Below are 55,412 nucleotides of genomic sequence, written 5' to 3'. Positions count from 1 at the left end.
GCCGATGGCGGGCACCAGCGCCGAGATCGCGATGGTGATGGCGAGCGCAAGGCTCATCGCCAGCATGAACAATTGCAGCCGCACGTAGCGCGCGGTGAGCGCCAGCACGATGGGAATCAGCAGCAGCGGCCATTTGATCAGGCCGTAGCCGCGCGCGAGCAGGTCCGCGAGCCAGGGATGATCGTTGACGAAACGCGCGATCGGCTCCGGATCGAGGCCGAGCGCGCGATCGATCGCGAGCAGCGCCTGGTCCTGCAGCGGGACGCCGATCTTGCCGGCGATGTAGCTGAGCGGCCCGACGATGGCGCAGGTGATGATGACCTGGCCGATCGTGCCGAGCGAGAAGATCAGTTTCGGATCAGCGAGATCGCCCTTGGCGCTGCGGTGACGATAGGCGATGGCGACGAGGGACGCGGCAATGGCGAGCGTGATGCCATAGGCAACCGGCTCGAGCCGAAGGCCGGTGACATCAAGCCCGAGCGCCAGCAGGCCGCCCATGGCCGCGATGGGCAGCCAGTTCAAATGGAAGAGCTGCCAGGCCGTCTTGGCGTCCGTGTCGACCATGCTGCACCCCTGTTGGACCGCAGCCACAGTCGCGGCGCCGCTTTAAGACGGCGGTAACAAATGTGGTTAGCCGTTTCCCAATTGCTTCCCGGCAATCCGAGCTGTTTGCAGCGCAGCGTGACCGGCGATTTTCAAGGAATTGCCAAGTGTGACGCATCACGCATTTGCTTCTTGTCATCCCCCCTGAATAGTTGTTCAGTCCTTGCGGGGCGATTTGCAGCGACATCGGTGACGAAGCGTTCGGCCGCGGGCGTGCGGCAGGCGTGGTGGGACAGGAAGCGCGCCATGGTTTATCGGCGGACGCATCAAGTGGTTAAGCGCCTCGCGGCTCGGCGCAGCGCCATTCTGGCGGCGGCAAGGGAAGCCGCAGCCGAAGGCGGCATGGCGGCGGTGCAGATCGCACCGGTTGCCGTCAGGGCCAATGTGGCGGCCGGCACCGTCTATCGCTACTTCCCCTCCAAGGCCGAGCTGATCTCCGAATTGATTGCCGAGGTCTCGCGCGACGAGCTCGCGGCGATCAGGCGGGCCGCCGATGCCGCGCCGGGGCCGTCCTCGGCGCTGGCTGCGGCCGTCACCACGGTGGCGGTCCATACCCTGTCGCAGCGGCGCCTTGCCTGGGGCATCCTGGCCGAGCCGGTCGACGTCGACGTCAGCGCCTCGCGCCTCGCCAGCCGCCGGGAGATCGCGGGTGAGATCGCAGCGAGAATCGACGCGGCGGTGCGCGCCGGCCATCTGCCGGCACAGGACACCGCGCTTGCGGCAACCGCGCTGCTGGGGGCGCTGCATGAGGCCCTGGTCGGCCCGCTCGCGCCCGACAATCTCGAAGATCCCGCCAAGATGCGCGACGCGGTCCAGACCGTGACGCTGCTGGCGCTGCGCGCCGTCGGCGTCATGGACGCCCGCGCGCGAGGCCTGGTGGTGCAGCAGACGCTGCTGCCGACGACCAAGGCGTTGGTCGGAGCCTGAGGAGGCCCGGCCGCGCCCAGGCATTTGCCTGAGCAGACCTTTTCGCAAAGCCCGCGCATAGCAGCCGGACCGGCCGGCTACTGTGCATGGGGTTGTTTCGCGGGTTTTGGTTGGCGGTGCGCCTGCCGCCTCACATATTCGCCTCGCCCTCCGGGCCGACGGAGGCGATGCGCACCATGTTGGTGGTGCCGGGAATGCCGAGCGGCACGCCGGCGACGATGATCACGCGCTGGCCGGCGCGGACGAAGCCGTCGCGGAAGGCGATCTGGCCGGCGCGGTTCACCATGTCGTCCTGGTCGCGCGCATCCTCCGCCACCACGCAGTGCACGCCCCAGACCACGGCGAGCCGGCGTCCGGCGGTGATGTTCGGCGTGATCGCCACGATCGGCGGCTTCGGCCGTTCGCGCGCCACGCGCACCGCGGTCGAGCCGGATGAGGTCCAGCAGATCAGGGCGGGCAGGTCGAGCGTCTCGGCGATCTGCCGCGCGGCATCCGCGATGGCATCGCCTGCCGTGGATTCCGGCGCCGGGCGCTGGGCCATGATCACCGAGCGGTAGGTCGGGTCGCGCTCGACCTCCTCGCCGATGCGGTTCATGGTCGAGACCGCCTCGACCGGGAATTTGCCGGCGGCCGATTCCGCCGACAGCATGATCGCGTCGGCGCCCTCATAGACGGCGGTGGCGACGTCGGAGACTTCGGCGCGCGTCGGCACCGGCGACTGGATCATCGATTCCAGCATCTGGGTCGCGACCACCACCGGCTTGCCGGCGCGGCGCGCCATCCGCGTCATCTGCTTCTGCAGGCTCGGCACGCGCTCCAGCGGCAGTTCGACGCCGAGGTCGCCGCGCGCCACCATCAGCGCATCGGAGGCCTCGATGATGTCGGCGAGGCGGTCGATCGCCTGCGGCTTCTCGATCTTGGCCATCACGGCGGCGCGGCCGCGGATCATCTTCTTGGCCTCGATCACGTCGTCGGCGCGCTGCACGAAGGACAGCGCGATCCAGTCGACGCCGGTGACGAGGGCGGCCTCGAGATCGGCGCGGTCCTTCGACGTCATCGCCGAGACCGGCAGGTCGGTGTCGGGCAGGCTGACGCCCTTGCGGTCGCTCATCCTGCCGCCGACCACGACGCGGGTCACCGCGTGCTCCTTGGTGGTCTCCTCCGCGATCAGCCGCACCTTGCCGTCGTCGAGCAGCAGCGCGTGGCCGGGCCGCAGCGCAGCCAGGATCTCCGGATGCGGGAGCTGGACGCGCGTCGCATCACCGGGTGTCTTGTCGGAATCCAGCGTGAAGGTCTGGCCGTTCTGGAGCTGCACCGCGCCTTCCGCAAAGGCGCCGAGCCTGAGTTTCGGGCCCTGAAGGTCGACCAGGATGCCGATCGGGCGGCCGTAGCTTGATTCGACATTGCGGATCGTCGCCACCAGCTCGCGCATCTTGTCGTGCGGCGTGTGGCTCATGTTGATGCGGAATACGTCGGCGCCGGCCTCGAACAGGCGGCGGATCATTGCGAGGTCCGAGGAGGCAGGTCCGAGGGTCGCAAGAATCTTGATACGGCGAAGACGCCTCATGGCTTATTTCCAGGCGGGGGCGGGGCGGCGGCCGGTGGCAGGCCGGGCGAGCCCGGGGGCGTAGCACCGGGCGGGTTGTTGGGCAAACCCGGAACGCCGCCACCGGGGCCAACAGGGCCGGGCATCCCGGGGACCCGCGGTTGGGCGGCGGGTTGCTCGTTGGCGTCGGTGAGCTGCACCGTCCAGGCCCGCTGCTCGCCGGTGTCGACCTCGAAATAGCCGGTCCGGTCATAGCCGCGTGCCAGACAGTCCTCGGTGCCGCGGATGGTGAATTCCTTGTCGCGCGAGCACATGAAGGCCTGCCCCGACCATTCGCCGCCGCGGTCATAGTCGATCGCGTAGATGTAATAGTAACGGGCGACCAGCGTTCCCCGCAGCAGGGTCTCGCAGGAGCGCGACGAGATGTTCCACCAGCCCTCGGTGGTCCAGCCATCAGCGTCCTTGTAGCCGAGCGCGATGCCGACCCGGCTCGAAGTGTTGTTGCAGAGCCGGAAATCGGCCGCGGCGGGGCTGGCCCCGAGGCACAGGCCAACCGCCAGCACCGGGACTATCAGGGCGAGCAGGCGAAGGGGAGAGCGGAGAGATTCGGCGATCATTGTCGCGGAACGTATACCAGATGATTGACGATTTGGCGTAGGGCCGGGGAACTGCCCGATTGTCGGCCCAGCGGCCGTTTGCGCCGTGATATGGCAAAATCTGTGACAGGACCCCACCTGATCCCGTAAGGGTGACCATCATCAAGGTCACAGCCGAGAGGTCCAACCATGGCAATCGACGACAAAACCAGAACGGAGCTCGAAGCGGCGGCCTTCCGGCGCCTGGTCGACCATTTGAAGACCCGGACCGACGTCCAGAACATCGACCTGATGAATCTGGCCGGCTTCTGCCGCAACTGCCTGTCGAACTGGCTCAAGGACGCCGCCGACGCGCAAGGCGTCGCCTTGAGCAAGGACGAGAGCCGGGAGGCCGTCTACGGCATGCCCTACGAGGCCTGGAAGGCCAAGTACCAGGGCACGGCAAGCCCCGAGCAGCTCGAGGCGATGAAGAAGGTCCATCCCCACAACCACTGAGGCGACTGGCGCGTGGCTTGAGTCGCACCACACAACAGCTTTCTTTGCATCCCCGCAGGAAGGTGTGGGCGCGCTGTGGACGAGCACGATGCTTGCTTGAACGCAGGGGGCACGAACCCTAAGGGTTTTCCCAGCACGCGCGGTGGATGCCGGCGTCACCTCGTTTTGCCAGTTCCATTGGGAGTACCAAGATGGCCACCTCCGCCGCCGTCCGCGACGACGAGCCCGCGACGAAATTTGCCAAGGACCAGCTCAAATCCATCATCGAGCGCATCGAGCGGCTGGAGGAAGAGAAGAAGGCAATCTCCGACGACATCCGCGACGTCTATGCCGAGAGCAAGGGCAACGGCTACGACGTCAAGGCGCTGCGCACCATCGTGCGCCTGCGCAAGCAGGACCCCAACGAGCGCGCCGAGGCCGAGACGATTCTCGAGACCTACATGCAGGCGCTGGGAATGATCTGAGGCCTCGCCGTCGTCCTGGCGTTCGCCAGGACGACAGAGATTTTGGCGGCAGCGAGTTCTATTGGCCTCAGCGCAGCGCGGCGGTGCGCACGACGAACGACGTCGTCTCGAGCTTGGCGGTGGCGCTGCCCGAGAAGCTGTCGCATGACAGGCCCTGCATGGGATCGTCGACAAAGCCCATCGCGACCACCGTCTGCGGCTTGACGAAATAGGCGCGCATCGCGGCCATGTCGAGCTCGCCCATCAGCGTCACCGACATCGCGCGGCTGGCGCTCGGCGACAGCATCACGATCTTGAGCCAGATGCTCTCGCCCTTGGGGGCTGAGAGCCGGGTCGCGGTAGCGATCATGCTGTCGGTGCTCTTGCCGACCACCGTGTTGATCTCGGTGGCGGGCACGGCGTTGCGCGCCGTGGACGCCGGACGCACGCCGCGCGGGATCGGCGCGGAGGCGGCGACGACATTGGCGCGATCGACCGGGGAGGCCGCCGGCGCGTAAGCCAGCGCCTGAAGGGTCGCGTTGGAGACACTTGAGGTCGGTTGCGGGTCGGTGGCAGTGGCAGCGGCAAGGGCCTGACGGGCCTTCAACGCGGCGATCTGCGCCGGCGTCGCCTGCTGCGGCGTGGCCGGCACGTCATCCCAGAAGCCGCGGGCATTGATGATGTCGGCGGGCGTCTCGGGCTTGCCGGCAGCCGGCTTGTCAGCCACGGGCGCCGGCTTCGGCTTGGGCGGTGCGACGAGCTGCGCGTCGGCGGAGGCGAGCTGGAGCGCCGAGGCGACCTGCGGCTTGGCCCGGGGCGTCGGCACCGGGTCGGTGGACTTGGAATCCGAAGGTCTAATGTCAGACGGCTTGACCGCGGCCGCGACCACGGTTGGCGTAACGGGCTTGGCGGCCGGGGCCGGCGCGCCCTCGTCATCCTCGTCGCTGCTGGCAGCGGGAGCCGACTTGCCCTTGAACAGGGCGGCGAAGAAGCCCGGCTTGCCGGCGCCGTCGTCGCTGCCGCGGCGCTCGATCTCGGCCTTGGCGAGCTCATAACCCTTCAGCGGCACGCCGTCGGTCGGCAGATGCACGGTCTTTCCATCAGGGAAGACGCGGGCGAGCTGGTCATGCGTCATGCGCGGCCAGTGCCGGATGCTGCCGGTGTCCAGATGCACGAAGGGCGAGCCGGAGGTGGGATAGAAGCCGACGCCGCCGCGCTGCAGGCGCAGGCCGGCAAAGCGGATCTGCTCCAGCGGCACGCCCGGAATGTAGAAGTCCATCGCATGGCCCAGCATGTGCTGGCTGAAGCGCGCCACGCCCGAGGAGCGGCGGCGGAGCATGGCGTTGGTGGCGGGCGAGCGGTAGGAGGAGATGATCTGGATCGGCTGCTTGCCGTCGACGTCGCGATAGACTTCCCAGAGGATGTCGAACAGGTGACGGTCCATCACCGTCTCGTCCTGGGTACGCCAGTCGCGCAGGAAGTGGTTGAGTGTCTTCAGCGCGGCTTCGTCGTAACGGCCATCGCGCTTGAAGGTGACGGTGAGGTCTTCGCCGGAATGGGTGTGGTGGAAGGAGAGCGTCTTGGTTTCGTTGAGCGCTGCGGCGTTATGAACCGATCCGGCAGCCGCAAGCAGCACCAGCGAGGCGAGGCCGATCCGAGATCCGACCTTCACGCCCGCATGGGACAACGACAACGCAGCAAATTGGCGTGCAAAACCAGCCAGCACGTATGAGCCCACCCAGTCGACGAGCGTTCAAAATGGACTCTCCCGCCAACCCCGTTAGCGCGCGAAAGAGGGTGAACGCTTTCTTAAAGCGAGAAGGTTAATTCCAGGTTGACCTTCCCGCCCCCAAACCAAGTCAGAATACAATCCTAAGCGGTTGACTGTGGCAAAAAAACGCCCGGCGGCCGGGCTTCTGATGCGGAATGGTTAACGTTAAGCGCCCCCATCCGTGGGATGGGAGCGCTGATTTCGTTGAGGAATTTCAGGCGTGAGGCGCCAGGCCGGAGCTTAACGGGTAAACACCCGCTGCGGCTTGCGGCCGACCGGGGCCGGCGGCGGAGATTGCGTCCCCCCACCGAACAGCCGCTCGAAGAAGTTCAGGCCGGACGAACCGCCATTGTTGGCCACGGCCACGCCTGACGGCAACGTCGTCGCCGGGCGTGAATAGCTCGGCTGCGCGTGCGCGACGACGTTCTCGAGGTCCTTGCCGCGGTTGTTCTTCAGGATGTTGATCATGGTCGCGTCGCGGCCATAGACGTCCTTGCGGAATTGCAGCTTGCCGGCGTCGTCCACGAACGCGGTCTGGTAGGTGATGTTGACCGGGATCGGGGTGGGGAATTTCAGATCGATCTCACCCGAGCCGTACATGCTGCGCACGCGCTCCGGCGTGTACTTCTCGTTCGGCATGGCGATGTTGAGCAGCACGGACGCGTATTGATCCGGATATTGCACGCGCATGCAGCCGTGGCTGAAGGCGCGCTCGTCCTTGGCGAACAGGTACTTGTCCGGCGTGTCGTGCTGATAGACCAGGAACTTGTTCGGGAAGTTGAAGCGGATGCGGCCGAGCGCGTTGGCCTCGCCGGGCGGCTGCGAGATGTGCACCGAGCCGTCGCGGTTCTGCTCGAGCTTCAGGCCCATGCGCTGAAGCACGGTCGGGTCCTGCTGCAGCGCCGGCAGATATTCGCCATAGACGATCGACGGTGGCACGTTCCAGGTGGGGTTGACCGTGATGTACTTCATCGTCTCGGTCAGCAGGGGCGTCGCGTGCTGGCCCGGCTTGCCGGTGACGACGCGGGTGGTCCAGACCTGCTGGCCGCGCTGCATCACCTTCAGCGTGTAGTCGGGAATGTTGAGGATGACATAGGCATCGCCCAGCGAGGGTGCGCCGAGGTCGCGCGGCAGCCAGCGCCAGCGCTCCATGTTCACCAGCACGGTGTCGATCTGCTTGTCGCGCTTCGGGCTGTTCAGGGCCTTCACGGTCGCTGCGTCGAGCACGCCGGTCGCCTTCATGTCGACGCCGTCCTGGAATTTCCGCACGGCCTCCGCAACAGTTGCGTCGTAATGGTCGTCGCTGGGGTTCTCGGTGATGCCGAGCTTGGCGCGGAGCTGCGGCACGCGTGGATCCTGGACCACGACTTCCGCCTGCTTCTTGCCCTTGGCCGGTGTGTATTTCAGTGCGGGACCGTCGGTGATCTCGATCACGGGGCCGTCGCCCTGGCCGCGCAGCTTGGCGAGTTGCGTCTTCAGCTCCTTGTAGAGCTTCTGCGGCGGGTTGTAGCTGTCCAGCGCAGCGGAGGCGTCGGCGGCGGTCGTGACCTTGGTGAGCACCTCACTCGGATCAACCGGATGCTCGGGATAGAGAATGTCGGCGCTGACCTGGGACCAGTGCATGCGGCCGCTCTGCGCCTGGCGCGCATAGTCGAACATGCTGGCGGTGAGCTTCAACTCGGCGTCGACAAGCGCGTCGGGCGTCGTGGCCGCGGCGAAGTCAGGCACCGGATAGTCGGCGGGGTTGAGGCCGTCGGAGGCGGCATCCTTCAGCCGCGCGATCACGCCCTTGGCCGCCGGGGTCAGGCTGCCGGCTTGCGTCCAGACCGGCGCGAAGTCGCGGGCGCCGTAGAACTTCTCGACGGCAGCGCGCTCGTTCTTGCGATCGAAATGGCGCGAGGTCTTGGCGCCGAGGATGTCCTTGATCTTGTCGGCGACCGGCTGGTCGGCGGCGGGAACGTTGCTCGCTGCTTTCACCGGCTCGGCGGCCGCCGGCGCGGTTGCCACAGGTGCAGCGGGAGCGGCGGCCGGTGCGGCGGCGGTGTCCGGCTTTGCAGGTTCGGACTTGGCCGGTTCGGACTTGGCGGGTTCGGACTTGGCGGGTTCGGTCTTTGCGGGTTCGGTGGCAGCCGTCTCGCTCTTGGGCGCATCGGCCGCGGGCGTGGTGGCCATGTCGGACGGCTTGGTCTCGACCTTGGCGGGGGCCGGAGCAGCGTCGGCCTTCACAGGCTCCTTCGGTGTTTCCTTCGCCACGTCCTGAACGGTGGCGGTGGTGTCGAGCTTGATGTCGGAAGCGGTCGGGGGCGGGACGTTTGCGGGCTCGGGGCGCGGGATCGCGGCTTCGATCGCGAGCTCGGCGGCGCTGCTGCGCGCCTGATCCTGCGCCAGCGCCGAGCCGGCCGATACCGTGAGGAAGGTCGCCGCGACCGTCGCCAAAACGCGGTCGAAGCCTGCACGGTGGTTCAAACAGTCACGCATTGTGTCGCACCCCTTGGGTGAACTGTCCCTCGTGGAACAGCTTTCGTTATCGCCTTATTGAGCTTCGGCTGAATCGCGCCGGCCTCTCGTTGCACGCCTGCACGCAACTGATCATACGCAGACGATATACAGACCCCGGTTTTGCAGCCAGCGCTACCCCGGGAAACTCACGACAAACTGACTTCAAGACACGCCGTTTGCAACGGATTGTGCGGTTTTACCGCGCGTTTTTCCAGGTCTCTGTCACTTCCAAGTCACGGTTTCCACCGCAGCCGAATTTTGCCGTAATTCAACGGCTTGCGAGTGCGTCAATGCTTCCCGCGAACCTTCGTTCGCATCAGGTTCAGTGCGTCTCCTCGCCGCTTTTGCCGCCATGTCCGGGAACCCCGGCCTCGTCGAGTTTGCGGTAGAGCGTGGACCTGCCGATCTTGAGGCGGCGCGCCACCTCGGACATTTGTCCGCGGTAGTGCGAGATCGCGAAGCGGATGATTTCGCTCTCCATGTCCTCGAGCGGGCGGACGTCGCCGGTCGGGGTCAGCATCGAGAGGGATCCTGCCTGGGGCAGCGGTGCGATGGGTATTTCATTACCCGACACCAGCGTGGGCGCTGCGATCGGTTCGATCATCAGCGGGGCGGTCGGAATCTCCGTTGCGGTGTGTGGATGCGAGGCCAGCAGCGGGAAATCCTCGAGACCGAGCTGGTCGCCCTCGCTCATCACCACCGCGCGGTAAACCGCGTTTTCGAGCTGGCGGATGTTGCCGGGCCAGTCGAGCTGGGCGAGATGCGCCACGGCCTCGCCGGAGATGGCGGAGATCGGGCGGTTCTCCTCGGCGGCAAAGCGCGCCAGGAAATGGCGCAGCAGATGCGGGATGTCCTCGCGCCGAGCCTTCAGCGAGGGGATCGTCAGCGGCAGCACGTGCAGGCGATAGAACAGGTCTTCCCGGAAGTGTCCCTGCTTCACTCGTTCCAGCAGCCGGCGATTGGTCGCCGAGATGATGCGGACGTCGACCTTCACCGGCTTGCGGCCGCCGACGGCCTCGACGGCACCCTCCTGCAGCGCGCGGAGCAGCTTGACCTGCGCGGTCAGGGGCAACTCGCTGACCTCGTCCAGAAACAGCGTGCCGCCATGGGCCTCGAGAAATTTGCCGGTATGGCGCTCGGTCGCGCCAGTGAACGCGCCCTTCTCATGGCCGAACAGGATGGACTCGACGAGATTGTCGGGAATCGCGCCGCAATTGACCGCGACGAAGGGCTTTGCCTTGCGCTCGCCGCTGCCGTGGATGGCGCGCGCGAACATCTCCTTGCCGACGCCGGACTCGCCCTCGATCAGCACTGGAATCGATGAGTTCGCTGCCTTCTGCGCCGCGCGCATCACCGGCGCCATCGCCTCGGCGCGCGTGATGATGTCGGAGAAGGTCAGCCGTCCCTCGCGGCTGTGACGGATGCGCTGCAATTCGCCCTTGAGCGCGGAGGCGTTGAGCGCGTTGCGAAGTGAGACCTGGAGCCGCTCCAGGCCGACCGGCTTGACCACAAAATCGGCGGCGCCCGCGCGCATCGCCGAAATGACATTGTCGATGCCGCCATGGGCGGTCTGCACGATCACCGGCACGCTGAGGCCGGCGTCCCGGATTTTCGCCAGCACGCCCATGCCGTCGAGGCCGGGCATCACCAGATCGAGGATCACGGCGTCAATCGCGGCGCCGTCGGGGGCGGTGAGGGCTGCTATCGCGGCGTCGCCGGACTCGACAACGACCGTCTCATAGCCGCATTTTTGCACCATGTTCTCGACCAGCCGGCGGGCTACGGCGTCGTCGTCGGCGATCAAAATACTGGCAGCCATGGTGTTCCCCGCACGCTACTACTATCTGTCTCGAATCGGGGCACTCTGGCCGAAGCCGATTAACGCACTCTTAAACCTTGATGCCCCCGCCCGCCGTCGCGATTGTTGAACACAGGTTTCCCACACAATGAATTCGCGCTCCAAGTCTGCCCTCAAAAAGTCTGCTCTCAAAAAGTCTGCTCTCAAAAAGTCCGCTCTCCGCAAGCCCGCCGTCGAGAAATCCGCAGCCGAGAGATCCGCCGCCAAGACATCTGCCACCAAGACATCTGCCACCAAGACATCTGCCACCAAGACATCTGCCACCAAGGCAAAACCCTCCGCAAAGCCTGCGAGCAAGACCGGCAAGCTTCCGGAGTGGAACCTTGCAGATCTCTATTCGGGGATCGATGCGCCGGAAGTGGCGCGCGATCTCGCAACGATGGATGCCGATTGCGTCGCGTTCGAGACCGACTACAAGGGCAAGCTCGCAACAGGCACAGCAAACGAAGATGGCGGAAAATGGCTCGCCGAAGCGGTGCGGCGCTATGAGGCGATCGACGACCTCGCCGGCCGCCTCGGCTCCTATGCCGGCCTCGTCCACGCCGGCGACAGCGTGGACCCTGCGATTTCAAAGTTTTACGGCGACGTCTCCGAGCGGTTGACGGCGGCATCGACGCATCTCTTGTTCTTCACGCTCGAGCTCAACCGCATCGATGACGATATTTTGACTCGCGCGATGCGAGCTCCGGAGCTCGCGCATTATCGTCCGTGGATCGAGGATCTGCGCAAGGAGAAGCCATACCAGCTCGACGACAAGCTCGAGCAGCTGTTCCTGGAGAAGGCGCAGACCGGCTATTCCGCCTTCAACCGCCTGTTCGACCAGACCATCTCCAGTTTGCGCTTCAAGGTCGGGCCTAAGGAACTGGCGATCGAACCGACGCTGAATTTTCTGCAGGACCGCGACGGCGCCAAGCGCAAGGCCGCGGCGGAGGCGCTGGCAAAGACCTTCAAGGCCAATGAGCGCACCTTCGCGCTGATCACCAACACCCTGGCCAAGGACAAGGACATTTCCGACCGCTGGCGCGGCTTCAAGGACGTCGCGGATTCCCGCCATCTGAACAATCGGGTCGAGCGCGAAGTGGTGGATGCGCTGGTCGCCTCGGTCCGAGCGGCCTATCCCAAACTGTCGCATCGCTATTATCAGCTGAAGGCGAAGTGGTTCGGCAAGAAGAAGCTCGCTTATTGGGACCGCAACGCGCCGCTGCCGTTTGCTGCCACCGAAATGATCGGCTGGCCCGATGCCAAGAACATGGTGCTGACGGCCTATCGCGGCTTCTCGCCCAAAATGGCCGACATCGCCGAACGCTTCTTCACCGACCGCTGGATCGATGCGCCGGTGCGGCCGGGCAAGGCGCCGGGCGCCTTCTCGCATCCGACCACGCCGTCGGCGCATCCTTATGTGCTGATGAACTATCAGGGCAAGCCGCGCGACGTGATGACGCTCGCGCATGAGCTCGGCCATGGTGTCCACCAGGTGCTGGCGGCCAGGAATGGGGCGCTGATGGCGCCGACGCCGCTGACGTTAGCTGAGACCGCAAGCGTGTTCGGCGAGATGCTCACGTTCAAGCGGCTGCTGGCCCAGACCAAGAATGCAAAACAGCGCCAGGCGCTGCTCGCCGGCAAGGTCGAGGACATGATCAATACCGTGGTGCGGCAAATCGCGTTCTATTCGTTCGAGCGCGCGGTCCACACCGAGCGCAAGAACGGCGAGCTCACCGCGACGCGGCTCGGCGAGCTCTGGCTGTCGGTGCAGGGCGAGAGCCTGGGGCCGGCGATCGAGATCAAGGCGGGCTATGAGAACTACTGGATGTACATCCCGCACTTCATCCACTCGCCGTTCTACGTCTACGCCTATGCCTTCGGCGATTGCCTCGTGAACTCGCTCTATGCGGTCTACGAGCATGCGGCCGAGGGTTTTGCCGAGCGCTATCTCGACATGCTCGCCGCCGGCGGCACCAAGCACTATTCCGAGCTGCTGCGCCCCTTCGGGCTGGATGCCAAAGACCCGAAGTTCTGGGACGGCGGCCTCAGCGTCATCGCCGGCATGATCGACGAGCTGGAGGCGATGGGCTGAGGGCGAGGCAGGCTTCCTAACCGATTGGGAATCCAAATGAACTGATTTGCGGGAAAACCGCGCCTCGGTGCCGTTGCCCTGCCCGAAGGTTTAAGGTATCCCAGCCGAAGAATTCGACTTTCGACTGGGGACATTCCATGGCTGACCATAGCGAAGTGGCGTACACCACTGCCGACGGCAACGACTATGTCGCGCACGAGCAGACCTATGAGGGCTTCATCAAGCTGGTGAAGTACGGCACGGCCTCGGTCGCGCTCATCGTCATCCTCATGGCGATCTTCCTGACCTGATCCACCGCCTGTTGCGCCGCCATCGTCGTCGGTGCTCATAAAATTTGCATTCAAGCCGGTACCAAAACCGGTATCCAACGTTGCGGGAGTGACGCTAAGTTCGCGTGCGCGCTTTGTCCCGCGTCGCCGGAGGGCCTATGAAGATCGCCGTTGCCAAGGAAATCGATCTGTCGGAGCCGCGTGTTGCCGCTTCGCCTGATACGGTGAAGAAGTTCAAGGCGTTGGGCGCCGAGATCGCGGTCGAGCCGGGTGCCGGCATCAAGTCGGGTCTTCCTGATTCGGAATTCACCGCCGCGGGCGCGACCGTCAGCGCCGACGCGCTGAAAGACGCCGACATCATCATCAAGGTGAAGCGCCCCGAGGCCTCCGAGCTGTCGCAATACAAGCGCGGCGCACTCGTCATCGCGATCATGGATCCCTATGGCAACGAAGCTGCGCTGAAGGCCATGGCCGATGCCGGCGTGTCCGCCTTCGCGATGGAACTGATGCCGCGCATCACCCGCGCGCAGGTGATGGACGTGCTGTCCTCGCAGGCGAACCTTGCCGGCTACCGCGCCGTGATCGAGGGCGCCGAGGCCTTCGGCCGCGCCTTCCCGATGATGATGACCGCGGCGGGCACCGTGCCTGCGGCAAAGGTGTTCGTGATGGGCGTCGGCGTCGCCGGTCTGCAGGCGATCGCGACCGCGCGCCGTCTCGGCGCCGTCGTCACCGCGACCGACGTGCGGCCGGCCACGAAGGAACAGGTGGAATCGCTCGGCGCGAAGTTTCTGGCCGTCGAGGACGAGGAGTTCAAGAACGCGCAGACCGCCGGCGGCTACGCCAAGGAAATGTCCAGGGAGTACCAGGCCAAGCAGGCCGCGCTCACCGCCGAGCACATCAAGAAGCAGGACATCGTCATCACCACCGCGCTGATCCCGGGCCGGCCCGCGCCGAAGCTCGTCTCGGCCGAGATGGTCAAGTCGATGAAGCCGGGCTCGGTGCTGGTCGATCTCGCCGTCGAGCGCGGCGGCAATGTCGAGGGCGCCAAGGCCGGCGAAGTCGTCGAGACGGATGGCATCAAGATCGTCGGCTACACCAATGTCGCCGGCCGCGTCGCGGCCTCGGCCTCCAGCCTCTACGCCCGCAATTTGTTCTCCTTCATCGAGACCATGGTCGACAAGAAAGAGAAGAAGCTCGCCGTCAATTGGGACGACGAGCTCGTCAAGGCCACTGCGCTGACCAAGGATGGCGCGGTGATCCACCCGAACTTCCAGCCGAAAGCGTAAGGAGAGCCGCCATGGAGCATGCTGCACAGCTCGTCGACCCCTTCATCTTCCGGCTGTCGATCTTCGTCCTCGCCGTCTTCGTCGGTTATTTCGTGGTGTGGTCGGTGACCCCCGCGCTGCATACGCCGCTGATGAGCGTGACCAACGCGATCTCCTCGGTGATCGTGGTCGGCGCGCTGCTCGCGGTCGGCGTCGGCATGGTGTCGAGCGGCTCGGGCTGGGCCCGCGGCTTCGGCTTCGTCGCGCTCATCTTTGCCTGCGTCAACATCTTCGGCGGCTTCCTTGTCACCCAGCGCATGCTGGCGATGTACAAGAAGAAGTCGAAGTGAGCGGCCACCTCGGGCTGATGGGATCAATGGGGACCTGAGATGAGCGCCAATCTCTCTGCATTCTTGTATCTCGTGGCGGGGGTGCTGTTCATCCTCTCGCTGCGGGGTCTTTCGAGCCCGGCATCGTCGCGCCAGGGCAATTTGTTCGGCATGATCGGCATGGGAATCGCGGTCGCCACCACGCTGGCGAGCCATCCGCCGGCGGACGGTGTTGCCTGGCTGCTGGTGATCCTCGCGGTCGCGATCGGCGGCGGCATCGGCGCGGTGATCGCCCGCCGCGTGCCGATGACCTCGATGCCCGAGCTCGTCGCTGCCTTCCACTCGCTGGTCGGCATGGCCGCCGTGCTGGTCGCCGCCGGCGCGTTCTACGCGCCCGAAGCCTTCGACATCGGCACGCCGGGCAACATCCATCCGCAGAGCCTGGTCGAAATGTCGCTCGGCGTTGCCATCGGCGCGCTGACCTTCACCGGCTCGGTGATCGCGTTCCTGAAACTGTCCGCGCGCATGAGCGGCGCGCCGATCATCCTGCCGTTCCGCCACATCATCAACATCGCGCTCGCGGCGGCGCTGGTGTTCTTCATCGTCGGTCTCGTCCTGTCCGGCAGCGCGTTCGACTTCTGGATGATCGTCATCCTGGCGCTGGCGCTCGGCGTGCTGATGATCATCCCGATCGGCGGCGCCGACATGCCGGTCGTGATCTCGATGCTGAACTCCTATTCCGGCTGGGCCGCGGCGGGTATCGGCTTCACGCTCGGCAACTCCGCGCTGATCATCACCGGCGCGCTGGTCGGATCGTCTGGCGCGATCCTGTCCTACATCATGTGCCACGCGATGAACCGGTCCTTCATCTCGGTCATCCTCGGCGGCTTCGGCGGCGAGACGGCCGCCGCAGGCGGCGGCACCGGCGAGCAGAAGCCGGCCAAGCTCGGCTCGGCCGACGATGCGGCCTTCATCATGAAGAACGCCTCCAAGGTCATCATCGTGCCCGGCTACGGCATGGCGGTGGCGCAGGCCCAGCACGCGCTGCGCGAGATGGCCGACATCCTGAAGAAGGAAGGCGTCGAGGTGAAATACGCCATTCACCCGGTCGCGGGCCGCATGCCCGGCCACATGAACGTGCTGCTCGCCGAAGCCAACGTACCCTACGACGAGGTGTTCGAGCTCGAGGACATCAATTCCGAATTCGCGCAGGCCGACATCGCCTTCGTGATCGGCGCCAACGACGTCACCAACCCGGCGGCCGAAGAGGACAAGACCTCGCCGATCTACGGCATGCCGGTCCTGCAGGTCTGGAAGGCCGGCACGGTGATGTTCATCAAGCGCTCGCTGGCCTCGGGCTATGCCGGCATCGACAATCCGCTGTTCTACCGCGACAACACCATGATGCTGCTCGGCGACGCCAAGAAGGTCACCGAGAACATCGTCAAGGCGATGTAACGCTGCTAGCGGCGCAGCGATGACAGTCCTGAAATGGATCGCCGTCGTCGTTGCCGCCTCCTATCTCGCGGGGCTCGTGCTGCTGTTCGCAAAACAGCGCAGCCTGCTGTTTCCGGTCCCGACCACGGAGCGCACCGCGCCGGCCGCGGCAGGATTTCCGCAGGCCGAGGAGCAAATCCTCACCACCTCCGATGGTGAGCAGGTCATCGTCTGGCACGTGCCGGCGAAGCCCGGCCGACCGGTGGTCCTGTTCTTCCCGGGTAACGGCGATTTCCTCGCAGGGCGCGTCAACCGATTCAGGGGCATCACGGCCGACGGCACGGGCCTCGTCGCGCTATCCTATCGCGGCTACGCAGGCTCGACGAGCGCGCCGAGTGAGCAGGGGCTGTTGCAGGACGCTGCGGCCGCCTACGCCTTTGCGACAGAACGCTACGACGCGCGGCGTGTCGTTGCCTGGGGATTCTCGCTCGGAACCGGTGTTGCGGTCGCCATCGCATCCGGGCATCCAGTCGGGAAATTGATTCTCGAGGCGCCTTACACGTCAACGGTCGACGTCGCGGCCTCGCTCTTTCGTTTCGTCCCGATTCGCCTTTTGATGCGCGACCAGTCCCACTCCGACGAACGAATTGGGGGTGTCACTGTGCCGCTGTTGATCATGCACGGCACGAACGACCCAGCGATTCCCCTCACGTTCGGCGAGCGACTCTTTGCGCTCGCACACGAGCCGAAGAAGTTGGTGAGGTTTCCCGGCGGCGGACACGAAAATCTCGATGACTTCGGGGCGCTGGAGACGGCCCGGCAATTCATCACCGAACCCTGAGGGCTGACGCGCGCGATCTTCTCGCGCATACTCCGGCGGTTCAACGAAGGAATCGCCCCGCATGAGTGCACACGGACCGATGCCACGGTCATCCTGGATCTTCCCCGCGCTGGCGGTGCTGCTGTTCCTGATCGTCACCGTGACCGGCTACGGCTTCACCCTATCGGTCGGCGGCGGCCTGTTCGCAATCGTCCTGCTGGTGATCCTGTTCGGCACCGTGTTCGCCGCCGTGCATCATTCCGAGGTGATCGCGGAGCGGATCGGCGAGCCCTTCGGCACGCTGCTGCTGACGCTCGCGGTGACCATCATCGAGGTCGCGCTGATCACCACGATCATGCTCGGTGACAAGCCCGCGCCGACGCTGGCGCGCGACACCGTCTTTGCCGTGGTCATGATCGTCTGCAACGGCCTCGTCGGCCTCTGCGTCTTCATCGGCGGGCTGCGCTACCGCGAGCAGGGCTTTCAGCTCTCCGGCGCCAACGTCTATCTCAGCGTGCTGATTGCGCTCGCGACGCTGACGCTGATCATGCCCAACTACACGCTGACGACGCCGGGACCGGTCTATTCGACGCTTCAGCTCGGCTTTGTCGACCTCGTGACCATCGTGCTCTATGGCGTGTTCCTCTATACGCAGATGGTCCTGCACAAGGACTATTTCGTTCACGAGCGGGCGGAGGGCGAGAGCGGGGGGACCCATCTGTCGGGCTCGATGCTGGCGCTGAGCATCGCGTTGCTCCTGATCTCGCTGCTGGCCGTCGTGCTGCTTGCCAAGAAATTCTCCCTGGTGGTGGACGCCGTCGCCGACAGGATCGGCGCGCCGCCGGCATTTGCGGGCCTTCTGGTCGCGCTGCTGATCCTGATGCCGGAAGGCGTTTCCGCGGTCGCGGCGGCCCGCAAGAACGATCTTCAGAAGAGCATCAATCTGGCGCTCGGATCCTCGCTGGCCACCATTGGCCTCACCATTCCGGCGGTCGGGCTCGCCACCTATGTGATCGACCAGCCGCTGGTGCTGGGCCTCAATCCCCAGAACACGGCGCTGCTGTTCCTGACATTCTTGCTGAGCATGCTGACCTTCGGCACGGGCAGGACCAATGTCCTGTTCGGGCTGGTCCATATGGTGGTATTTGCCGTCTACGCGTTCATGGTGTTCGTGCCCTGAGCCGGTTCCCCGAGAGAGGTTTGACATGCTTGCCGCCAAGTCCGAGGTTCAGGTCGACAATGACGAGGTCAGGGTGACCGAATGGCGGCTCGCTCCGGGCAGCGCGACCGGGCATCACACCCACGGGATGGACTATGTGATCGTTCCCGTCGTTGCCGGCGAAATGACCATCGTGGCGCCCGGTGGCGAGCGCTCCAAGGCCCAGCTTGCGGCCGGAAAATCCTACTTTCGCAAGGCCGGCGTTCAACACGACGTACTTAACGAAACCTCAACCGAGATCGTGTTCCTTGAGATTGAGCTGAAGCCGTAAGGCACGGGTAACCTTTGCCATCGATCCGTCGCAGTTGATCCCTTACAATGCCCCAAAGTTCCCGCATCAGATCGCGCGGGGAGTGGCCGAGAAATGCTGAAATACCTCGCTAAAATCTCGATGGATATTTTCCCCTCGGTGCTCGCGACGATCATCGGGGCGTACATCGTTAATCACTACATCAATGCCAAACCGGCGGCGGATACTCCGGCTGCCGTCGTGACGCCCGCCGATGCCGGCAAGAAGCCCGCGGACGTGGCCAACATCCCGGGCCCCGGCGTGAAGGCCAAGGGTATCTCCGAGAAGAGCATCTCCGAGAAGAGCGCCCCTGCCGAGACCAAGGCGGCGGACGTTGCCCCCGCTGAGACCGGGTCCCACGGCCGTCCCACGGCGCATGAGAAGGCGGTCGCCAAATCCTCTCCGACCACGTCCAGCCCGGCGACACCCGCCGCTGCGCCGGTGGTCGAGGCCAATTCGGCGCCGGCCGCTTCTGCGGCCGTGACCCCCGATGCCAATGATCTGGCGCGGGCCGCCATCGAGCGCCTGCGCAAATCGCCTGAGGGCAAGGCCGCCGAGAAGGCGGCGGAGGCCAAAGCTGCGGAAACCAAGCCCGCCGAGGCCAAATCTTCGGAAATCAAGCCCGCAGAAACCAAGGCAGCCGAGCGGACCCCGGAACCGGCGGTACAGGAAGCATCCCGGACCCCGGAAGCCCCCCGAACGGTAACGGCTGTGCCGGCGACGGTGCGTCCGTTGCCGCCGCCGATCAATGTGTCGACGCCCTCGCCCGAGGCCTATGGCAATGGCGCCTCGTCGCAGGCGAACCCGGCCTACACCGCCTCGGTCCGCAATGACGATCCGAATCGGCTGACGCCGCCGGCCGATATTCCGGTACCGGTGATCGCGCCGCCGCTCGACCTGCGCGCCGATGCCGGCGCAGCCGCACCCGGACCGCGGCCCAAGACCAATGTCGCCGACGAAATGCTGTCGGGCATGAAGTCGATGTTCCACGCGGTCCTGCCGAAGGGCGCCACTCCCGATTAGTCGGTCGGCGCCGGCGCCGCCCCGATATCGTCAGCCGCCGACGCGGGCGAGGCCGCTGCGGGCGGTGTCGTCGTGCGGGCGTAGACCGACGGCCTTGTTATAGGACGCTGCAGCCTTGGCCTTGTCGCCCAGCCGCTCATAAGCCTGTCCCCGCATGGTCCAGATCTGGGCGTTGTGCGGATCGGCCTCGGACGCCTCGTCGAGATCCGCCGCCGCCTCCTTGACCTTGCCGATGGCGAGATAGCTGACGGCGCGGCCGAGCAGCGGCTCCGCCTTCTGCGGATTGAGCCCGCTTGCGGCGCCGAAATCGGCGATCGCGAAGTCGTGCTGGTTGTTGGCCTGATAAAGCAGGGCGCGGCCGTAGAGCGCTTGCGCATTGTAGGGATCGAGCGCGACGGCGCGATTGAACTCGTCGAGCGCTGCCTGGGTTTCGCCCGACTTGGCCAGGCCTTGCGCTTTTGCCGTGTGGGCCTGGGCCTCGGTCACGTTGGCGGCGCTGACCGCGCTGTCAGGCGCGGCAGCCGCCTTTGGCGCCTCCTGCGGCTTGTCCTTCTCGGGCGTCAGCGAGCCCAGATCGAAGGAGCAGCCGCATAATGCGATCCCCATCAAGGTCAGCGCGAGCGGCTGGCGCCAGATCCGGCGCAACCGCGCCAAGCCGGGCTCTGGGAAGGGGGAGGCCATCGACGGTTCGCTCGCGCTAGAGCATGATCCGGAAAAATGTGGAGCGGTTTTCCTCGCGACAACGCGGAACGCGTCTACGCGAAAGATCATGCTCAAACAACAAAGCTAAAGCGCGACGACGACGAATTGCAGTCTCACCGCGCGCTAGCGCCGCATCTGGAGTGCCCCGTCCCAGAAAGGCACCGCTCAAAAAATAATGACGCGGGCCGGGGGGCCCGCGTCATCCAAAACTCAGTCCTGCACGATCGGCAAGATCAGCGCGGTCCGCGCGGACCTGCACCGGGGCCGCCACGGCCACCACGCTCGCCACCGGGGCCAGCGCCGAACACCGGCTTCGGCTTCATCGGCAGCAGGCCTTCACGCTGCAGCTTCTTGCGGGCCAGCTTGCGCGCACGGCGCACGGCTTCGGCCTTTTCGCGGGCCTTCTTCTCGGAGGGCTTTTCGTAGTGACCGCGGAGCTTCATCTCGCGGAAAATACCCTCGCGCTGCATCTTCTTCTTCAGCGCCTTGAGGGCTTGGTCGACATTGTTATCGCGAACGAGAACCTGCACGCGGCATCCTCTTCAGTGGATCGGATTTGAATTCTGGTAAGTCAAAGGGGATGGCAAAACGCGCAAGCCCTTAACCTTGAGCGCGCGGATGTATCAGACAAAACCTGAGATGTCCACCGGCCAAGCGGGATTTCGGGCCAAGTTCAGCCATTAAATGCGGCGAAAATACCTCCTTGCAGCCCTGATTTGGGAGATCGGCGCTAAGTAGGGCCGCAGCGGACATTGTTCCGGAACCGTTTGGAAATCAGGGGAGACGCCTCATGGACATGAAAAAATACGCGGCCGAGGCCATCGGTACGTTCTGGCTCACATTCGCAGGCTGTGGCAGCGCGGTGATCGCAGCGGGCTTTCCGCAGGTCGGCATCGGCCTCGTGGGCGTGTCCCTGGCCTTCGGCCTCAGCGTCGTCACCATGGCCTATGCGATCGGCCATATTTCGGGATGCCATCTCAACCCGGCCGTCACAGTCGGCCTTGCCGCCGGCGGGCGGTTTCCGGCCGGCCAGATCCTGCCCTATGTGATCGCGCAGGTCTGCGGCGCCATCGTCGCTGCCGAGCTGCTCTATGTGATCGCCAGCGGCGCGCCCGGCTTCGACGTCAGCAAGGGCTTTGCCTCCAACGGCTATGACGCGCATTCGCCCGGCCAGTACAGCATGATCGTCTGTTTCGTCACCGAGGTGGTTATGACCATGATGTTTCTGTTCGTCATCATGGGCGCGACCCACGGACGCGCGCCTGCGGGTTTCGCGCCGCTCGCGATCGGACTTGCGCTGGTGATGATCCATCTCGTCAGCATCCCCGTCACCAACACGTCGGTGAACCCGGCGCGCAGCACGGGCCCCGCGCTGTTCGTCGGCGGCTGGGCGCTGGCGCAGCTCTGGCTGTTCTGGATCGCACCGCTGATCGGCGGCGCGCTGGGCGGGGTGATCTATCGCTGGCTCAGCGAGGAGCCCGCGGGCGTCGTCGCGGGCGTGAAGACGGCCTGATCCAAGGCGCGGGATCGCAGCCGCTGCTGCGGTCCCTCACTTGCTCTTCGAAGGTCTGACCTCGGTGACGTGGCCCATCTTGCGGCCGGGGCGCGGTGCGCCCTTGCCGTAGATGTGCACCGTCGCGCCCGGCACGCTCAGCCACTTCTCGTAATCGTTGATCTCGTCGCCGATCAGATTGGTCATGGTGACGATCTCGCCGTGGCGCACCGGCTTGCCGAGCGCCCAGCCGGCGATGGCGCGGATGTGCTGTTCGAACTGGGAGACGGACGCGCCGTCGAGCGTCCAGTGTCCGGAATTGTGCACGCGCGGAGCGATTTCGTTGACCAGCACTTTCGATCCGCCGCCATTGGCGAGCACGAACATCTCCACCGCGAGCACGCCGACGTAATCGAGCGCGGTTGCGATCTTGCCGGCGATGCTGCGCGCCTCCTCGGCGAGCGCGTCCGGAATCGGCGCGGGCGCCCGGGAGATCTTCAGAATGTGGTCGCGGTGCTCGTTCTCGGTGACGTCGAAGCATTCGACCTGGCCCGATGCCGAGCGCGCGGCGATCACGGAGATCTCGCGTTCGAACGGCACGAAGGCCTCCAGGATCGCCGATTTGGTGGCGAGGCTGGTCCAGACTTTCGCGATGTCGTCGCCCTCGCGGATGATGGCCTGGCCCTTGCCGTCGTAGCCGAAGCGGCGGGTCTTCAGCACCGCGGGAAGGCCGATCTTCAGAATGGCCTCACGCAGCGATGCGACAGAAGTGACGTCGGCGTAAGCTGCCGTCCCGATACCGAGCCGCGTGACGAAATCCTTCTCGGCGAGCCGGTCCTGGGTGGTCTCGAGGATCTTGCGGTTGGGCAGCACCGGGCGGCGCGAATCCAGCACCATGGCGGCAGCGGCCGGCACGTTTTCGAATTCGTAGGTGATGACGTCGACGTCGTGGGCGAACAGTTCGAGCGCCTCGACGTCGGCATATTCGGCGCAGGTCGCGTTCAGCACGACGTCGAAGGCCGGCGAATCCGGATCGGGCGAGAACACCTGGCAGCGCAGGCCGAGCCGCGCGGCGGCCATGGCCAGCATCCGCCCGAGTTGTCCGCCGCCGAGGATTCCGATGGTGTCGCCGGGCTTCAGCTTCACCTGCTTTGCGTCAGTCACGCCTTGTCCTCCGGGCGCTCGGCAACCGCCTCGGTCTGGGCCTTGCGCCAGGCAGCCAATCGATCGGACAGCGCGGTATCGGACAGCGCCAGCACGGCCGCCGCCAGCAGCGCCGCGTTGATCGCGCCGGCCTTGCCGATCGCGAGCGTGCCGACCGGGATGCCGGCGGGCATCTGAACGATAGAATAGAGCGAATCGATGCCCTTCAGGGTCCTGGACTCGACGGGAACGCCGAAGACAGGCAGTTCCGTCAGCGCCGCCGCCATGCCCGGCAGATGCGCAGCGCCGCCAGCGCCGGCGATGATGACCTTGAAGCCCTCAGCCTTGGCGCCCCTGGCGAAATTGAACAGGCGCTCGGGGGTGCGGTGGGCCGAGACGATGCGGGTGTCGGAGGCAACGCCGAGGGCTGCAAGCGTATCGGCGGTGTGCCGCATCGTCTCCCAGTCCGACTGGCTTCCCATGATGATGGCGATCGGCGCGGTCATGACGTCAATTGTGCTCGGAAAACAGAAAGATAGGCCAGATTAACGGTTCCGGCCGGCGGCTCGCAAGGCGGTGGCAAGGAGAAGGGAATGCACTATCCTGTCTTGGTGAATCCCCGCAAGCCTTCATTGAGCAGGATGCCCATGAAGAAACCAAAAAGGGCGACCGCTGCGAAGGCCAAAAACGGCCGGAAAACCAGCGGGGGCCGAACGAAAACCGCACCCAAGCGGGCCGTGGCGCCGCCCCGCATGTCTGTCGCCGGCGCCGCCAAGACGGCCGGCAAGGACAGTAGTAAGGACCGCAGCAAGGCGACCATCCGCGGCCTGCGGACCAAGCTCACGCAGGCGCTGCGACGCGTCGCCGAGCTCGAGGCGGCTGCCGACACCGATTTCCTGCTGGACATCCCCAACCGGCGCGGCTTCGAGCGCGAGCTCCAGCGCGCCCTCGCCTACATGAAGCGCTATCACGCCAGCGGCGCGCTGATCGTGCTCGACGTCGACCGGCTGAAGCCGATCAACGATTCCTTCGGCCACGCCGCCGGCGACGAGGTGCTGAAGGCGATCGCCGCGACGCTGAGGCGGCAGATCCGCGCTTCCGACGTGGTCGGCCGTCTCGGCGGCGACGAGTTTGCCCTGCTGCTCTGGAATCTCAGCGAGACCGACGCCAAGGCGAAGGCCGCCATCTTCGAGCAGGCGATCGACGAATTGTCCTTTGTCTTTCGGGGCCAGCATGTGACGGCGGGCGCGTCCGCCGGTGTTGCGCTGCTCGGTGCGCAGTCCGATCCCGTTCGTGCGCTGGAGGAGGCCGATGCCGCCATGTATGTGCGCAAGGCGCATCGGCGGCACGAACCACGGATCAGGCTGGTGAGCAGCTGACTCTACAGCGTGGCCAGATCTTCCGGCACGTTGCCGAATTTGCGCAGCAGCGTGGCATCACCGAATTCGCCGGTCATGGGATCGCCACTGCGGCTGAATGCGACAGCGCCGATATGGCCGGTGCCGCGCGCCAGGGCCTCGGCGCGCCGTAATGCGGCTGTCGAGCTCTGGCATTCTTCTGCGGCGCCGGCGACCGTCGATCCGTCGGCATCGATCAGGAAGGGCATTGCAACGTAGTAGGTCACATCTGACATGGCGTTGCTCCAATGGTGAGATTTTAGGCCGCGCTGCTCCTGCTGCGCGACGCCTCCGGAATGCAGCCGGCCCTCACAGCCGCCTGCAACTCTTCCAGTTCGGCCTCCAGATACTCGTTGGCCATGATCAGCGCCTTGATGGTGCTGCGCAGGTTGCCGTCGCACATCGCGATCGCCTGGTCGCAGGCCTGTTCATAATGGCTGTTGTCGAGAAGGGCTGGGACTGACATCGGCGGTGTCCTTGGGCGTTTCCTGGAGGCATCGGGGCAAGCTCAATGTTCTTCTTTTGTTCTGTTTGAGTCAAGCGGATTCATTGCGGCAATCTGAAACCGCGGTGGATCAGGCGATGATGTCGGGCGTGATCTGGTCTTCGATGAAGGCGATACGGTCGCGCAACAACAGCTTGCGTTTCTTCAACCGCTGCAGCCGCAACAGGTCGGGGGCGGGCGATTGATGCAGTGCATCGATCGCCGCATCGAGATCTCGGTGTTCCTGCTGCAACCGGGTGAGCTCGGCTTCGAGCTCACGCTCGTCTTCATGGGTCATGTCTGCGGTGGCCGAAAACCGATAGGCTTGAGATTAAGGCTGTGGATGCCCTGTGGAAATTATCGTCCTTGCGCGGCGTGATCGCAAGCGATCTGAAACCTTCGCGCACCGCTCCCTCGCAAGATATTTCAACGATTCGCAAGTGCGTCGTGCGAGCGCATTGATATCATGGATTTTTCGCCGCGCAGTTCCTTGCTCACGCTTCATTACATATGAATTTTCAAAAATGACGGTGCGACGACGGATACCCATCGACAGAACGAATCGGTGATGTACACTTCCTCGTCCGGATCGAATCCAAGGTTCACCCCTGCCGAGGAGGTTTCGAATGACAATTCAGGCACATCTGGTTGAATTGGAACGGAAGCACAAAACTCTCGAAAACGAACTGCACGAAGCTCTCGTGCACCTTTCAACAGACGACCTGCAAATTGTTGAGTTGAAGCGCCGCAAGTTGATGGTCAAGGACCAGATTGAACGACTGAAGCAGACCGGCGACACGCTTCACTAGTAACCCCCGTAACAGCGTCAAGTTTGATCGTATCCTTTTAGACAGGGATGAGAGCTTTTGCGCTCGTCCCTGTCTGCAAGGTGCGCACCGCGCGGCCATCGTCGCGCGGCGTAAAACTGCTTTAGATTTCGGCGAGCTCGGCAACGTGGTCCGCGATCGCGAGCGACGATGTCAGTCCCGGCGATTCGATGCCGAACAGGTTGATCAGGCCTGCGACGCCATGGTCGCGCGGCCCCTGCATCAGAAAATCCTGCGTGGCCACCGCCGGCGGCACGATCTTCGGGCGGATACCCGAATAGCTCGGCATCAGCGCGCCATCGGGCAATGTCGGCCAGTATCTGCGGATCGCCGGATAGAAGCGCTCGGCGCGTGATGGATCGACTTCATAGTCGATGGTCTCGATCCATTCGACGTCGGGGCCGAAGCGCGCCTGTCCCGCCATGTCCAGCGTCAGATGCACGCCGAGCCCACCGGGCTCGGGCACGGGATAGATCAGGCGCGAGAACGGCGCGCGCGCATTGCAGCTGAAATAATTGCCCTTGGCGAGATAGGCTGGCGGAATCCGGTCGACCGGCATGCCGTCGATGTGGCGTGCCACGGTGGTGGCCGAAAGCCCGGCGGCGTTGACGAGCAGGTCGCATTGCAGCGTCATCGGCGCTTCGCCGCCGGCTTCGATCTCGATCATGCCGGCCTCCGCCTTGGCGCGGATCAGCGGCGTACGGAACGCGAAGGCGGCGCCCGCTTCCTCGGCCTCGCCGCGCAGCGAGAGCATGTAGGCATGGCTGTCGATGATGCCTGTCGACGGCGACAGCAGCGCGGCGTCGCAGGCCAATGCCGGCTCAAGCGCGCGCGCGGCCTCGCCCGAGAGCAACTGCATGTCGAGCACGCCATTGGCCTCGGCATGCGCCTTGATCGATTGCAGCTTCTCGGTTTCCTTGGCATTGGTCGCGACGATCAGCTTGCCGCAGTTCTTGTGCGGGATGCCGCGCTCGCCGCAGTAGCGGTACAGCGCCTGCTTGCCGCTTACGCACATGCGGGCCATCCAGCTGCCGGCCCGGTAATAGATCCCGGCATGGATCACCTCGCTGTTGCGCGAGGAGGTGATGGTGCCGATGGCCTCGGCCTCCTCGAGCACGATCACCTCGCGCCCGGCCTGTGCGAGCCTCCTTGCCACCGCGAGCCCTACGACACCGGCTCCGATGACGACGCAGTCGACCCTATCCATGGCTAAGCAGACATCCCGCCGAAGTGGCCGATCGCGCCGATGGGCCTGGGAAACGCGCCGTGAGGCCGTTCTCCATTAAGGAAACATTTATCATGTCAGGGCAATTGCCGTATTTTGCGTCACATTTTTCTGTTGAGCGTACAGGCGTTTACCCGATCCAAACCCGCGAAGCCAGACAATCCGCAGTTGAAATCGCGGGTGGCTGATGGCTGAGAGGAACTGGCACGCGGGCAGCACCATTCTGATTGCTGTGCAGGTCGTCGTGTGCCTGGCAGGAGCGATCACGCCTGCGCATGCCGAATCATCGGCTCTGCCGGCCTATCTCGACGGGCTCGAACCCAGCCTGGTCTGGGAAGCCCTGATTTGCGGCGTTGCGTTTTTCGGGCTGCTGGCCGCCACGGCGCTGTGGATCAACTCCGCATTGCATCGCGCCCGCCGGTCGCAGCTGCGGCGCAACGCCTTCGTCTCCTCCGCCATGAACAATCTCAACCAGGGCGTGGTGATGACGGATGCGCAGCGGCGCATCATCTTCTGCAACGATCGCTATCTCGAGATCTATGGCCTGTTGCGGTCGGACCTCTGGGCCGACATGACCGGCTACGACATCCTCGAACTGCGGCGGCAGCGCGGCGTCCTCGGCGTCACCGATGACGAGTTCTACGAGAAGGCGTCCAGCCCCAACGGCCTGATCACCGAATTGCCGGATGGCCGGTCCATCCTGGTGAAGTATTTCGAGCTGCCGAACGGCGGCTCGGTGGCGACCCATCTCGACGTCAGCGAGCAGCGCGCGCTGTCACGGCAGCTCGCCTCGACCAAGCAGTTCCTGGAAACGGTGCTGGACAACGTGCCGGCCTGCGTCGCCGCCAAGAACATCGAGGACGGCCGCTACATCTTCGCCAACAGCGCCTATGAGCGCTTCTGGGGCTTCCCGCCGGACCAGGCCGTCGGCAAATGCGCGCGCGAGCTGTTTGCGCCGAGCTCGGCGGCCAGCATCGAGGCGGCCGACCGGGCGGCGCTCGCAGCGCCCGATGGCCAATACCGCAACGAATTCGAGATCGAGCGCGGCTCGGAACGGCGCATGGTCGCCTCGATCCGCATCGCGGTCCGCAACGAGAGCAACAAGCCGGAATTCCTCCTGGTCGTGTTCGAGGACATCACCGACCGGCGGTCGCTGTCGCAGGAACTGGAGAGCACCAAGAAGTTCCTCGAGCTCGTGGTCGACAACATCCCGGTCGCGCTGATCGTGGAGCAGGTCAAGGACGGCCGCTATCTGCTCGCCAATCGCAGCGCCGAGACGATCCTGAACCGCAAGCGCGAGGAAGCCACCGGCCTGACGGCGTCGGATATCTTCAATGCCAAGGAAGCCAAGCTGATCATTGCGCGCGACGAGGCTGCGATCAAGAAGCGCGGGGTGATCACCGAGGAGCATCCGATCTCCACCAAGGACGGCCTGCGCCTGTTCCTGACGCGGCGCGCCACGGTGCTCAACGATGCCGGCGAGCCGCAATATCTGATCAAGACCCACGAGGACGTCACCAACCGCCGGCAGACCGAGTCGCGCATGGCGCACATGGCCTATCATGACGGCCTCACCGATTTGCCGAACCGCGCCGCCTTCCTTCAGGCGCTGAACCAGATGATCGAGGCCTGTGAGGGGACCGACGAGGAATTCGCAGTGCTCTGTGTCGATCTCGACGGCCTCAAGGAGGTCAACGACGTGTTCGGCCACGCGCTCGGCGACAAGCTGCTGATCGAGGTGGCCCAGCGGCTCCAGGACGCCGCGCGCGGCGGCCTGGTGGCGCGTCTTTCCGGCGACGAATTCGGCCTGATCATCGACGGCAAGCAGCCCGACGTCGGCCTTGCTCTGGCGCAGCAGCTCGGCGAAGCGCTGGCGCCGGAATTCCAAATCGACGGCCGCGCCGTCCGTGCCGGCATCACCACCGGCATGTCGATCTTTCCGCACAATGGACCCGACGGCGCCGCGCTGCTCGCCAATGCGGGCGCCGCCCTGTTCCGCGCCAAGCAGAAATCGCGCGGCACGATCAGCCTCTACCAGCCCGAGATGGACCAGCAGATCCGCGACCGCCGGGTGCTGCACCAGGATCTGTCGAAGGCGATCAAGAACGGCGAGCTCTCGCTGGCCTTCCAGCCGCAGGGTATCGCGCGCAACAGCGTCGCCGAGAGCGAGATCATCGGCTTCGAGGCCCTGGCGCGCTGGCAACATCCGGTGCGCGGCCAGGTCTCGCCGGCCGAATTCATCCCGATCGCGGAGGAAAGCGGCCTGATCGTCGAGATGGGCGAATGGATCCTGCGCGAGGCCTGCCGCGAGGCGGCCTCCTGGCCGAAGCCGCTCCAGGTCGCGGTCAATCTGTCGCCGGCGCAGTTCATGCACGGTGACGTGGTCGGTCTCGTCCATTCGATCCTGATCGAGACCGGACTTGCGCCCGGCCGGCTCGAGCTCGAAATCACCGAGGGCGTCCTCATCGAGGATTTCGACCGCGGTCTGGCGCTGCTGCGCCGGCTCAAGGCGCTGGGCGTGCGCATCTCCATGGACGATTTCGGCAGCGGCTATTCCTCTCTGAGCTATCTGCAGGCGTTCCCGTTCGACAAGATCAAGATCGACCGCGCCTTCATCATCAATCTCGGCCGCAACCCGCAATCGGCGGCGATCGTCCGCGCCGTGATCGATCTCGGCCACGGCCTCGAAATGTCGATCATCGCCGAGGGCGTCGAGACGATCGACCAGCTCGCCTTCCTCGCGCGTGAGGGCTGCGACGGCGTGCAGGGCTATCTGCTCGGCAAGCCGCTGCCGATCGGGCAATATGCCGGCCTCGTCGGCCGCATCGAAGCCATGGAGCTTGCGCTCAAGACCGGCTAGTGGTGGCGGGTACGTACCTTGCTCCCTCCAGACGGCTTCATGGCGGATTACGACCTCGCGATCATCGGTGGCGGCCTGAACGGTGTCAGCCTCGCGCGCGATGGTGCCGGCCGCGGCTTGCGGGTGATCCTGATCGAGCAGGGCGATCTGGCCGCTGCTGCCTCGTCGGCGACACCACGATTGATCCATGGCGATCTGTCGGTGTTGGAGCGGCGCGGCTTCCGGCGGGTGCGCCGGGCGCTGGCCGAGCGCGCGACCTGGCTCCGGATCGCGCCGCATCTGGTGCGGCCGATGAGCTTCGTGGTCCCCGCCCATTCCGACGAGCGTCCGCCATGGCTCTTGCGCGCGGGCCTGTATGTTTATGACGCCCTTGCCGACCGCGGCGGCCTTCCGGCCTCGACGACGCTCGACATCACCCATCATCCGGTCGGCAATGCGCTGAAGCGCCCGTTCGGTATTGCCTTCGCTTATGCCGATTGCCTCGTCGACGATTCGCGCCTGGTGGTGCTCACGGCGCTGGATGCCGCCGAACGCGGCGCCGCAATCCGGACCGGCGCGCGCTGCGTGCGCGCCGACAGGACCGACATCTGGCGGCTGGCGCTGGTCGACCGCGGCCATCGCCGGGTGATCACGGCGCGTGCGCTGGCCAATGCTACCGGCGGCTGGACGTCGATCGTCGCGGAGACCGTGCTGCGGCAGAAGCAACCGGCCACGGCCGCCATGCAGATGAGCCAGATCATCGTGCCCAGGCTGTTCGAGTCGGACAACGTCTATGTGTTCCAGAACCATGACGGGCGATTGATCTTCGCCAGTCCGTTCGAGCGCGACTTCACGCTGATCGGCACGGCCACGCATGACTTTACCGGCGATCCCGCTGTTGTCGCGATGTCAGGCGCCGATGTCAGCTATCTCTGCGAGGCCGCAAGCCGCTATTTCCGCGAGCGCGTCGCCCCGACCGACGTGGTGCGCACGGTGTCCGGCGTCAACCTGTCGCCGCCGTCCGCACGGCGGCGCGACGGCACGACGTTGTTCCACGCGCGCCGGCGCAAGGCGCCGCTGCTGACGATGTTCGGCGGCGATGTCACGACCTCGCGCTTTCGCGCGGAGCGGGCGGTGACGCTGCTGACGCCGTTCTATCCGATGTCGCGGCCCTGGACGTCAGGCGCAGCATTGCCTGGCGGCGATTTCGCCTGGGATCGTTTCGAGACCGAGGTCGATCTTGCGTGTCACCGCTGGCGCTTTCTGGAGGAGCTGCAGGCCCGGCGCATGGTTGCCGCTTACGGTTCGCGGTTGCCTGACGTGCTGGGCGAGGTGAAGACACGCGAGGCGCTCGGCCCCGCTTTCGGTTCCGACCTGACCGGCGCCGAGGTGCGCTATCTCATGGCCCACGAATGGGCACGCTTCCCCGAGGACATCCTGTGGCGCCGCTCCAAGCTCGGCCTCACCATGGCCGCGGCGGACCGCGACGCGCTGGCGGCGTTCATGGCGGGCGCAACCTAAGCGGAATCAGGCTTGCCCGGCATCCCGCCAGGATCGCGCGCGGCATGGCGGATTGCGTGGATGATGATCTCCTCGTGCCCAATCTCGTAGAAGACGAGAAACGGGTAGGGCGTTGTGGTCAACCTGCGGATATCTGGATCGTCGGTCCGGAGGCCGATCTCGGGATGCAACAGCAGCAGGCCGATGACATCCTGGATCCGCTTCTGCACGCGCGCGGCTCCCTTCGGAGAGGACGCCGAAATGTAGGTCAAAATGGAATCCAGATCGGCCAGTGCCGGAAGCGTGTAGCGGAGATTCACAGGCCGTGTTTGACCCAGGTGGCTTGGACCTGGGCCTCGGTCGCGAATTCGCCGCGCGCGGCCGCCTCCTTCGATGCAGCAATCGCCGCTCTCTCATCCTCCGAGAGAACGACGGGAGAGGTTGCTTCCGCGCCGGCAAGCTGCAGCACGATCCGGGCAATGTCGTCCTGCGCGTCCGCCGGCAGACTGCGCGCGATCTCCAGGGCCTGATCCAGCAACTTGGTCATGTTCATCATCATACGCCTTTTGATGTCCGGCATGAAGGGCCCATTTGGGCAGATCCGGCTCGAACCGGTTGAGCAAAGGCCGATCCGCCGCTAGCGTGCGGCGGCATTGGGGTTGGCAGGGATATGACTGACGAATTGCCGAGAACGGATGCCGGAGAGAAAGCGGCTGGAGCTGCGCATCCGGCTGCAGGCGGGCCGCTGCTGCGCATCGAGGGCGTGGTCAAGGCGTTCGGGACGTTCCGCGCCGTCGACGGCGTGTCGCTCGACATCAAGGCCGGCGAGTTCTTTGCGTTGCTCGGGCCCAGCGGCTGCGGCAAGACCACGCTGCTGCGCATGCTTGCCGGCTTCGAGGCTCCGGATGAAGGGCGCATCCTGCTCGGGGACAAGGACATCGCGCAGGCGCTGCCGCACGAGCGGCCCATCAACATGATGTTCCAGAACTACGCGCTGTTTCCGCATTTATCGGTGCGCGACAACATCGCCTTCGGGCTCAAGCGCGCCAATATGGCGCGCGCCGATATCGCAACGCGCGTCGCGGAGATGGTTGCGCTGGTGAAGCTCGAGGGGCTGGAGAAGCGCAAGCCCGACCAGCTCTCCGGCGGCCAGCGCCAGCGCGTCGCGCTGGCCCGCGCGCTGGCGCGGCGGCCGCAATTGTTGCTGCTCGACGAGCCTCTGGCAGCCCTCGACAGGAAGCTGCGCGAGAGCACACAAGCCGAGCTGATGGAGCTGCAGCGCCGGCTGGGCATGACCTTCATCGTCGTCACCCACGACCAGGAGGAGGCGATGACGATGGCTGATAGAATCGGCGTGATGAGATCGGGCAAGCTCGTCCAGGTCGCCGGTCCGCGCGAGCTCTACGAGGCGCCGCGCTCGCGCTGGATCGCGGAGTTCGTCGGCGACATCAATCTGTTCGACGCCGAGTCCAAATTGCGCGACGGCCATCGTCTGGTGATCGGCACGCGCGATGCAGGGACGCTGGTAGTGGCCGAGCCGCGCCAGCCGCTCGGCGAGGCAAAATTTTCGGTCGCAATCCGCCCCGAGAAGATCAAGCTGTCGCGTCGTGGTCCCGTGAGCGAGGCCGGCCACGAAACCGCGATCAACCGGCTCGACGGCGTGATCGCCGACATCTGCTATCTCGGCGGCACCACCACCTACAAGGTGAAGCTCGATACCGGCGGGACGGTGCAGGCCTCCGTCGCCAACAGCGCCCGTCTCGATGTCGATGCCTATAGCCTGAACCAGCATGTTGTCGCCTGGTTCACGCCCGACGATTGCATGGTGTTGCCGTCATGAGCGCGCGCCGGATATTTGCCCGACCGGCGCGCTTTGCCGCCATCGCGCCCTATGTCTGGATGGTGCTGTTCTTCCTGGTGCCGTTCGGCTTCGTGCTGAAGATCAGCCTGTCGCAGACCGCGATCGCGCAGCCGCCTTACGAGCCGGTGTTCGACCTGACCGCGGGCTGGACGGCGATCCGGGCAGCCTTTGCCGCGCTCTCGATCGACAATTTCAAGCTGCTCACCTCCGACGACATCTATGTGTACGCCTATCTGCGCAGTCTCTCCGTCGCCGTGACGGCGACCGCCTTGCTGCTGCTGATCGGCTACCCCATTGCCTACGGCATGGCGCGCCTGCCGAAGCGCTGGCAGGCGGTGGCGATGGTGCTGGTGATCGTGCCGTTCTGGACTTCGTTCCTGATCCGCATCTATGCCTGGATCAACATCCTCCAGCACGACGGCCTGCTCAATCAGATCCTGCTGACACTGCATCTGGTCAGCCAGCCCGTGGTGTGGCTCTCCACCGACACCGCGATGTATGTCGGCATCGTCTATTCCTATCTGCCGTTCATGATCCTGCCGCTCTATGCCACGCTCGCCAAGATGGAGCCGGCGCTGGAGGAGGCGGCCAGCGACCTCGGCGCACCGCCGGGGGCGGTGTTCTGGCTGGTGACCTTTCCGCTGTCGCTGCCGGGCGTCGGAGCCGGCGTGCTGCTCTGCTTCATTCCCATCGTCGGCGAGTTCGTGATCCCGGATCTCCTCGCCGGCTCCAATTCGCTGATGATCGGCCAGACCCTGTGGCTCGAATTCTTCACCAACAAGGACTGGCCGGTTGCGTCTGCCGCGGCGATCGTGCTGCTCGCGGTGCTGCTGTTGCCGCTGCTGCTCTACGAGCGGCTGCAACGGCGCCAGCTGGAGGAGCGGTGAGATGCGCAAGATCTCGCGCCTGTCCCGCTTCAACATCGCCTCGCTGGCGCTGGGGTTTGCCTTCCTCTATCTGCCGATCCTCATTCTCGTCATCTATTCCTTCAATGCCTCGCGGCTGGTGACGGTGTGGGGCGGCTGGTCGCTGCGCTGGTATCACGCGTTGTTCGCCGACCGCGCCATGATCGAGGCGTCCTGGATGAGCCTGCGGGTTGCGTTTTCATCCGCGACCATCGCCACGCTGCTCGGCACGCTGGCGGCAGTGGCATTGGCGCGCGGCGAGCGATTTCGTGGGCGTACCCTGTTCTCCGGCATGCTCTATGCGCCGCTGGTCATGCCGGAGGTGATCACGGGATTGTCGCTGCTCCTGCTGTTCGTCGCGCTCAACGCCGAGCGCGGCTTCTGGACCGTGACGATCGCCCACACCACGCTGACGATGTGCTTTGTCGCCGTCGTCGTGCAGTCCCGCCTCGGCTCGCTCGACCGGTCGCTGGAGGAGGCAGCGATGGATCTCGGCTGCCCTCCTGTCCGGGCCTTCCTGTCGGTGACATTGCCGCTGATCGCGCCTGCGATCGTCGCCGGCTGGATGCTCGCCTTCACGCTCTCGCTCGACGATCTCGTGATCGCGAGCTTTACCACGGGGCCGGGCTCGGCAACCCTGCCGATCCGGATCTATTCGGAGGTGCGGTTAGGCGTGAAGCCGGAGATCAACGCGATCTGCACGCTGGTGATCGCCCTGATCGCGGTGGTCATCTTCATCGCCTCGCTGGCCTCGAAACTGTCGAGCTCGCAGGGCGAGAGCGCTGCGCCTCTTTAGAGAGAATGGGTCATGATATTCTTCTATCAGATCCTGATCCATACGCCGCCCTGGGTCTGGATCCTGCTGGCGTATCTGGTCTTTCAGGGTATCAAGGCGATGCAGCCGCGCAAGACGCCGATCTGGCGTGCCTTGATCGTCCCGGTCGTCTTCATCGCCTGGGGCATCTCGCGGATCGGTTTCGGACATCAGGACAGCCAATGGCCGCTGGTCGCTTGGGTCGTCGCGGCGCTCGTGCTGCTGCCGCTCGGCGTGCTGACACCACGTCCGTTCGATGTCGATCACAAGACGGGAGAGATCATCCGGCCGGGGAGCGCATTCGCCCTGATTCGCAATCTCGTCGTGTTCGCCCTGCAATACACGGTGAGCGTGGTCTCCGTTATCGACGCAGGCGATCGAGTGCTCGCGATCATCGTCGGTCGCGCCATCTCGGGCGCGACCGCCGGCTATTTCTTCGGCTCGATGATCGCGCTGCTGCTCGCTTATCGGCGGAAGCGGGCTGAAGACTTTTAGGACTTCACCGCACCCGCCGTCAGCCCGCCCACCATGTAGCGACGGAAGGCGTAATAGACCGCGGCCGGCGGCAGCGCGTAGATGAAGCCGGTGGTCATCAACAGCTCCCACGGCGAGTCGTCCGCGGCGAGGAAGTTGCCGAGCGCCACGGGGAGGGTGATCTCGCGGTCGTTCGAGAGCAGCAGAAACGCGTAGAGATATTCGTTCCAGGCGAGCAGCACTGCATAGGTGCCGATCGCGACCAGCGAGGGCATCATCAACGGCAGATAGACCAGGCGGAAGATCTGCAGCGTCGTGGCGCCGTCCATCACCGCGGCTTCATCGAGCTCGACCGGCAGCTTGTCCGAGGCCTGCTTCAGCACCCAGATCGCGTAAGGCGAGGCGATCGTCACCATCGCCAGGATCAGCGCCCAGTGATTGTTGAGCAGGCCGTAATTGCCCATGGTGCGGTACATCGGCACGGCTAGGAACGCCGCGGGGATGAAATAGGTGAACAGCGCGAGGTTCAGCACCATGCGTCCGCCGGGCACCTTCAGCCGCGAGATCGAGAACGCGGCGGCCGTGGCGACGAACAGCGTCAGCACGCCGACGGCGGCTGCGATCAGCGTCGAATTCCAGAACTGGATGTAGAAGTCGCGCAGGAAATAGTGCTGCTGCTTGAACACGATTTCGAAATTGTGCAGCGTCGGATGGTCCGGCCACAGCTTGCCCGAGAACGCGTCTTCCTTCGGGGAGATCGCGAACAGGAACATGTGGTAGATCGGAATCATCGTCCACAGGAAGACGGGAATGCCGATCAGCAGCAGCCGCGCTTCGGTCGCGACCTCACGGAGAGAGGGAAGCTTCATCGCGACAACCGTTTCATCATGAAGTACACGAGCGGCAGGACGAACGGCATCGCGCAGACGATGGAGGCCATCGCCAGCGAGAGCTGGTCGAGCCGGAGATAGCGGATGCCGAGCGTCGACAGCACGTGGGTGAGGTCGGCCGGGCCGCCGCCGGTGAGCAGATAGACGCTGTTGAAATCGCCGAGCGTCCAGATCATCGAGAGCAGCGTGCAGGTCACGTAGAGCGTCTGCATCGACGGCCAGGTGATGAAGCGGAATTTCTGCCACCAGCTCGCGCCGTCGACCTCGGCGGCCTCGAACAGATCATGCGAGATCGCAAGGCGTCCGGTGATCAGGATCAGCGTCCAGAACGGCAGCGACTTCCAGATGTGCACGCCGATCGCCATGGTCAGCGCCACGGTGGGGTCGTTCAGCCAGTTCGGGCCGTCATCGCCGGTGAAGGAGAAGATGAGGTGGTTGATCACGCCCCATTCCGGATTGAGCATGAAACGCACCGACAGGATGGTCGGGATCGACGGCACGGCCCAGGGCAGGATGAAGATCACCGAGAGCCATTTGATCCAGCTGCGCTGCTGGGCGAAAAAGCCGGACAGGAACAGCGCGATCAGCATCTTGATGTTGATGCCGATGACCAGGAAGATCAGCGTGTTGACCGCGGCGCGCGCGAAGATCGGATCGTTGTAGAGCGCGACATAGTTCGACGGAGCCCGCGCCAGCCACAGCCCATAGCAGACCGGGTAGACGACGAAGGCGAGGAAGACGAGCAGGTAGGGGGCGAGCAGCACGATGCCCCAGATCTGCGCCGGGGTGAGCCGCGACGACAGGGGCGGGGCGGGAATCGACTGATCGCCAGAGAGCGTGATCGCCATTCTTTTCGAGCTCTTTGAATCTTAAACCTCTCCCCGCCTGCGGGGAGAGGTCGGATCGCCGCAGGCGATCCGGGTGAGGGGGTACAGGGCTCACGACGCATACAACTCGCGGAGAAAGCCCCTCACCCCGACCCTCTCCCGTAAGAACGGGGAGAGGGAGGGATAGATGTCAGCCCACGACCTGCTTGATGCGGGCGATCAGCTCGTCGACGGCCTTGTCGACCGGCACCTTCTCGCTGACGACCCGGTTCATGGCCTTCGCCCACACGTTCTCGTTGTTCAGGATCGTGAACTTCCAGTTCTTGGTGAAGTCGAACGGCGCGGTGCCGCCCTTGAACTGCGCGTACACGGCCTTGCGGTGCTTGTCAGCCTGCCAGAACGCGCTTTCCTGGCTCTCCTTCGTCACCGGGAACCAGCGGCCGAGCGCGCCCTCGATATAGGGGCGGACGTTCTCTTCCTGCAGCAGGAAGCTGATGAACTGCTTGGCCTCGGCCTTGTTCTTCGCCGCAGTGAAGATCAAGCCGGTCTTGACGTCGGAGCGATATTTGATCGTCGAGCCGTCCGGCGCCTTCGGGAAGGACGCCGTGATGATGTCCTGCTCATAGGCCTTCTTGCCGGCGTCGCGCTGCTCCTGCGTGAGCGCCTGGTTCTGCGAATCCTCGAACCATTTCGCCGCGATCGAGATCGTGAAATTGTGCGTCATCACGATGGTCTTGTTGTGGAAGGCGACGTTGTTGTCCGGATCCTTCCAGGTCGTCGAGGAGGGCGGGGTGCAGCCCTTGATGTAGGTGTCGGTGTAATCCTTCAGCGCGCCGATCAGGTTCTCGCGCACCTTGGGATCGTCGACCAGCAGCTTGCCGTCGTCGTCGACCAGCTTGACGTGATAGGCGTCCATGAAGGTGTAGAACGACTGGAAGGCATCGGTGGATTCGACCCCCATCGGCTGGCCGACACCATAGATGCGCTGGCTGGTCGCCTTGCGGATCGCCGGCTGCACCTTGTCGCACCAGAACGTCCAGTAGCCCGCCCAGTCGGTCGGGATGTCGGAGAGCTTGAAGCCGGCCTTCTCCAGCATGTCGTTCCAGATCTCGACATGCATGCTCTGCTGCTTTAGCGGGAAGCCGTAATAGGCCTTCTTCTTGGCGACGTCGTTGTAGAGAACGGAGGCATCCAGCGTGTTCTGCACGAACCGATCCTTGATCGGCTCCATGACGTCCGTGAGGTCCTCGAGCTTGCCCTCGAAGGCCCACTTGCCCTGCGCCTGCACGTCATAGGAATCGGAATAGGCGACATCGGGTACGGTGCCGGCGTCGAGCGCGGCGACGGTCTTCGGAATCATGTCCTGGATCGCGTACTGCGACAATTCGACCTTGATGCCGGTCTTGGCTTCGAATTTCTTGATCGTCTCGAGCAGCGCGTCGTCTTCGGAGCGATAGAAGCCCTTGCCCCACCAAACCGTAATCGTCTTTTGCTGCGCAAATGCGGGTGCAGCGGCTGCAAACAGCCCGGCCGCAGCGACCGCCAATGTGACTGCGCCAATAACCTTGGATTTCACGTTTTTCTCCCTCAAGCCGCCGGTGTTTTAACCGGTCGGATAAACACTAGCGCATGGCTGCCAGCCGATCTAGCGGCATGTTGTCAGACCTAGGTCGAGGGGGATCGGCCTCGCGCAGATGCTTAACGCGCCCATCGATGCGATCGCCGCATCAATCTGGCCGGATCAATTCGCATGATCGGCGATCATTGTGCTCAGTTGGACTTCGCGCTTTCCTTGCCGTTCTCCGCCGTCGGAGATTCGGCCTGTGGCGGTCGCTTGCCGCCGGTGATGCGCTGCTTCAACAGGTCCAGGAAGGGAGACGCTGCGGGCGATTGGCGAATCAGCGCCTCGGGGTCGGGGAAGATCAGCGGATCATCCCAGGGACCCTGCACCATGAAGGGCAATTGAAAGCCCGACGTCGTATTGAGGCTCGCCACGCCCTTCATGTCGTATTCGCGCGTCGGCACCGACGCGGTGCCGGTCAGCGTGATCTTCGCCGAAGGTCCCTCGATGCGGATGTCCTCGGCGGTGGCGATGCCATCGGCGAATTTCACCGCAATGGTGAGGTTGTCATAGGGGGTCGAGCCGTTGCGGAAATTGCCGCCGCCGGACAGCGGCCGGCGCTCGAGCCGCTTCAGCAGCTGCTCGGCATTGAAGCCGGAGATCGCGCCGTCATGTCCTGTGACGGTGGCGGTGCCGTCGAGCGACTGCACGAGGCCGAACGGGCTCGAGCCTGAGGCGAGCAGGGAGACGTTGATGTTGCCGCGCCCCGACAGCTTGTTGAGCCCGAACAGTTCGGTGGCGCAGGCCTGGAGGTCGACGTCGGTGAACTGGAATTGCGCCTTGATGTCGGCGACGGTGTCGGAGCGCGAGATGCCGAACGAGCCCTTGGCGATGCCGCCATAGACCTGCGCCTCTCCGACCGAGAGCGCCAGCGTGCCGTTGCGCAGATTGGCGCCGATCGCGGTGCGGCCGAGCTTGGTCGGGCCGACCGTCAGCCTGGCTGCCGACAGGCGCATGTCGAGGTCGGTGGTCGAGAGGCCATTGAGGTCGAACAGCTGCCTGTTCCAGTCGCGGGCGCCGCTGGCGAGCAGGCGGAAGGTCGAGATGTAGGGCGTGAAGTCGAGTGCGTCGGCGGCGAGCGTTGCCTGCAGCGTCTGCCGGCCGTTATTGGCATAGGTCATCACGCCCTCGGCGGCGTTGCCGTCGAGCTCGACATTGACGTTGGTGAGCGCGATCGAGGCGCCCACGACATTGGCGCGCGCCTTCAGCGCGAAGCGGCCGAAGCCGCCGCTGCCGGGCTGCGGCTGCCCGGTCCAGCGCAGCGCGTTGCGCAAGGACGGGCTGTCGATCGTGAGGGTGCCCTCCATCATCGGGCTGGTGCGGTTGGCGACGCTGCCGTCGAAGGCGAGCTTGAGCGGAGCGCTCGCGATCCGTGCCTTCAGCCCGGACCGGTCGCCGGAGAGGGCCGCGACGAAATCGGCAAAGCTGACCGAGCCGTCGACGCGCTCGCCGCGCCAGTCGAACTGGCCGGTCGCGGCAAAGGAGCGCGCGATCGAGGGCCAGGCCAGCGACAGGTCGATGTCGTCGAACTGCTCGGTGGCGTGGGTGGCGGCGTCCTCGTAATTGAGCACGCCGTCCTGGATCCTGATCTCGGAGAACGAGACCTGGTTGTCCGCGCCGGGCTTCATCGTGCGCGCGATGGTCTGGATGAAGGGGGTCCAGTTGCTTTCGCCGTCCGCCTTCAGGCTGACATGGATGTGCGGCCTGAGCAGCGTCAGGTCGGCGATCTCGAAACGCTGCAGCAGCAGCGGCAGCAGCCGCAGATTGGCGGTGAGCACGTCGACATGGAGCGCGGGATCGCTGGTGCCGCCGCCCTTCAGGCCGACATTGTGGAAGGAAACGTAGCTGGCCGGCAGCACGGAAATGTCGATGTTGCCCGCTACGCTGAGCTCGAGCCCGGTGACGTCGCGGATCTGCGCTTCCACCGCCTTGCGCAGCGCGTCGCGGTTGATGAGCCACGAGGTCGCGATCAGGCCGATCAGCACAACGCCGAGCAGCGCCGCGATTGGCGTCCCGAGGCGCTTCATTCCTTGGGCCATGGTCAATGGCATGTCCTGATCGGGTTGGTCGTTGGAGCCGGAAAGGCGGGCCGGGAAACCTGCGCGCCCCACGCCCAAGCCTTTCTTAGCTTACGCGTCTTGTTTCGTTAAGTGCCGCAACTTGATGGGTTTTCTTGTCGCTTTCAAGGCCGCGGACGGGTCTGCCCACGGCGTGGGCAGCTTCTACCACCAGGGCCCTGGACGGAGAACCCCGTATCATTGACGGCTTCGGACGATTTCGCCTAATAATCCCCGCCAATAAGGCGCGACGCCTCTCAGGTTTCAGTCGAGGTTTTTGCATGAACAAGGTCTATCCCGACGCCAAGGCGGCGCTCGAGGGCGTTCTCAGGGACAACATGATGATCATGTCGGGAGGCTTCGGCCTCTGCGGCATCGCCGAGGCGCTGTCGGATGCGATCCGCGAGTCCGGCGTCAAGGGGCTGACCGTGGTCTCGAACAATGCCGGCGTCGACGGCATCGGCCTGTCCCGCCTGCTCGAAACGCGCCAGATCAAGAAGATGATCTCGTCCTATGTCGGCGAGAACAAGCTGTTTGCCCAGCAATTCCTCGCCGGCGAGCTGGAACTGGAATTCAACCCGCAGGGCACGCTGGCCGAGCGCATCCGCGCCGGCGGCGCCGGCATTCCGGCCTTCTACACCAAGACCGGCGTCGGCACGCTGATCGCCGAAGGCAAGGAAGTGAAGGAGTTCGACGGCCAGAAATACCTGATGGAGCGCGGCCTGTTCGCCGACCTTGCCATCGTGCACGCCTGGAAGGGCGACACCGCCGGCAACCTGATCTACCGCAAGACTGCGCGCAACTTTAACCCGATGATGGCGACCGCCGCGAAGATCACGGTGGCCGAGGTCGAGCACCTGGTTCCGGCCGGTGAGCTCAATCCTGATCACATCCACACACCAGGCATTTTCGTCAAGCGCATCATCGAGGTCGGCACGGCCAAGAAGCGCATCGAATTCCGCAACACCCGGCCGCGCCCGACTAGCGCAGCCCCGGCCGGAACAGGAGTAGAAATCTGATGGCCTGGACCCGTGAACAGATGGCTGCGCGCGCCGCGAAGGAACTGCGTGACGGCTACTACGTCAATCTCGGCATCGGTATTCCGACGCTGGTCTCGAATTTCATCCCTGACGGCATGGACGTCAGCCTCCAGAGCGAGAACGGCATGCTCGGCATGGGCCCGTTCCCCTATGAGGGCGAGGAAGATCCGGACCTGATCAATGCCGGCAAGCAGACCGTGAGCGAACTGCCGTCGACCTCGTATTTCTCCAGCGCGGATTCCTTCGGCATGATCCGCGGCGGCCACATGGATCTGTCGATCCTCGGCGCCATGCAGGTGGCCCAGAACGGCGATCTCGCCAACTGGATGATCCCCGGCAAGATGGTCAAGGGCATGGGCGGCGCGATGGACCTCGTCGCCGGCGTCAAGCGCGTCGTCGTGGTGATGGAGCATTCCGCCAAAGACGGCGCCAAGCTTCTGAAGCAGTGCAACCTGCCGCTGACCGGCGAGCGCGTCGTCGACATGGTCGTGACCGATCTTGCGGTCTTCACCATCGACAAGCACGGCGACGGCGGCATGGCGCTGATCGAGCTCGCCGACGGCGTCACGCTCGACGAGGTCAAGGCCAAGACCGAGGCCGAATTCCGCGTCGCGCTGAAGAATACTTGATACTGCGGTGGCAATGAAGGCGAATGGCCGGGCTCAGTCCCGGCCATTTTTATTTGGCTGATCAATTGGAGCATTTTGCAGAGACGCAAGCTGCTTCCACGCCGTCATTGCGAGGAGCTCTCGCGACGAAGCAATCCAGACTGTTTCCGCGGAGGTATTTCTGGATTATTTCGCTATGCTCGCAATGACGAAGTGTGTGGCTACGATTTGACCGCCTGCATCGTGAACAGTCTGTTGCGTCGATCAGAGAAGGCCGATCGCGATCCAGACTGCGAGCGACAGCGCGCCGAGCACGGCGGCCACGACGGCGAGGAAGCGCATGAGCTGGCCTGCGCCGGTGGCCGGCGCGACGGGTACGGGACGAAAATCGTCGAAGCGCGGGATGTGGCCGCGAATACCGGCAAGCCAGAGAACGAGATCGAGCGCGAACGACGCCATGGCCTATCTCCCAAGGGACGGTGATCGACCATCACGATGGGCCTAATCCGGCGGGAAGACTTTGAGCAAGCGCAATGTCATCGGGCGGAAAGCGGGTAATCTATTGCCATCAGCATTTGGCCGCCATCGTCCGCGGCAGTGATTTACGAATGGGTAAGACATGAGGGTCGATCTCGCAGCCAATTACGGCGAGGAGCGCCTGCCGCGCTACACGAGTTATCCCACCGCTCCGCATTTTTCGCCGGCCATCGACGCCGATACCTATGCGCGCTGGCTGTCCGAGCTTCCCGGCGACGTCGGTGCGTCGCTTTATCTGCACGTGCCGTTCTGCCGCGAGATGTGCTGGTATTGCGGCTGCCATACCCAGATCGTCCGCCGCGACGAATTGATCGCGGCTTATCAGCAGACGCTGTGCGGCGAGATTGCGAAGGTCGCCGAGACCATCGGCGGCCGTATCAAGGTCGAGCACATCCATTTCGGCGGCGGCACGCCGACGATCATGGCGCCGGAGGCCTTTGCCGAGCTGATGGCGGCGATGCGTCATGCCTTTTTCGTGCTGCCTTCGGCCGAGATCGCGGTCGAGATCGATCCGCGGACACTGACCGCAGAGATGGTCGAAGCCATGCAACTCTCCGGTGTCAACCGCGCGAGCCTCGGGGTGCAGAGTTTCGATCCGCGCGTGCAGCACGCCATCAACCGCGTGCAGACCTATGAGCAGACCGCCTCCGTCGTCGACATGCTCCGGAGCGCCGGGATCAAGGGGCTCAATTTCGACCTGATCTACGGCCTGCCGCACCAGACCGTTGCGTCCTGCCTGGATACGGTGCGCCGCTCGCTCGCGCTCGCGCCGGCCCGCTTCTCGGTGTTCGGCTACGCGCATGTGCCCGCCTTCAAGAAGCATCAGCGCATGATCAACGAAGACCGTCTGCCTGATGGCCTTGCGCGCCACGACCAGGCCTGCGCCATCGCCAACGCGCTGAAGGAGGCCGGCTACGTGCAGATCGGCCTCGACCATTTCGCACGCCCCGATGATGCCATGGCCGTGGCCTTCGCGCAGGGCACGCTGCGGCGCAATTTTCAGGGCTACACCACCGACCAGAGCGAGGTGCTGCTCGGCTTCGGCGCCAGCGCGATCGGGCATCTGCCGCAGGGCTACGTCCAGAACGAGGTGCAGATCGGGGCCTATCAGCAAAGCATCGCCGACGGCCGTCTTGCCACGGCGAAAGGCTATCGGCTCACCGACGACGACCGCCTGCGCGCCGATATCATCGAACGGATCATGTGCGACTTCGGCGCCAATCTCGGCGACATCTGCGCGCGACACGGCGCCGAGCCGGCAGCGATGTTGCGGTCGGCGCCGCGGCTGAAGTCACTGATCTCCGATGGCGTGGTGAAGTTGGACGGGGACCGTCTCGCGGTCGCGAACGACTCGCGCTTCCTGGTTCGCAGCGTTGCCGCCGCGTTCGATGCGCATCTGGATCCGGGAAAGCAGTTGCACAGTCGGGCGGTGTAGGGCTCTCGAGGCGCTCCGTGCGATGACAGCGCAGCTTGCGCTTCAACAAAGGAATTTCTGCCACCTCCGCTATCTTGCCTGGCTTTGGCGTACTGCCGCCGAGCGCCGGCATCCCGCGTAACAATCGCCGACATCGATCCGAAACTATCATTCGAGCCGCGCCTGCTGGCGATGAAACGAGGGCATGCCGAGTTCTATGCCAGCGGCCGGTTGCAGATTTGCAAGGTCATCCGCGAAGTCGGCCCGTTCGAGCACGGCTGATTCGAGTGTGAGCTCAAGCCGCGGAGGCTGAGGGAGCGTCGGCGGGCTGTGCCGGCGGCCGCACGCCCTTGCGCCAATCGGTGATGGTGCAGCCGAAGCGACCGCGAAACCAGCGGGCCATGGCGCTCTGCGCGGAGAAGCCGAGTTGTCCGGCGATGTCCGCGAGCGGCCGGTCGGGGTCCTCGATCAGTCGGATCACGAGATCGGCGCGCTGCGCTTCGAGGATCGCAGAGAAGCTGGTGTCGGCCTCCGCCAAGTGCCGGTGGATGGTGCGGCGGGTGCAGGCGAGACGCTCGGCGACGCGTTCGACGGTGCAGTCGCCGGTTGCGAGCAGGCTGCGCACGACCTCGTCGACCTTCTCCTCCCAACTCGCCGGCCGGTTTTCGATCGCCTCGATCCGCTTGCGTAAGTAGTTCGCGATCAAAGGATGCGCGCTCGGGATCCGCCGCTCCATGTCATGCGCCGACAGCAAGATCGAATCCTCCTCCGCGTTGAAGAGCACGCGGCAGCCGAAGAAGTCGCTGTAACGCTTGCGGTCGTGTGGCGGCGGGTAATGCAGGTGAACTTCCTGCGGCCGCCAATCGCTGCCGAACAGGGACTGGATGATGCGGTGGACGCTGCCCAGCGCCATGTCGATCGACTGACGCGGGGCGGTCGGTCGCCTTCCCCGCAGCTGCAACCTGATCGTCACGGTCTGCCTGTCTCTGACGATGTCGAGCTTCATGCCGTCGTGATGGACATGGATGAAGCGCGAGAACGCCTCGATCGCCTCGCCGACCGTCGCCTGTTCGCGCACGATCAGGCCGACCGCGCCGAAATTGGTGAGCCCGCCGCGTTCGGCCAGCTGCAAGCCGAAATCTTCGGCGCCGGAAGCTTCTGCCGACATTTCGAGCAGACGGCGGAGGCTTGCGACGGCGATCGGCGTATCAGGCTTGTCGAGCACGGCCAGCGGCAGTCTGGCCTTGCGCAGCATCAGTTTGGGGTCGAGCCCGACCGACCGGGCGACCTCCGGGTAATAGCTCAAGCCGGCACTGCGCATGAGGTCGGGCATGCGACCTGTTCCTGTCAGGCATTCCCGAAGACGTCCCGAACTGTAAAGTTTCTGTCCCGATCCGTCAAATCCAGGAACTGGCTGGAACATACATAAGGGAAAGCGAAGCACCGGCGCCAATGCCGTGCTCATGACGGCGGGGCGCGATGAAGCCCCCGGCCGTCTCGTACCATTTGACCAAGACATTGCTGGATCGGGATTATGCCGGGGAACATGCTTTCCAAGGGCGAGGTATTCGTCGTTGACACTGACGCGACCTCCCGCGAACAACTTTCAAGGGCGCTCCAACAGAATGCCTATGACGTGATCTGCTTTGCCGACAGCGCATCCCTGCTGTCGGAGGCGAAGGCACGGATGCCGGCCTGCGTGCTGCTGGAGATGCCTCAGGACCGCTCCGCTCTCGAGGTGCTCAAGCGTCTGCGCGAAGAAAACTGCATGGCACCGGTGCTGGTGACCTCGGCGAACGGCAGCATCGCGATGGCGGTCGACGCGATCAAGAGCGGCGCGACCGACTTCATCGAGAAGCCATTCCGCACCCACGATATCGTCGGCCGGATCGACGCCGCGATCGACGAATCCGCCCAGCCCGATTTGAGCCGGCAGCGCTGGCTGTCCGGCTGCGAACCCCTGACCACGCGCGAAAGCGACGTGCTGGCGCATCTCGCGGCAGGCCTGACCAACAAGGAGGTCGCCCGGCGGATGCATCTGAGCGCGCGTACGGTCGAGGGCTATCGCGCCAGCATCCTGAAGAAGGCCGGCGCTCGCAACGTGACGGATCTGCTGCGTCGGATCTTCGGCCAGGGTTCGCCCGCTCAGATCTGAGCGGGCCGGGCTGTGCCGCGGCGTGGTGACGCGTTCGGCGGCCATGGTGCCGCCGCAGCTGCGCCCAACGGAAACCCCAATCGAACCGGTTCCTTCCCTGCCGCGTCTAAACACGATGGCGTGGCATGTTTTCGCAGCGTCCGGCTGGCGGCGCGGCGAGTTCGGCAGGGAGAAGTTTGATGCGCACGATCGCAAGATGTCTGGCGACGACGAGCCTGGTCCTGGTGACCGCAGCTTTCGCGTCGCCCTCATGGGCCGCCGATGTGGATGCCACATCGGCCATCGACACCGTCACCGTCTATCCCGACGGCGCCACGGTGACGCGTGTCATGACGATCGACCTCGCCTCGGGCGACTCGACGCTGGTCGCCAAGGATTTTCCGCTCTCGCTCGATCCGTCTTCCCTCCGCGTCGAGGGCGAGGCCGGCGCCAAGCTCACCATCGGCACCATCGACGCGCGGCCGCCGCGCGCGGCGGCGCCGGTCAATCTTCCCGAGCTCGACAAGCGCATCGAGGCGCTCAAGGACCAGCGCGCCGATCTGCAAGGTGCAATCGACGCCGCCAACGCACGGCGCAAATTCGCGCAGCACTTCGCCGAGGCGTCTCCCGCCGGCCTCGGGGACAAAGGCGAGGCGCGGCCGATCACCGAATGGCGCGCGGCCTTTGCCGCCGTGGCCGAGGAAGTCGCGACCGCCGACACGGCGATCCGCGACGCTTTCCGCAAGCAACGCGAGATCGATCGCCAGATCGCGCAGCTCGAAGCCGACCGGTCCGCCAAGCCGCCGAGCAAGCTCGAGGTGCGCATCGACGTCGCCTCGACCGCGGCGACGAAGGCGATGCTGCGCGTGACCTACACCGTCCGCAACGCGCCCTGGCTGCCGCTCTATGACGCCCGGCTCGACACCGGCGGCAAGGACCGCAAGCCGCAGCTCGAACTGGTCCGCCGGGCCGAGGTGACGCAATCGACCGGCGAGGACTGGTCGAACGTCACGCTCGGCGTTTCCACCGTCCGCATCGCCCGTGGCGGCAGCGCGCCGGAGTTGGGATCGCTGGTGGCGCAATATCCGCAGCAGGTCCCCAAACCGCAGATGGACATGCTGATTCAATCGCGCTCGCGTTCCGCGGTGGCGTCGGCGCCCGTCGCGGAGCCTGCGCAAGACAAGACCCAGGAGTTCCGCTTTGGTGGGGGGACGATCATTGGGGAGCAAGAGGCAACCGCCGAGATTGGCGACTTCCAGGCGACCTTCAAGATCCCCGGCCGCGTCAGCCTTGGCGCTGCCGAGGGCGCCAAGAGCCTGCGCATCGCCTCGATGAGCGTGCCGGCCGATCTTGCCGTCCGCGCCGCGCCGGTGCAGGACCCCACCGCCTTCCTCGAAGCCAGCTTCAAGCAGACCGACGACACGGCCTTGCTGCCGGGCAAGGTCGCGATCTACCGCGACGGCGTCTTCGTCGGCCGGGGCAAGCTCTCGGCATCGGCCAAGGACGACATCGTGCGGCTTGGCTTCGGCGCCGACGACAAGGTCAAGGTCGAGCGTGCGGTGCTGAAGCGCAACGAAGGCTCGGCCGGTCTCCTGGTCACGACGTCGAAGACCGACGAGCGCGCCTTCAAGACCACAATCCGCAACGGCCACGACTTCCCAATTCGCGTCGCGATCGAGGATCAGCTGCCGGTCAGCGAGGTCGAGGACATCGTCGTCGAGATGCTGCCCGCAACCACGCCGCCCACAGCAAAGGATATCCGCGACAAGCGCGGCGTGCTGGAATGGTCGTTCGATGCCAAGCCGGGCGAGGTCCGCGACATCAACTTCGCCTGGCGGGTCCGCTGGCCGAAAGACAAGAACATGGTGATCGTGCCGTCGGGCTAGGATGCGGGCCACGAAGGGGGTGCGCTCCCTCTCCCGCTTGCGGGAGAGGGTTGGGGTGAGGGTTCTTTCCTCTGGGGGAGTCTTCGTTGTCGAAACACCCTCTCCCCGGCCCTCCCCCGCAAGCGGGGGAGGGGGAGGAGAGCGCGTCGCCCTCACTTCGCCTTCAGGAAATCGGCGACCTCGAGCAGCATGAACTCGTCGTCGTCGGCCTTGTTGGGATCGCGGCTGGACGAGAACGGCAGGTTGTTGTCATTGCCGACGATGATGTGAGTGTCGTCGACGCGATCGACGTTCTCGATGGTGAAGAACGGGAAGGTGTAGACGCCGTCATTGAGCGGCTTCCGCGCCTTCTTGTCGGGATCCTGGATCTTCATCAGGTCGATATAGCCGATCTTGCGCACGGGCTTGCCGACATTGGCGTCGGAGAGCTCGATCTTGTAGACGCGCTTGAACTTGGCAACGTCAGGGAAGCAGTTTTCGCCGCGCGTGCCCGCCGGGCAGGCCTTGTCGGGCGTGCCTTCGCCGTTGTCGCGCTCGATGACGAGGCCGGCGCTCGGATCGATCATGTTGAAATCGCCGATGGCATTGCCGTTCTGCTCGAACACATATTGCCAGTAGCGGCCGGTGAACTTTTCCGCGGCGACGTCGAATTCCAGGATGCGCGAGGCTTCCTTGCCGTCGACGCGCTCCCAGTCCTTCTTGTCGGCATCCCACAGTGGGCCCTCGAGCAGCCCGTAGAGGAATTTGCCGTCCTTCGACGCGGCAAAGCCTTCAAAACCCTTCGAGCGGCGCAGGTTGACGTTGGTGTAGGTCGCGCCCGGCGCGCCCGGGGTCGACACCGCCCAATGGTCGGGCGAGCGCACCGGCTTGCCGTCGGCGATGGTCTCGAACACGGCGAGGATCTTGCCTGACTTGTCGGCCTTCAGGATATAGGGGCCGAACTCGTCGCCGATCCAGAAAGTGTCGCCGATGATCTGGAAACCTTCGGTGTCGAAATCGGCGCCGGTGAGATAGCGCTTCTGCGTGTCCTCATGCACGATGCGGAACGGCACCTTTTTGTCGGGGTCGTGCAGGAAGATGGTGCCTTCGCGCTCGATCTTGCCGCTCGCCCAATCCATCTTGTAGTGGTTCAGATACAGCATCGAGTCCATCGAATTGGCGCGCGCGCCCATGCCGTTGTCGGTGATCACCCAATACGTGCCGTCGGGCATGTGCTTGATGCCGGAATGGCCCTGCAGCGGTTGGCCCTTGAACGGCAGCGAGACGCCGGTCGGACGCTCGAACGATTTCCCCATCACGGTGCCGAGCGCATCGACGCGCTTGCCGGTGGTGTACTTGCCTGAGGTCTTGAGATCGGCGGGTGCATCGGCGGGGGCGTCGATGAAGGTTGCAGCCGGCATCACCACGTGGCCGGCGAGCTTGGCCGGGAATTCGCCTTCGCTCTGCGCGAGGGCGGCGCTGGCGGTGAGAATGATCGTTGCGGCGGTGACGAGAAAAGTCGCGCGCATGTGCGTCTCCTGTTGGCGGACGACGCCTTATGCGGATCGCGTATTGCAGTTTTGTGAAGCCGGGCCAAACGCCGCAGGCGCGATTATTCCTTTACCGCGCCCGTGAGCGACGACACGTAATAATCCACGAACAGCGAATAGAAGATCGCAACCGGCAGCGAGCCGAGCAGCGAGCCCGCCATCAGCGCGCCCCACTGGTAGACGTCGCCGGTGACGAGCTCGGTCAGGATCGCGACCGGCACGGTCTTGTTGGCGCCGCTCTGGATGAAGGCGAGCGCGTAGATGAACTCGTTCCAGGACAGCGTAAAGGAGAAGATGCCGGCCGAGATCAGCCCGGGCACCGCCAGCGGCAGCGTGATCCGCCGCAGAATCTGCAGCCGCGTCGCGCCGTCGACCAGCGCGCATTCCTCGAGCTCGTAGGGGATCGACTTGAAATAGCCGATCAACAGCCAGGTGCAGAACGGCACCAGGAAGGTCGGGTAAACCAGGATCAGCGCCAGCGGCGAGTCGAACAGGCCGAACTGCACCACCACGGTCGCGAGCGGAATGAACAGGATCGACGGCGGCACGAGATAGGCCAGATAAATGCCGAGGCCGACATAGGGGCTGCCGCGGAAGCGCAGCCGTTCGATCGCGTAGGCCGCCAGCGTGCTCGCGACCAGCGACAGCGTGGTCGCTCCGATCGCCACCAGCATCGTCGTCCACAGCCAGCGCGGATAGGCCGTGTCGAACAGGAGGTGCTTGATATGCGCCAGCGTCGGCGAGGAGATCCAGAACGGGTTGTGCTCCCGGTAGTTCATCAGCTCCGCGTTCGGTTTGAACGAGGTGATCGCCATCCAGTAGAACGGAAACAGCAGGATCAGCACGAAGCAGCCGAGCGGCAGGTAGATCATCATCAGCCGCCGCAGCCCGGAATCCCAGGCCATGGTGTCGGGCGCAGCTTTGGCATCGGTGACGGTGGAGGCTTGCGCGACGGCGTCAGTCATTGGCCTCTCCCTGTTGCCATTTGCGGCGTGCCAGGCCGAAATAGGAGAACAGCGTCGCGAATACCAGGAACGGAATCATCGACACCGCGATCGCCGCGCCTTCGCCGAGCTCGCCGCCGGCGATGCCGCGCTGGAACGCCAGCGTCGCCAGCAGATGCGTCGAGTTGCCGGGGCCGCCGCGGGTGATGGCGTAGACCAGCTGGAAATCGGTGAAGGTGAAGATGATCGAGAAGGTCATGACGATGGCGAGGATCGGCATCATCATCGGGAAGGTGATGTAGCGGAAGCGCTGCCAGGCGCTGGCGCCGTCAAGCATCGCGGCCTCGTAGAGCGAGGGCGAGATGGTCTGCAGGCCCGCCAGCAGCGAGATCGCGACGAACGGAATGCCGCGCCAGATGTTGGCGGCGATCAGCGAGAACCGCGCCGGCCAGGGCGAGCCGAGGAAGTCGACATTGCTCGACTTCCAGTGCAGCACGTCGACCAAGAGATAGGAGATGATCGAGAATTGCGGATCGTAGATCCACCAGAACGCCAGCGCCGACAGCACCGTCGGCACGATCCAGGGCAGCAGGATGATCGCGCGGAGCAGGCTCTTGAACGGAAAATGGTTGTTGAGCAGCAGCGCCAGCCAGAAGCCGAGCGCGAATTTTCCGAAGGTCGCGATGCCGGTGTAGACCACGCTGTAGAACACCGCGTTCCACCACAGCGAGTCGGTGAGCAGATACTGGAAGTTCTCGAGGCCGATGAACTCGCCCTTCCGGCCGATCGTGGTGTCGGTGAAGGCGAGCCAGATGCCGAGCCCGAGCGGATAGGTGAGGAACACCGTCAGCAGCCCGATCGCCGGCGCGAGGCACATCACGATCAGGAACGGCTTGTAGTCGAACAGGCGGACCAGCCAGTTCGGTTGCCGGTGTATCAGGGTCGGGGAGGAGAGGGTCGTCACCGACATTGGGTCGTTGTCCTGTTCTCGAAAGTCGCTCCACCGACATTGCGAGCGGAGCGAAGCAATCCAGTCTGTCTCCGTGGTGAAAGTCTGGATTGCTTCGTCGCTTCGCTCCTCGCAATGACGGCCGCACCAACGGCCGCTACTTCTGCCGCCTGAAATACCGCTTGCAACGCCGCTCGGCTTCCGCGGCCGCGGCTTCCGGCGTAGCCGCGCCGGTCGCAACCGATGCGAACATCTGGATCAGCACGTAGTCGGCGGTCACGGCGGCGCTCGCAGTCGAGATCGGTCCTTTGTAGCCGGCGTAATAGGTGCTGTTCATCGTTTCCTTGAAGATCTTCACCTTGGGATCGCCCGCCCACACCGCAGCGTCCGCATAGGCTGCGAGCGGTTGGGACCAGTAGCCGGAATTGGCGTTGAGCCACGGCTCGTACTGCTCCTTTTCCAGCATGTATTGCAGGAACGCCTTTGCCGCATTGGCATACTTGCTGTGTTGGAACACCATGGCGTTCAGCGTCAGGCCGTCCATCGGAGAGACTTTCGCCAGTCCCTTCGGCAGCAACTGGTGCTCGCTGTCGTCGGCGATCGCCTTGGTCGCCGGATCGTTCTTCAGCGAGAAATAGAGCGAGACGCCGTTGGCCGTCAGCGCAATCTCCTGCGCCGAATAGGCGCGGTTGTTGCTGACATCGTTCCACGACGTCGTGCCCGGGATGAAGGTTGGGTAGAGCTGCTTGACAAAGTTCAGCGCGGCGATCGTCTCCTTGCTGTTGATGGTGACGTTGCCGTCCTCGTCGAGCAGCGCCGCGTTGTGCGACCACAAGGACCAGTTCGCAAAGCCGGTGCCGTCGCCCCTGGCGTTGCCGAGCGCGAACCCTGCCGGCTTGCCGGCCTTCTGCAGCTTCTGGCAGAGATCGAGGATGCCGGCATGGTCTTCCGGCACCTTGTCGTAGCCGACTGATTGCAGGACCGACTTGCGGTAGATCAGGGGGCCCGCGGACGCGCCGAACGGCAGGCCGATCCAGGCGTCGCTCTTGTGCCTCTTGCCGTAGCGCTGCGCCAGCGGCAGCCAACCGCCGTACTTCTTGCCGGCGTAATCGGCGACGTCTGTGAGCTCGATCAGCTTGTCGACATAGATGTGCGGCGCATCCGAGAAGCCCATGATGATGTCGGGGCCGGCGCCGGAATTGGCGGTCACCGCGGTCTGCTGGTTGATGTCCTCCCAGCCGACGAAGTCGATCTTGACCTCGACGCCGGTCTCCTTGGTGAAGTTGGCCGCATTGGCACGGAACACGTCCTCGTCGGCCTGGACGAAGCGGACGGGCCGCAGCATGCGCAAGGATGCGCCCTTCTCGATCTCGCGCTTGGGTGCAGGAACGTCGGTCGCCTTGATGGTTGATGTTTGCGCTGCAGCACCGGTGGCGGCGAACGTCGCAGCAGACAGGCCCAGCGCCAAGGCATCACGACGCGTGATGTCGTTCCTCATCAGTTCCTCCCTATGATGTCTCCCTTCCCGGCGTTGATCGCCGGTGAAGGGCCTGCCGGTTCCAGCGAGCTTCGTCGCCGGCCGCCTCAGCTGTTCGGGCCGCGGTCCATGCTGACCGGTTGCCAGCGGCGGAGCGCGGTGTCTTGCAGCACCGACGGATTGACACAGCTTACCGGCCACATGCCCTGAAGCACCAGTGACAATTCGTAGCCCACGCGCCGCTTGCGCGCCTCGTCGAACCGTGCCGAGGCAGAGGCTACATGGGCGGTCAGGGTCACGTTCTCCATGCCGAGGATCGGGTTGTTGTGCGAGGGCGGTTCCTTCTCCAGCACGTCGAGTGCGGCATGGGCGATCCAGCCCTCTTGCAGCGCCTTGATCAGGCTTTCCTCGTCCACCGTGGCGCCGCGTCCGGTGTTGATGAAGATCGAACCCTTCTTCATCTGCCGGAAATGCTTCTCGGTCAGCATGTGGTGCACTTCAGGCCGGGCGGGAGCGTGCATCGAGACGAAGTCGGATTGCGACAGCACCTCGTTCAGTGTCGCCGGGATCACGCCGTGGTCCCACATCAGCGTTTCCTGGATGAAGGGGTCGTAGGCCATCATGCGCAGGCCGAAGGGCGCTGCGCGCTTCGCAACCGCACGCGCGACGCGGCCGAACGAGATGAAGCCGAGCGTCTGTCCCATCAGCCTGGGAATCTTCAGCAGCGCCGGCCGGCCCTCGGCCCAGCGCCCGGTGCGCACCATCCGGTCCTGCTCGACCAGACGGCGGAAGCCCGACAGCAGCAGCATCATGGCGTGGTCGGCGACCTCTTCGATGAAGGTGTCGGGGATGTTGGTGACCGGGATGCCGCGCGCGGTCGCCGCCTTCACGTCGACGCTGTCGACGCCGACCGAGCCGAGGGTGATGACCTTGCAGCTTTCCAGCGCGTCGATGATGGTCTTGGTGATCGGGATGCCCTTGGCGTAGATCGCATCGGCATTCCTGGCGGCGGCGATGAATTCCGCCTCGTTGGCCGGCGCCTCGACGATCTCGGCATCGATCGGATCGAGCGCCTCGCGCTCGTAGGAATAGTCGCTGCCGGCGACCGTGAAGCTCGCGCCCTTCGGCGTCACCACCCTGTATTTCGGCATTTCCTGCTCCCGATTTGTTTTGTCGGTTCTTGTTGCGACCCGGCCTTCTCGAGCGGGCCTTTGCGTCTTTTACGCGAAATCGGGCAGATCGCGTACAATTAGCGGTTGTTCAGCTCCAAGTTTATTGCCGGTTTCCGCGACAGCATACGGGCTTCTACGGAGGGCTGTAAGTAACTTGCTAAGGGGTCTCACACTAAAAATTGATTCAAATCAAAAGGCCTGCGCTTTTAGTCCGCGCCACCCGAGGAGCCCATCTTGAAGTTGAGCAACCTGAAGATCGCCCCCAAGCTTGGCATTCTTGTCGGCGTCACCTTGTTCGGCCTGTGCATCTCCGGTGTCCTGGCCGGTTACCTGATGAAGAACGCCATGGTCGATGCGCGCATCGACCAGACCAAGTCGATCGTCGATCTGGCCCGCAACTATGCCGCCGCGCTGAAGAAGCGCGTGGATGCCGGCGAGCTGACGAAGGATGCGGCCATGGCCGAGCTTCGCCGCTACGGCAATGCGATGACCTACGACAACGGCTCGGGCTACCTGTTCGGCACGTCCTATGACGGCATCACCCAGCTCGCGCCCGATCCGAAGCAGATCGGCCAGAACCGCATGGATGTCGTGACCAACGGGCGCAAGCTGTCGGTCGAGCTGATGGACGGCGTGAAGGCCAACGGTTCGATCCTGCTGTACTATGAATATGTGAAGCCCGGCCAGGAGAAGCCGATCCGCAAGATCGGCTACGCGGTGGCTGTCCCCGGCTTCGACATGTATCTGGGCACCGGCGCCTATCTCGAGGACATCGATCAGAAGATGGGCCCCGTCTACTGGCTGCTCGGCCTTGCCATGCTCGGCATCGTCATCGTCGCCGGCAGCGTGGCCTGGATGCTCGGCCGCAGCATCAGCCGTCCGCTGGCGCTGCTCGGCGCCCGCATGAAGGATCTCGCCGACGGCAAGCTCGAGGGTGACATCCCCGGCGTCGGCCGCGGCGACGAGGTCGGCGCGATGGCCTCCACGGTCCAGATCTTCAAGGACAATGCGCTTCGCATCCGCGACCTCGAGCAGACCGAAGCGGCGGCGAAGGAGCGTGCGGGGGCGGAACGTCGCCGCGCGATGGAAGACATCGCCAACGACTTCGAACGCAGCGTCAACGGCATCGTGCGCTCGGTCTCCTCGGCCGCGGCCGGCATGCAGTCGACGGCGCAGTCGATGACTGCGACCGCCAGCGATG

At 64.7% G+C, this 55,412-nt stretch carries 55 protein-coding genes (1 of these 55 running past the window's edge); 27 read left to right on the top strand and 28 right to left on the bottom strand.

What is annotated here, in order from left to right; all coding sequences use genetic code 11:
- Positions 1–564, bottom strand: partial view of a phosphatase PAP2 family protein gene (locus tag G8O24_RS29500; protein WP_188105504.1) — the 5' portion only. 411 nt of this gene lie to the left of the window's left edge; 564 of the gene's 975 nt are visible here — the first part of the coding sequence; its start codon is at positions 562–564; its stop codon lies beyond the left edge, outside the window.
- A gap of 285 nt (positions 565–849) precedes the next feature.
- On the opposite strand from G8O24_RS29500, the gene G8O24_RS29495 reads away from it, so the two are divergent.
- Entirely contained in the window at positions 850–1,530 is a 681-nt protein-coding gene (locus tag G8O24_RS29495; RefSeq protein ID WP_188105525.1) for a TetR/AcrR family transcriptional regulator, read from the top strand.
- A 130-nt stretch (positions 1,531–1,660) separates the two neighbouring features.
- On the opposite strand, the gene pyk is transcribed toward G8O24_RS29495, so the two are convergent.
- Positions 1,661–3,097: a pyruvate kinase gene (gene pyk / locus G8O24_RS29490; protein WP_188105502.1), complete on the bottom strand. Its 1,437-nt coding sequence runs from the start codon at positions 3,095–3,097 to the stop codon at positions 1,661–1,663.
- Positions 3,094–3,693 carry a DUF1036 domain-containing protein gene (locus G8O24_RS29485; RefSeq protein WP_188105500.1) on the bottom strand — a complete coding sequence of 200 codons (600 nt, stop codon included), beginning with the start codon at positions 3,691–3,693 and terminating at the stop codon, positions 3,094–3,096. The genes pyk and G8O24_RS29485 overlap by 4 nt, the downstream gene beginning before the upstream one ends.
- A gap of 168 nt (positions 3,694–3,861) precedes the next feature.
- Here G8O24_RS29485 and G8O24_RS29480 point away from each other — a divergent pair, with 168 nt between their 5' ends.
- Together G8O24_RS29480 and G8O24_RS29475 are read left to right on the top strand one after the other, a co-directional pair.
- Positions 3,862–4,167 carry a DUF1244 domain-containing protein gene (locus G8O24_RS29480; protein ID WP_188105498.1) on the top strand — a complete coding sequence of 102 codons (306 nt, stop codon included), beginning with the start codon at positions 3,862–3,864 and terminating at the stop codon, positions 4,165–4,167.
- Between the two features lie 191 nt (positions 4,168–4,358).
- Positions 4,359–4,631, top strand: a complete 273-nt coding sequence (locus G8O24_RS29475; protein WP_008546273.1) for a DUF2312 domain-containing protein — start codon at positions 4,359–4,361, stop codon at positions 4,629–4,631.
- A 67-nt stretch (positions 4,632–4,698) separates the two neighbouring features.
- Here the strand turns inward: G8O24_RS29475 and G8O24_RS29470 are convergent, their stop codons facing one another.
- The 4 genes from G8O24_RS29470 to G8O24_RS45710 form a co-directional block, all read right to left on the bottom strand.
- Positions 4,699–6,348: a peptidoglycan L,D-endopeptidase MepK gene (locus G8O24_RS29470; protein ID WP_188105496.1), complete on the bottom strand. Its 1,650-nt coding sequence runs from the start codon at positions 6,346–6,348 to the stop codon at positions 4,699–4,701.
- A gap of 273 nt (positions 6,349–6,621) precedes the next feature.
- Complete coding sequence (locus G8O24_RS29465; RefSeq protein ID WP_188105494.1) at positions 6,622–8,859, bottom strand: L,D-transpeptidase family protein; 2,238 nt, start codon at positions 8,857–8,859, stop codon at positions 6,622–6,624.
- Between the two features lie 343 nt (positions 8,860–9,202).
- Entirely contained in the window at positions 9,203–10,699 is a 1,497-nt protein-coding gene (locus G8O24_RS29460; RefSeq protein WP_188105492.1) for a sigma-54-dependent transcriptional regulator, read from the bottom strand.
- 21 nt (positions 10,700–10,720) lie between these two features.
- Positions 10,721–10,903, bottom strand: a complete 183-nt coding sequence (locus G8O24_RS45710) for a hypothetical protein (protein WP_368736628.1) — start codon at positions 10,901–10,903, stop codon at positions 10,721–10,723.
- Here G8O24_RS45710 and G8O24_RS29455 point away from each other — a divergent pair.
- The 9 genes from G8O24_RS29455 to G8O24_RS29415 all read left to right on the top strand — a co-directional run bounded on the left by G8O24_RS29455 (position 10,827) and on the right by G8O24_RS29415 (position 19,463).
- Entirely contained in the window at positions 10,827–12,812 is a 1,986-nt protein-coding gene (locus tag G8O24_RS29455) for a M3 family oligoendopeptidase (protein WP_188105491.1), read from the top strand. The genes G8O24_RS45710 and G8O24_RS29455 overlap by 77 nt on opposite strands.
- A 137-nt stretch (positions 12,813–12,949) precedes the next feature.
- Positions 12,950–13,102, top strand: coding sequence for an aa3-type cytochrome c oxidase subunit IV (locus G8O24_RS29450; RefSeq protein ID WP_008136857.1), 153 nt, complete (start codon positions 12,950–12,952; stop codon positions 13,100–13,102).
- 137 nt (positions 13,103–13,239) lie between these two features.
- Complete coding sequence (locus tag G8O24_RS29445; protein ID WP_188105489.1) at positions 13,240–14,367, top strand: Re/Si-specific NAD(P)(+) transhydrogenase subunit alpha; 1,128 nt, start codon at positions 13,240–13,242, stop codon at positions 14,365–14,367.
- Positions 14,368–14,378: 11 nt separating this feature from the next.
- Complete coding sequence (locus G8O24_RS29440) at positions 14,379–14,696, top strand: proton-translocating transhydrogenase family protein (RefSeq protein WP_008546224.1); 318 nt, start codon at positions 14,379–14,381, stop codon at positions 14,694–14,696.
- A 39-nt stretch (positions 14,697–14,735) separates the two neighbouring features.
- On the top strand, positions 14,736–16,133 hold the full coding sequence (locus G8O24_RS29435; RefSeq protein WP_188105487.1) for an NAD(P)(+) transhydrogenase (Re/Si-specific) subunit beta: 1,398 nt from the start codon (positions 14,736–14,738) through the stop codon (positions 16,131–16,133).
- Positions 16,134–16,152: 19 nt separating this feature from the next.
- A complete protein-coding gene (locus G8O24_RS29430; RefSeq protein WP_188105485.1) occupies positions 16,153–16,953 on the top strand; it encodes an alpha/beta hydrolase in 801 nt (266 codons plus the stop codon).
- A gap of 61 nt (positions 16,954–17,014) precedes the next feature.
- Complete coding sequence (locus G8O24_RS29425) at positions 17,015–18,112, top strand: calcium:cation antiporter (RefSeq protein ID WP_188105484.1); 1,098 nt, start codon at positions 17,015–17,017, stop codon at positions 18,110–18,112.
- 25 nt (positions 18,113–18,137) lie between these two features.
- A complete protein-coding gene (locus tag G8O24_RS29420; RefSeq protein WP_188105482.1) occupies positions 18,138–18,422 on the top strand; it encodes a cupin domain-containing protein in 285 nt (94 codons plus the stop codon).
- Between the two features lie 93 nt (positions 18,423–18,515).
- Positions 18,516–19,463 carry a hypothetical protein gene (locus G8O24_RS29415; protein WP_188105480.1) on the top strand — a complete coding sequence of 316 codons (948 nt, stop codon included), beginning with the start codon at positions 18,516–18,518 and terminating at the stop codon, positions 19,461–19,463.
- A gap of 30 nt (positions 19,464–19,493) precedes the next feature.
- Here G8O24_RS29415 and G8O24_RS29410 read toward each other — a convergent pair whose 3' ends face one another.
- Both G8O24_RS29410 and rpsU read right to left on the bottom strand, forming a co-directional pair.
- Positions 19,494–20,144: a tetratricopeptide repeat protein gene (locus tag G8O24_RS29410; protein WP_188105478.1), complete on the bottom strand. Its 651-nt coding sequence runs from the start codon at positions 20,142–20,144 to the stop codon at positions 19,494–19,496.
- 254 nt (positions 20,145–20,398) lie between these two features.
- Positions 20,399–20,695, bottom strand: coding sequence for a 30S ribosomal protein S21 (gene rpsU, locus G8O24_RS29405; RefSeq protein WP_027545547.1), 297 nt, complete (start codon positions 20,693–20,695; stop codon positions 20,399–20,401).
- A gap of 260 nt (positions 20,696–20,955) precedes the next feature.
- Here rpsU and aqpZ point away from each other — a divergent pair, with 260 nt between their 5' ends.
- Positions 20,956–21,678 (top strand): aquaporin Z, encoded by a 723-nt coding sequence (aqpZ, locus tag G8O24_RS29400; protein WP_188105476.1) that lies wholly within the window; start codon positions 20,956–20,958, stop codon positions 21,676–21,678.
- Positions 21,679–21,714: 36 nt separating this feature from the next.
- Here the strand turns inward: aqpZ and G8O24_RS29395 are convergent, their stop codons facing one another.
- Both G8O24_RS29395 and purE read right to left on the bottom strand, forming a co-directional pair.
- On the bottom strand, positions 21,715–22,821 hold the full coding sequence (locus G8O24_RS29395; protein WP_188105474.1) for a 5-(carboxyamino)imidazole ribonucleotide synthase: 1,107 nt from the start codon (positions 22,819–22,821) through the stop codon (positions 21,715–21,717).
- Positions 22,818–23,306 (bottom strand): 5-(carboxyamino)imidazole ribonucleotide mutase, encoded by a 489-nt coding sequence (gene purE / locus G8O24_RS29390; RefSeq protein WP_188105472.1) that lies wholly within the window; start codon positions 23,304–23,306, stop codon positions 22,818–22,820. Before purE ends, G8O24_RS29395 begins: the two co-directional genes overlap by 4 nt.
- An 87-nt stretch (positions 23,307–23,393) precedes the next feature.
- On the opposite strand from purE, the gene G8O24_RS29385 reads away from it, so the two are divergent.
- Positions 23,394–24,179, top strand: coding sequence for a GGDEF domain-containing protein (locus G8O24_RS29385; RefSeq protein WP_376708106.1), 786 nt, complete (start codon positions 23,394–23,396; stop codon positions 24,177–24,179).
- 2 nt (positions 24,180–24,181) lie between these two features.
- Here G8O24_RS29385 and G8O24_RS29380 read toward each other — a convergent pair whose 3' ends face one another.
- The 3 genes from G8O24_RS29380 to G8O24_RS29370 all read right to left on the bottom strand — a co-directional run bounded on the left by G8O24_RS29380 (position 24,182) and on the right by G8O24_RS29370 (position 24,979).
- Positions 24,182–24,433 (bottom strand): hypothetical protein, encoded by a 252-nt coding sequence (locus G8O24_RS29380; protein ID WP_188105468.1) that lies wholly within the window; start codon positions 24,431–24,433, stop codon positions 24,182–24,184.
- A gap of 23 nt (positions 24,434–24,456) precedes the next feature.
- Positions 24,457–24,663: a hypothetical protein gene (locus tag G8O24_RS29375; RefSeq protein WP_188105466.1), complete on the bottom strand. Its 207-nt coding sequence runs from the start codon at positions 24,661–24,663 to the stop codon at positions 24,457–24,459.
- 109 nt (positions 24,664–24,772) lie between these two features.
- Positions 24,773–24,979, bottom strand: a complete 207-nt coding sequence (locus G8O24_RS29370; protein ID WP_018641547.1) for a YdcH family protein — start codon at positions 24,977–24,979, stop codon at positions 24,773–24,775.
- Positions 24,980–25,307: 328 nt separating this feature from the next.
- On the opposite strand from G8O24_RS29370, the gene G8O24_RS29365 reads away from it, so the two are divergent.
- Positions 25,308–25,490, top strand: a complete 183-nt coding sequence (locus G8O24_RS29365; RefSeq protein WP_057757317.1) for a YdcH family protein — start codon at positions 25,308–25,310, stop codon at positions 25,488–25,490.
- Between the two features lie 121 nt (positions 25,491–25,611).
- On the opposite strand, the gene G8O24_RS29360 is transcribed toward G8O24_RS29365, so the two are convergent.
- Positions 25,612–26,715: an NAD(P)/FAD-dependent oxidoreductase gene (locus G8O24_RS29360; protein WP_188105464.1), complete on the bottom strand. Its 1,104-nt coding sequence runs from the start codon at positions 26,713–26,715 to the stop codon at positions 25,612–25,614.
- Between the two features lie 205 nt (positions 26,716–26,920).
- Between G8O24_RS29360 and G8O24_RS29355 the strand changes: the two genes are divergently transcribed.
- The gene (locus G8O24_RS29355; protein WP_188105463.1) at positions 26,921–29,593 is read left to right on the top strand and encodes a sensor domain-containing protein; all 2,673 of its coding nucleotides are present in this window, start codon (positions 26,921–26,923) and stop codon (positions 29,591–29,593) included.
- Positions 29,594–29,632: 39 nt separating this feature from the next.
- A complete protein-coding gene (locus G8O24_RS29350; protein WP_188105460.1) occupies positions 29,633–31,093 on the top strand; it encodes a glycerol-3-phosphate dehydrogenase in 1,461 nt (486 codons plus the stop codon).
- Here the strand turns inward: G8O24_RS29350 and G8O24_RS29345 are convergent.
- Complete coding sequence (locus G8O24_RS29345; protein WP_188105458.1) at positions 31,090–31,392, bottom strand: type II toxin-antitoxin system RelE/ParE family toxin; 303 nt, start codon at positions 31,390–31,392, stop codon at positions 31,090–31,092. The genes G8O24_RS29350 and G8O24_RS29345 overlap by 4 nt on opposite strands.
- Positions 31,389–31,652, bottom strand: a complete 264-nt coding sequence (locus G8O24_RS29340) for a hypothetical protein (protein WP_306666326.1) — start codon at positions 31,650–31,652, stop codon at positions 31,389–31,391. Before G8O24_RS29340 ends, G8O24_RS29345 begins: the two co-directional genes overlap by 4 nt.
- Before the next feature lie 90 nt (positions 31,653–31,742).
- Between G8O24_RS29340 and G8O24_RS29335 the strand changes: the two genes are divergently transcribed.
- Genes G8O24_RS29335 through G8O24_RS29320 form a run of 4 tightly spaced genes read left to right on the top strand, consistent with a single transcriptional unit; the run spans position 31,743 to position 35,147 of the window.
- Positions 31,743–32,912 (top strand): ABC transporter ATP-binding protein, encoded by a 1,170-nt coding sequence (locus G8O24_RS29335; RefSeq protein ID WP_188105456.1) that lies wholly within the window; start codon positions 31,743–31,745, stop codon positions 32,910–32,912.
- Entirely contained in the window at positions 32,909–33,820 is a 912-nt protein-coding gene (locus G8O24_RS29330; RefSeq protein ID WP_188105454.1) for an ABC transporter permease, read from the top strand. The genes G8O24_RS29335 and G8O24_RS29330 overlap by 4 nt, the downstream gene beginning before the upstream one ends.
- Before the next feature lies 1 nt (position 33,821).
- Positions 33,822–34,634: an ABC transporter permease subunit gene (locus G8O24_RS29325; protein WP_188105452.1), complete on the top strand. Its 813-nt coding sequence runs from the start codon at positions 33,822–33,824 to the stop codon at positions 34,632–34,634.
- Between the two features lie 12 nt (positions 34,635–34,646).
- On the top strand, positions 34,647–35,147 hold the full coding sequence (locus tag G8O24_RS29320; protein WP_188105450.1) for a DUF6622 family protein: 501 nt from the start codon (positions 34,647–34,649) through the stop codon (positions 35,145–35,147).
- On the opposite strand, the gene G8O24_RS29315 is transcribed toward G8O24_RS29320, so the two are convergent.
- The 4 genes from G8O24_RS29315 to G8O24_RS29300 all read right to left on the bottom strand — a co-directional run bounded on the left by G8O24_RS29315 (position 35,144) and on the right by G8O24_RS29300 (position 40,503).
- Complete coding sequence (locus G8O24_RS29315; protein ID WP_188105448.1) at positions 35,144–35,995, bottom strand: carbohydrate ABC transporter permease; 852 nt, start codon at positions 35,993–35,995, stop codon at positions 35,144–35,146. The two genes, G8O24_RS29320 and G8O24_RS29315, sit on opposite strands and share 4 nt — an antisense overlap.
- Positions 35,992–36,864: a carbohydrate ABC transporter permease gene (locus G8O24_RS29310; RefSeq protein ID WP_188105446.1), complete on the bottom strand. Its 873-nt coding sequence runs from the start codon at positions 36,862–36,864 to the stop codon at positions 35,992–35,994. Before G8O24_RS29310 ends, G8O24_RS29315 begins: the two co-directional genes overlap by 4 nt.
- A gap of 169 nt (positions 36,865–37,033) precedes the next feature.
- A complete protein-coding gene (locus tag G8O24_RS29305; protein WP_188105444.1) occupies positions 37,034–38,419 on the bottom strand; it encodes an ABC transporter substrate-binding protein in 1,386 nt (461 codons plus the stop codon).
- Positions 38,420–38,613: 194 nt separating this feature from the next.
- Positions 38,614–40,503, bottom strand: coding sequence for an AsmA family protein (locus tag G8O24_RS29300; protein ID WP_188105521.1), 1,890 nt, complete (start codon positions 40,501–40,503; stop codon positions 38,614–38,616).
- 299 nt (positions 40,504–40,802) lie between these two features.
- Here G8O24_RS29300 and G8O24_RS29295 point away from each other — a divergent pair, with 299 nt between their 5' ends.
- A complete protein-coding gene (locus tag G8O24_RS29295; protein WP_188105442.1) occupies positions 40,803–41,540 on the top strand; it encodes a CoA transferase subunit A in 738 nt (245 codons plus the stop codon).
- Entirely contained in the window at positions 41,540–42,190 is a 651-nt protein-coding gene (locus G8O24_RS29290; protein WP_188105440.1) for a CoA transferase subunit B, read from the top strand. The genes G8O24_RS29295 and G8O24_RS29290 overlap by 1 nt, the downstream gene beginning before the upstream one ends.
- A 243-nt stretch (positions 42,191–42,433) precedes the next feature.
- On the opposite strand, the gene G8O24_RS29285 is transcribed toward G8O24_RS29290, so the two are convergent.
- Complete coding sequence (locus tag G8O24_RS29285) at positions 42,434–42,628, bottom strand: hypothetical protein (RefSeq protein WP_188105438.1); 195 nt, start codon at positions 42,626–42,628, stop codon at positions 42,434–42,436.
- A 160-nt stretch (positions 42,629–42,788) separates the two neighbouring features.
- On the opposite strand from G8O24_RS29285, the gene hemN reads away from it, so the two are divergent.
- Positions 42,789–44,141, top strand: coding sequence for an oxygen-independent coproporphyrinogen III oxidase (gene hemN, locus G8O24_RS29280; RefSeq protein ID WP_188105436.1), 1,353 nt, complete (start codon positions 42,789–42,791; stop codon positions 44,139–44,141).
- A 274-nt stretch (positions 44,142–44,415) separates the two neighbouring features.
- Here hemN and G8O24_RS29275 read toward each other — a convergent pair whose 3' ends face one another.
- Entirely contained in the window at positions 44,416–45,453 is a 1,038-nt protein-coding gene (locus G8O24_RS29275; protein WP_188105519.1) for an AraC family transcriptional regulator, read from the bottom strand.
- A 201-nt stretch (positions 45,454–45,654) separates the two neighbouring features.
- Between G8O24_RS29275 and G8O24_RS29270 the strand changes: the two genes are divergently transcribed.
- Together G8O24_RS29270 and G8O24_RS29265 are read left to right on the top strand one after the other, a co-directional pair.
- Positions 45,655–46,275: a response regulator transcription factor gene (locus tag G8O24_RS29270; protein WP_188105435.1), complete on the top strand. Its 621-nt coding sequence runs from the start codon at positions 45,655–45,657 to the stop codon at positions 46,273–46,275.
- A gap of 179 nt (positions 46,276–46,454) precedes the next feature.
- Positions 46,455–48,140, top strand: coding sequence for a mucoidy inhibitor MuiA family protein (locus tag G8O24_RS29265; RefSeq protein ID WP_188105433.1), 1,686 nt, complete (start codon positions 46,455–46,457; stop codon positions 48,138–48,140).
- A gap of 152 nt (positions 48,141–48,292) precedes the next feature.
- Here the strand turns inward: G8O24_RS29265 and G8O24_RS29260 are convergent, their stop codons facing one another.
- The 5 genes from G8O24_RS29260 to G8O24_RS29240 all read right to left on the bottom strand — a co-directional run bounded on the left by G8O24_RS29260 (position 48,293) and on the right by G8O24_RS29240 (position 54,190).
- Positions 48,293–49,648: an esterase-like activity of phytase family protein gene (locus G8O24_RS29260; RefSeq protein ID WP_188105431.1), complete on the bottom strand. Its 1,356-nt coding sequence runs from the start codon at positions 49,646–49,648 to the stop codon at positions 48,293–48,295.
- An 83-nt stretch (positions 49,649–49,731) separates the two neighbouring features.
- Positions 49,732–50,574, bottom strand: coding sequence for a carbohydrate ABC transporter permease (locus G8O24_RS29255; protein WP_244646057.1), 843 nt, complete (start codon positions 50,572–50,574; stop codon positions 49,732–49,734).
- 52 nt (positions 50,575–50,626) lie between these two features.
- A complete protein-coding gene (locus G8O24_RS29250) occupies positions 50,627–51,583 on the bottom strand; it encodes a carbohydrate ABC transporter permease (RefSeq protein ID WP_188105427.1) in 957 nt (318 codons plus the stop codon).
- Between the two features lie 136 nt (positions 51,584–51,719).
- Positions 51,720–53,060: an ABC transporter substrate-binding protein gene (locus G8O24_RS29245; protein WP_188105425.1), complete on the bottom strand. Its 1,341-nt coding sequence runs from the start codon at positions 53,058–53,060 to the stop codon at positions 51,720–51,722.
- A gap of 86 nt (positions 53,061–53,146) precedes the next feature.
- Complete coding sequence (locus G8O24_RS29240; RefSeq protein ID WP_188105422.1) at positions 53,147–54,190, bottom strand: C-terminal binding protein; 1,044 nt, start codon at positions 54,188–54,190, stop codon at positions 53,147–53,149.
- Between the two features lie 255 nt (positions 54,191–54,445).
- Between G8O24_RS29240 and G8O24_RS29235 the strand changes: the two genes are divergently transcribed.
- Positions 54,446–55,412, top strand: a 967-nt coding sequence (locus tag G8O24_RS29235) for a cache domain-containing protein (RefSeq protein WP_188105420.1), incomplete at its 3' end; no start/stop codon positions are given.

Source organism: Bradyrhizobium campsiandrae, from assembly GCF_014529705.1.
Lineage (GTDB): Bacteria > Pseudomonadota > Alphaproteobacteria > Rhizobiales > Xanthobacteraceae > Bradyrhizobium > Bradyrhizobium campsiandrae.
The sequence above is the reverse complement of the archived record's forward strand: the minus strand, read 5'-3'. Positions and strand labels throughout refer to the sequence as shown.

Coding starts and splice junctions, on each gene's coding strand:
- G8O24_RS29255 (WP_244646057.1), bottom strand. CDS start 50,574: ATGGCCTGGGATTCCGGGCTGCGGCGGCTGATGATGATCTACCTGCCG.
- hemN (WP_188105436.1), top strand. CDS start 42,789: ATGAGGGTCGATCTCGCAGCCAATTACGGCGAGGAGCGCCTGCCGCGC.
- G8O24_RS29350 (WP_188105460.1), top strand. CDS start 29,633: ATGGCGGATTACGACCTCGCGATCATCGGTGGCGGCCTGAACGGTGTC.
- G8O24_RS29415 (WP_188105480.1), top strand. CDS start 18,516: ATGCTGAAATACCTCGCTAAAATCTCGATGGATATTTTCCCCTCGGTG.
- G8O24_RS29380 (WP_188105468.1), bottom strand. CDS start 24,433: ATGTCAGATGTGACCTACTACGTTGCAATGCCCTTCCTGATCGATGCC.
- G8O24_RS29270 (WP_188105435.1), top strand. CDS start 45,655: ATGCCGGGGAACATGCTTTCCAAGGGCGAGGTATTCGTCGTTGACACT.
- G8O24_RS29245 (WP_188105425.1), bottom strand. CDS start 53,060: ATGAGGAACGACATCACGCGTCGTGATGCCTTGGCGCTGGGCCTGTCT.
- purE (WP_188105472.1), bottom strand. CDS start 23,306: ATGACCGCGCCGATCGCCATCATCATGGGAAGCCAGTCGGACTGGGAG.
- G8O24_RS29485 (WP_188105500.1), bottom strand. CDS start 3,693: ATGATCGCCGAATCTCTCCGCTCTCCCCTTCGCCTGCTCGCCCTGATA.
- G8O24_RS29340 (WP_306666326.1), bottom strand. CDS start 31,652: ATGCCGGACATCAAAAGGCGTATGATGATGAACATGACCAAGTTGCTG.
- G8O24_RS29495 (WP_188105525.1), top strand. CDS start 850: ATGGTTTATCGGCGGACGCATCAAGTGGTTAAGCGCCTCGCGGCTCGG.
- G8O24_RS29320 (WP_188105450.1), top strand. CDS start 34,647: ATGATATTCTTCTATCAGATCCTGATCCATACGCCGCCCTGGGTCTGG.
- G8O24_RS29260 (WP_188105431.1), bottom strand. CDS start 49,648: ATGCGCGCGACTTTTCTCGTCACCGCCGCAACGATCATTCTCACCGCC.
- G8O24_RS29310 (WP_188105446.1), bottom strand. CDS start 36,864: ATGGCGATCACGCTCTCTGGCGATCAGTCGATTCCCGCCCCGCCCCTG.
- G8O24_RS29365 (WP_057757317.1), top strand. CDS start 25,308: ATGACAATTCAGGCACATCTGGTTGAATTGGAACGGAAGCACAAAACT.
- G8O24_RS29285 (WP_188105438.1), bottom strand. CDS start 42,628: ATGGCGTCGTTCGCGCTCGATCTCGTTCTCTGGCTTGCCGGTATTCGC.
- G8O24_RS29295 (WP_188105442.1), top strand. CDS start 40,803: ATGAACAAGGTCTATCCCGACGCCAAGGCGGCGCTCGAGGGCGTTCTC.
- G8O24_RS29440 (WP_008546224.1), top strand. CDS start 14,379: ATGGAGCATGCTGCACAGCTCGTCGACCCCTTCATCTTCCGGCTGTCG.
- G8O24_RS29370 (WP_018641547.1), bottom strand. CDS start 24,979: ATGACCCATGAAGACGAGCGTGAGCTCGAAGCCGAGCTCACCCGGTTG.
- G8O24_RS29420 (WP_188105482.1), top strand. CDS start 18,138: ATGCTTGCCGCCAAGTCCGAGGTTCAGGTCGACAATGACGAGGTCAGG.
- G8O24_RS29250 (WP_188105427.1), bottom strand. CDS start 51,583: ATGTCGGTGACGACCCTCTCCTCCCCGACCCTGATACACCGGCAACCG.
- G8O24_RS29325 (WP_188105452.1), top strand. CDS start 33,822: ATGCGCAAGATCTCGCGCCTGTCCCGCTTCAACATCGCCTCGCTGGCG.
- G8O24_RS29355 (WP_188105463.1), top strand. CDS start 26,921: ATGGCTGAGAGGAACTGGCACGCGGGCAGCACCATTCTGATTGCTGTG.
- G8O24_RS29360 (WP_188105464.1), bottom strand. CDS start 26,715: ATGGATAGGGTCGACTGCGTCGTCATCGGAGCCGGTGTCGTAGGGCTC.
- G8O24_RS29455 (WP_188105491.1), top strand. CDS start 10,827: ATGAATTCGCGCTCCAAGTCTGCCCTCAAAAAGTCTGCTCTCAAAAAG.
- G8O24_RS29385 (WP_376708106.1), top strand. CDS start 23,394: ATGCACTATCCTGTCTTGGTGAATCCCCGCAAGCCTTCATTGAGCAGG.
- G8O24_RS29290 (WP_188105440.1), top strand. CDS start 41,540: ATGGCCTGGACCCGTGAACAGATGGCTGCGCGCGCCGCGAAGGAACTG.
- G8O24_RS29465 (WP_188105494.1), bottom strand. CDS start 8,859: ATGCGTGACTGTTTGAACCACCGTGCAGGCTTCGACCGCGTTTTGGCG.
- G8O24_RS29445 (WP_188105489.1), top strand. CDS start 13,240: ATGAAGATCGCCGTTGCCAAGGAAATCGATCTGTCGGAGCCGCGTGTT.
- G8O24_RS29410 (WP_188105478.1), bottom strand. CDS start 20,144: ATGGCCTCCCCCTTCCCAGAGCCCGGCTTGGCGCGGTTGCGCCGGATC.
- G8O24_RS29460 (WP_188105492.1), bottom strand. CDS start 10,699: ATGGCTGCCAGTATTTTGATCGCCGACGACGACGCCGTAGCCCGCCGG.
- G8O24_RS29315 (WP_188105448.1), bottom strand. CDS start 35,995: ATGAAGCTTCCCTCTCTCCGTGAGGTCGCGACCGAAGCGCGGCTGCTG.
- G8O24_RS29275 (WP_188105519.1), bottom strand. CDS start 45,453: ATGCCCGACCTCATGCGCAGTGCCGGCTTGAGCTATTACCCGGAGGTC.
- G8O24_RS29430 (WP_188105485.1), top strand. CDS start 16,153: ATGACAGTCCTGAAATGGATCGCCGTCGTCGTTGCCGCCTCCTATCTC.
- pyk (WP_188105502.1), bottom strand. CDS start 3,097: ATGAGGCGTCTTCGCCGTATCAAGATTCTTGCGACCCTCGGACCTGCC.
- G8O24_RS29330 (WP_188105454.1), top strand. CDS start 32,909: ATGAGCGCGCGCCGGATATTTGCCCGACCGGCGCGCTTTGCCGCCATC.
- G8O24_RS29375 (WP_188105466.1), bottom strand. CDS start 24,663: ATGTCAGTCCCAGCCCTTCTCGACAACAGCCATTATGAACAGGCCTGC.
- G8O24_RS29475 (WP_008546273.1), top strand. CDS start 4,359: ATGGCCACCTCCGCCGCCGTCCGCGACGACGAGCCCGCGACGAAATTT.
- G8O24_RS29480 (WP_188105498.1), top strand. CDS start 3,862: ATGGCAATCGACGACAAAACCAGAACGGAGCTCGAAGCGGCGGCCTTC.
- aqpZ (WP_188105476.1), top strand. CDS start 20,956: ATGGACATGAAAAAATACGCGGCCGAGGCCATCGGTACGTTCTGGCTC.
- G8O24_RS29265 (WP_188105433.1), top strand. CDS start 46,455: ATGCGCACGATCGCAAGATGTCTGGCGACGACGAGCCTGGTCCTGGTG.
- G8O24_RS29300 (WP_188105521.1), bottom strand. CDS start 40,503: ATGGCCCAAGGAATGAAGCGCCTCGGGACGCCAATCGCGGCGCTGCTC.
- G8O24_RS29435 (WP_188105487.1), top strand. CDS start 14,736: ATGAGCGCCAATCTCTCTGCATTCTTGTATCTCGTGGCGGGGGTGCTG.
- G8O24_RS29450 (WP_008136857.1), top strand. CDS start 12,950: ATGGCTGACCATAGCGAAGTGGCGTACACCACTGCCGACGGCAACGAC.
- G8O24_RS29240 (WP_188105422.1), bottom strand. CDS start 54,190: ATGCCGAAATACAGGGTGGTGACGCCGAAGGGCGCGAGCTTCACGGTC.
- G8O24_RS29335 (WP_188105456.1), top strand. CDS start 31,743: ATGACTGACGAATTGCCGAGAACGGATGCCGGAGAGAAAGCGGCTGGA.
- G8O24_RS29425 (WP_188105484.1), top strand. CDS start 17,015: ATGAGTGCACACGGACCGATGCCACGGTCATCCTGGATCTTCCCCGCG.